General features: G+C 36.0%; 61 protein-coding genes (2 of these 61 cut by a window edge). 59 read left to right on the top strand and 2 right to left on the bottom strand.

Annotated elements, in window-relative coordinates:
• The 8 genes from ACTNEP_RS02970 to rnc form a co-directional block, all read left to right on the top strand.
• On the top strand, positions 1-1317 hold the 3' portion of the coding sequence (locus tag ACTNEP_RS02970; protein ID WP_441160133.1) for a DAK2 domain-containing protein. Its footprint begins 348 nt before the window's first position; the window shows 1317 of its 1665 coding nt (coding positions 349-1665); its start codon lies off the left edge, out of view; the stop codon is at positions 1315-1317.
• 328 nt (positions 1318-1645) lie between these two features.
• On the top strand, positions 1646-3679 hold the full coding sequence (gene recG, locus ACTNEP_RS02965) for an ATP-dependent DNA helicase RecG (protein WP_441160131.1): 2034 nt from the start codon (positions 1646-1648) through the stop codon (positions 3677-3679).
• Positions 3680-3781: 102 nt separating this feature from the next.
• On the top strand, positions 3782-4363 hold the full coding sequence (gene fapR, locus ACTNEP_RS02960) for a transcription factor FapR (protein ID WP_441160130.1): 582 nt from the start codon (positions 3782-3784) through the stop codon (positions 4361-4363).
• Positions 4360-5364: a phosphate acyltransferase PlsX gene (gene plsX / locus ACTNEP_RS02955; RefSeq protein ID WP_441160128.1), complete on the top strand. Its 1005-nt coding sequence runs from the start codon at positions 4360-4362 to the stop codon at positions 5362-5364. Before fapR ends, plsX begins: the two co-directional genes overlap by 4 nt.
• A gap of 3 nt (positions 5365-5367) precedes the next feature.
• Complete coding sequence (gene fabD, locus ACTNEP_RS02950) at positions 5368-6312, top strand: ACP S-malonyltransferase (RefSeq protein WP_441160127.1); 945 nt, start codon at positions 5368-5370, stop codon at positions 6310-6312.
• A gap of 2 nt (positions 6313-6314) precedes the next feature.
• The gene (gene fabG / locus ACTNEP_RS02945) at positions 6315-7055 is read left to right on the top strand and encodes a 3-oxoacyl-[acyl-carrier-protein] reductase (RefSeq protein WP_441160125.1); all 741 of its coding nucleotides are present in this window, start codon (positions 6315-6317) and stop codon (positions 7053-7055) included.
• 36 nt (positions 7056-7091) lie between these two features.
• Positions 7092-7325 (top strand): acyl carrier protein, encoded by a 234-nt coding sequence (gene acpP / locus ACTNEP_RS02940; RefSeq protein ID WP_441160124.1) that lies wholly within the window; start codon positions 7092-7094, stop codon positions 7323-7325.
• A 277-nt stretch (positions 7326-7602) separates the two neighbouring features.
• Positions 7603-8289: a ribonuclease III gene (rnc, locus tag ACTNEP_RS02935; RefSeq protein ID WP_441160122.1), complete on the top strand. Its 687-nt coding sequence runs from the start codon at positions 7603-7605 to the stop codon at positions 8287-8289.
• A 304-nt stretch (positions 8290-8593) separates the two neighbouring features.
• Here the strand turns inward: rnc and ACTNEP_RS02930 are convergent, their stop codons facing one another.
• Together ACTNEP_RS02930 and ACTNEP_RS02925 are read right to left on the bottom strand one after the other, a co-directional pair.
• Positions 8594-8953: an MmcQ/YjbR family DNA-binding protein gene (locus tag ACTNEP_RS02930; protein WP_441160121.1), complete on the bottom strand. Its 360-nt coding sequence runs from the start codon at positions 8951-8953 to the stop codon at positions 8594-8596.
• A gap of 375 nt (positions 8954-9328) precedes the next feature.
• Entirely contained in the window at positions 9329-9550 is a 222-nt protein-coding gene (locus ACTNEP_RS02925; RefSeq protein ID WP_441160120.1) for a DUF1128 domain-containing protein, read from the bottom strand.
• Between the two features lie 202 nt (positions 9551-9752).
• Between ACTNEP_RS02925 and smc the strand changes: the two genes are divergently transcribed.
• The 51 genes from smc to ACTNEP_RS02670 form a co-directional block, all read left to right on the top strand.
• Complete coding sequence (smc, locus tag ACTNEP_RS02920; RefSeq protein WP_441160118.1) at positions 9753-13319, top strand: chromosome segregation protein SMC; 3567 nt, start codon at positions 9753-9755, stop codon at positions 13317-13319.
• 18 nt (positions 13320-13337) lie between these two features.
• Entirely contained in the window at positions 13338-14333 is a 996-nt protein-coding gene (gene ftsY, locus ACTNEP_RS02915) for a signal recognition particle-docking protein FtsY (protein ID WP_441160117.1), read from the top strand.
• A gap of 77 nt (positions 14334-14410) precedes the next feature.
• Entirely contained in the window at positions 14411-14737 is a 327-nt protein-coding gene (locus tag ACTNEP_RS02910; RefSeq protein ID WP_441160115.1) for a putative DNA-binding protein, read from the top strand.
• A gap of 12 nt (positions 14738-14749) precedes the next feature.
• Positions 14750-16111, top strand: coding sequence for a signal recognition particle protein (ffh, locus tag ACTNEP_RS02905; RefSeq protein ID WP_441160113.1), 1362 nt, complete (start codon positions 14750-14752; stop codon positions 16109-16111).
• Between the two features lie 78 nt (positions 16112-16189).
• Positions 16190-16459, top strand: a complete 270-nt coding sequence (gene rpsP, locus ACTNEP_RS02900) for a 30S ribosomal protein S16 (protein WP_441160112.1) — start codon at positions 16190-16192, stop codon at positions 16457-16459.
• Positions 16460-16476: 17 nt separating this feature from the next.
• Positions 16477-16704, top strand: coding sequence for a KH domain-containing protein (locus tag ACTNEP_RS02895; RefSeq protein WP_441160111.1), 228 nt, complete (start codon positions 16477-16479; stop codon positions 16702-16704).
• Between the two features lie 666 nt (positions 16705-17370).
• On the top strand, positions 17371-17757 hold the full coding sequence (locus ACTNEP_RS02890) for a YlqD family protein (protein WP_441160110.1): 387 nt from the start codon (positions 17371-17373) through the stop codon (positions 17755-17757).
• Positions 17758-17775: 18 nt separating this feature from the next.
• Positions 17776-18285: a ribosome maturation factor RimM gene (gene rimM / locus ACTNEP_RS02885; protein ID WP_441160108.1), complete on the top strand. Its 510-nt coding sequence runs from the start codon at positions 17776-17778 to the stop codon at positions 18283-18285.
• Positions 18285-19028 (top strand): tRNA (guanosine(37)-N1)-methyltransferase TrmD, encoded by a 744-nt coding sequence (gene trmD, locus ACTNEP_RS02880; RefSeq protein WP_441160107.1) that lies wholly within the window; start codon positions 18285-18287, stop codon positions 19026-19028. The genes rimM and trmD overlap by 1 nt, the downstream gene beginning before the upstream one ends.
• Before the next feature lie 120 nt (positions 19029-19148).
• A complete protein-coding gene (gene rplS / locus ACTNEP_RS02875; RefSeq protein ID WP_441160106.1) occupies positions 19149-19493 on the top strand; it encodes a 50S ribosomal protein L19 in 345 nt (114 codons plus the stop codon).
• 94 nt (positions 19494-19587) lie between these two features.
• The gene (gene lepB / locus ACTNEP_RS02870) at positions 19588-20139 is read left to right on the top strand and encodes a signal peptidase I (protein ID WP_441160104.1); all 552 of its coding nucleotides are present in this window, start codon (positions 19588-19590) and stop codon (positions 20137-20139) included.
• Positions 20140-20167: 28 nt separating this feature from the next.
• Positions 20168-21022 (top strand): ribosome biogenesis GTPase YlqF, encoded by an 855-nt coding sequence (gene ylqF / locus ACTNEP_RS02865; protein ID WP_441160103.1) that lies wholly within the window; start codon positions 20168-20170, stop codon positions 21020-21022.
• A 237-nt stretch (positions 21023-21259) separates the two neighbouring features.
• Positions 21260-22015, top strand: a complete 756-nt coding sequence (locus tag ACTNEP_RS02860) for a ribonuclease HII (RefSeq protein WP_441160101.1) — start codon at positions 21260-21262, stop codon at positions 22013-22015.
• A gap of 19 nt (positions 22016-22034) precedes the next feature.
• Entirely contained in the window at positions 22035-24098 is a 2064-nt protein-coding gene (locus ACTNEP_RS02855) for a hypothetical protein (protein ID WP_441160099.1), read from the top strand.
• Positions 24095-24406, top strand: a complete 312-nt coding sequence (locus tag ACTNEP_RS02850; RefSeq protein ID WP_441160097.1) for an EscU/YscU/HrcU family type III secretion system export apparatus switch protein — start codon at positions 24095-24097, stop codon at positions 24404-24406. Before ACTNEP_RS02855 ends, ACTNEP_RS02850 begins: the two co-directional genes overlap by 4 nt.
• A 275-nt stretch (positions 24407-24681) precedes the next feature.
• The gene (gene sucC, locus ACTNEP_RS02845) at positions 24682-25848 is read left to right on the top strand and encodes an ADP-forming succinate--CoA ligase subunit beta (protein ID WP_441160095.1); all 1167 of its coding nucleotides are present in this window, start codon (positions 24682-24684) and stop codon (positions 25846-25848) included.
• 35 nt (positions 25849-25883) lie between these two features.
• Entirely contained in the window at positions 25884-26786 is a 903-nt protein-coding gene (gene sucD / locus ACTNEP_RS02840; RefSeq protein ID WP_441160094.1) for a succinate--CoA ligase subunit alpha, read from the top strand.
• 60 nt (positions 26787-26846) lie between these two features.
• Positions 26847-27746 (top strand): DNA-processing protein DprA, encoded by a 900-nt coding sequence (gene dprA, locus ACTNEP_RS02835; protein WP_441160093.1) that lies wholly within the window; start codon positions 26847-26849, stop codon positions 27744-27746.
• Positions 27747-27878: 132 nt separating this feature from the next.
• Entirely contained in the window at positions 27879-29957 is a 2079-nt protein-coding gene (topA, locus tag ACTNEP_RS02830; protein ID WP_441160091.1) for a type I DNA topoisomerase, read from the top strand.
• Positions 29958-30299: 342 nt separating this feature from the next.
• Entirely contained in the window at positions 30300-31205 is a 906-nt protein-coding gene (gene xerC / locus ACTNEP_RS02825) for a tyrosine recombinase XerC (RefSeq protein ID WP_441160090.1), read from the top strand.
• Between the two features lie 11 nt (positions 31206-31216).
• The gene (gene hslV / locus ACTNEP_RS02820; RefSeq protein WP_441160089.1) at positions 31217-31759 is read left to right on the top strand and encodes an ATP-dependent protease subunit HslV; all 543 of its coding nucleotides are present in this window, start codon (positions 31217-31219) and stop codon (positions 31757-31759) included.
• A gap of 19 nt (positions 31760-31778) precedes the next feature.
• Entirely contained in the window at positions 31779-33179 is a 1401-nt protein-coding gene (gene hslU, locus ACTNEP_RS02815) for an HslU--HslV peptidase ATPase subunit (RefSeq protein ID WP_441160087.1), read from the top strand.
• A gap of 17 nt (positions 33180-33196) precedes the next feature.
• Complete coding sequence (gene codY, locus ACTNEP_RS02810; RefSeq protein ID WP_441160086.1) at positions 33197-33973, top strand: GTP-sensing pleiotropic transcriptional regulator CodY; 777 nt, start codon at positions 33197-33199, stop codon at positions 33971-33973.
• Positions 33974-34308: 335 nt separating this feature from the next.
• Positions 34309-34701, top strand: a complete 393-nt coding sequence (gene flgB, locus ACTNEP_RS02805) for a flagellar basal body rod protein FlgB (RefSeq protein ID WP_441160085.1) — start codon at positions 34309-34311, stop codon at positions 34699-34701.
• Positions 34702-34703: 2 nt separating this feature from the next.
• Positions 34704-35162, top strand: a complete 459-nt coding sequence (flgC, locus tag ACTNEP_RS02800) for a flagellar basal body rod protein FlgC (RefSeq protein WP_441160083.1) — start codon at positions 34704-34706, stop codon at positions 35160-35162.
• Positions 35163-35187: 25 nt separating this feature from the next.
• A complete protein-coding gene (gene fliE / locus ACTNEP_RS02795) occupies positions 35188-35487 on the top strand; it encodes a flagellar hook-basal body complex protein FliE (protein ID WP_441160082.1) in 300 nt (99 codons plus the stop codon).
• A gap of 44 nt (positions 35488-35531) precedes the next feature.
• The gene (gene fliF / locus ACTNEP_RS02790; protein ID WP_441160080.1) at positions 35532-37133 is read left to right on the top strand and encodes a flagellar basal-body MS-ring/collar protein FliF; all 1602 of its coding nucleotides are present in this window, start codon (positions 35532-35534) and stop codon (positions 37131-37133) included.
• A gap of 15 nt (positions 37134-37148) precedes the next feature.
• Positions 37149-38159, top strand: coding sequence for a flagellar motor switch protein FliG (gene fliG, locus ACTNEP_RS02785; protein ID WP_441160079.1), 1011 nt, complete (start codon positions 37149-37151; stop codon positions 38157-38159).
• Complete coding sequence (gene fliH, locus ACTNEP_RS02780; RefSeq protein WP_441160077.1) at positions 38152-38919, top strand: flagellar assembly protein FliH; 768 nt, start codon at positions 38152-38154, stop codon at positions 38917-38919. The genes fliG and fliH overlap by 8 nt, the downstream gene beginning before the upstream one ends.
• Positions 38894-40210, top strand: coding sequence for a flagellar protein export ATPase FliI (gene fliI, locus ACTNEP_RS02775; protein WP_441160075.1), 1317 nt, complete (start codon positions 38894-38896; stop codon positions 40208-40210). The genes fliH and fliI overlap by 26 nt, the downstream gene beginning before the upstream one ends.
• Complete coding sequence (gene fliJ, locus ACTNEP_RS02770) at positions 40210-40647, top strand: flagellar export protein FliJ (protein WP_441160073.1); 438 nt, start codon at positions 40210-40212, stop codon at positions 40645-40647. The genes fliI and fliJ overlap by 1 nt, the downstream gene beginning before the upstream one ends.
• A 14-nt stretch (positions 40648-40661) precedes the next feature.
• Positions 40662-41246, top strand: a complete 585-nt coding sequence (locus ACTNEP_RS02765) for a MotE family protein (RefSeq protein WP_441160072.1) — start codon at positions 40662-40664, stop codon at positions 41244-41246.
• A gap of 35 nt (positions 41247-41281) precedes the next feature.
• A complete protein-coding gene (locus ACTNEP_RS02760) occupies positions 41282-42658 on the top strand; it encodes a flagellar hook-length control protein FliK (RefSeq protein WP_441160070.1) in 1377 nt (458 codons plus the stop codon).
• Positions 42659-42668: 10 nt separating this feature from the next.
• On the top strand, positions 42669-43121 hold the full coding sequence (gene flgD, locus ACTNEP_RS02755; RefSeq protein ID WP_441160069.1) for a flagellar hook assembly protein FlgD: 453 nt from the start codon (positions 42669-42671) through the stop codon (positions 43119-43121).
• Between the two features lie 12 nt (positions 43122-43133).
• A complete protein-coding gene (locus ACTNEP_RS02750; RefSeq protein ID WP_441160068.1) occupies positions 43134-43493 on the top strand; it encodes a TIGR02530 family flagellar biosynthesis protein in 360 nt (119 codons plus the stop codon).
• Positions 43494-43576: 83 nt separating this feature from the next.
• Entirely contained in the window at positions 43577-44443 is an 867-nt protein-coding gene (gene flgG / locus ACTNEP_RS02745) for a flagellar basal body rod protein FlgG (protein ID WP_441160067.1), read from the top strand.
• A gap of 45 nt (positions 44444-44488) precedes the next feature.
• A complete protein-coding gene (locus ACTNEP_RS02740) occupies positions 44489-44713 on the top strand; it encodes a flagellar FlbD family protein (RefSeq protein ID WP_441160065.1) in 225 nt (74 codons plus the stop codon).
• Positions 44703-45119 carry a flagellar basal body-associated protein FliL gene (gene fliL, locus ACTNEP_RS02735; protein WP_441160064.1) on the top strand — a complete coding sequence of 139 codons (417 nt, stop codon included), beginning with the start codon at positions 44703-44705 and terminating at the stop codon, positions 45117-45119. Before ACTNEP_RS02740 ends, fliL begins: the two co-directional genes overlap by 11 nt.
• Positions 45120-45143: 24 nt before the next feature.
• Entirely contained in the window at positions 45144-46145 is a 1002-nt protein-coding gene (fliM, locus tag ACTNEP_RS02730) for a flagellar motor switch protein FliM (RefSeq protein WP_441160063.1), read from the top strand.
• Positions 46135-47334: a flagellar motor switch phosphatase FliY gene (gene fliY / locus ACTNEP_RS02725; protein WP_441160061.1), complete on the top strand. Its 1200-nt coding sequence runs from the start codon at positions 46135-46137 to the stop codon at positions 47332-47334. The genes fliM and fliY overlap by 11 nt, the downstream gene beginning before the upstream one ends.
• A gap of 21 nt (positions 47335-47355) precedes the next feature.
• Positions 47356-47718, top strand: coding sequence for a response regulator (locus tag ACTNEP_RS02720; RefSeq protein ID WP_441160059.1), 363 nt, complete (start codon positions 47356-47358; stop codon positions 47716-47718).
• Positions 47719-47812: 94 nt separating this feature from the next.
• Positions 47813-48370: a flagellar biosynthetic protein FliO gene (locus tag ACTNEP_RS02715; RefSeq protein WP_441160057.1), complete on the top strand. Its 558-nt coding sequence runs from the start codon at positions 47813-47815 to the stop codon at positions 48368-48370.
• Positions 48351-49019 carry a flagellar type III secretion system pore protein FliP gene (fliP, locus tag ACTNEP_RS02710; protein ID WP_441160056.1) on the top strand — a complete coding sequence of 223 codons (669 nt, stop codon included), beginning with the start codon at positions 48351-48353 and terminating at the stop codon, positions 49017-49019. The genes ACTNEP_RS02715 and fliP overlap by 20 nt, the downstream gene beginning before the upstream one ends.
• 34 nt (positions 49020-49053) lie before the next feature.
• Positions 49054-49323 carry a flagellar biosynthesis protein FliQ gene (fliQ, locus tag ACTNEP_RS02705; RefSeq protein WP_441160055.1) on the top strand — a complete coding sequence of 90 codons (270 nt, stop codon included), beginning with the start codon at positions 49054-49056 and terminating at the stop codon, positions 49321-49323.
• 3 nt (positions 49324-49326) lie between these two features.
• Positions 49327-50097 carry a flagellar biosynthetic protein FliR gene (gene fliR / locus ACTNEP_RS02700; RefSeq protein ID WP_441160053.1) on the top strand — a complete coding sequence of 257 codons (771 nt, stop codon included), beginning with the start codon at positions 49327-49329 and terminating at the stop codon, positions 50095-50097.
• 3 nt (positions 50098-50100) lie between these two features.
• Entirely contained in the window at positions 50101-51180 is a 1080-nt protein-coding gene (flhB, locus tag ACTNEP_RS02695) for a flagellar biosynthesis protein FlhB (RefSeq protein WP_441160052.1), read from the top strand.
• A 33-nt stretch (positions 51181-51213) separates the two neighbouring features.
• Complete coding sequence (gene flhA / locus ACTNEP_RS02690) at positions 51214-53247, top strand: flagellar biosynthesis protein FlhA (protein ID WP_441160051.1); 2034 nt, start codon at positions 51214-51216, stop codon at positions 53245-53247.
• Positions 53244-54353: a flagellar biosynthesis protein FlhF gene (flhF, locus tag ACTNEP_RS02685; RefSeq protein WP_441160049.1), complete on the top strand. Its 1110-nt coding sequence runs from the start codon at positions 53244-53246 to the stop codon at positions 54351-54353. Before flhA ends, flhF begins: the two co-directional genes overlap by 4 nt.
• A 2-nt stretch (positions 54354-54355) precedes the next feature.
• A complete protein-coding gene (locus tag ACTNEP_RS02680; protein WP_441160048.1) occupies positions 54356-55210 on the top strand; it encodes a MinD/ParA family protein in 855 nt (284 codons plus the stop codon).
• 9 nt (positions 55211-55219) lie between these two features.
• Positions 55220-56257: a protein-glutamate methylesterase/protein-glutamine glutaminase gene (locus ACTNEP_RS02675; RefSeq protein WP_441160047.1), complete on the top strand. Its 1038-nt coding sequence runs from the start codon at positions 55220-55222 to the stop codon at positions 56255-56257.
• Positions 56258-56273: 16 nt separating this feature from the next.
• A protein-coding gene (locus ACTNEP_RS02670) for a chemotaxis protein CheA (protein WP_441160046.1) crosses the window boundary here: on the top strand, positions 56274-57671 show its 5' portion. 636 nt of this gene lie beyond the right edge of the window; 1398 of the gene's 2034 nt are visible here — the first part of the coding sequence; it begins with the start codon at positions 56274-56276; its stop codon lies off the right edge, out of view.

Genomic DNA, 57671 nt, shown 5'->3' with positions numbered 1-57671 from the left:
GGTGTGAATACAGCTTACAAAGCAGTAATGAAACCTGTGGAAGGTACCATTCTAACAGTTGCTAAAGACACAGCTGCTGAAGCTAAGGCGATAGCAGAAGAAGAACAAGACATTATTACTTTTATGGAGAAAGTTGTTCAAGCTGCGAAAAAATCATTAAAAAGAACCCCTGAACTTTTACCCGTGTTAAAAGAAGTTGGTGTAGTAGATAGTGGTGGTCAAGGACTAGTCGTTATCTATGAAGGTTTTTTAGCTGCCTTAAAAGGAGAAGAAGTGCCAGAAACGTCTCTTAATGAAACGATGGATTTAGATGATCTTGTTAATGCTGAACACCACAAATCGGCGCAGGACTATATGAGTACAGAGGAAATTGAGTATGGTTATTGCACAGAATTCATGGTTCGCTTTGAAGAGGATAAATTGAAAGAACATCCTTATGATGAAGCAGCTTTTAGAGAAGAGTTAAGTGAGCACGGTGATTCATTATTAGTTGTTTCGGACGATGAAATCGTTAAAGTTCATATTCATGCCGAATATCCAGGCAATGTTTTCAACCTAGGCCAACGTTTTGGAAGTTTTATTCACTTAAAAGCGGAAAATATGAGAGAACAACATTCCAATATTGTGGACAAGAAAGAAAAGAAGACTAAGACGAAACAACCATTTGGTGTTGTAACTGTTGCTATGGGTGACGGACTGACAGAATTATTTAAAAGCTTAGGAGCAACTGTGGTGATTCAAGGTGGACAAACAATGAATCCAAGCACACAGGATCTAACCAATGCGATAGAAGAAGCGAATGCAGATAACGTGATTATTTTGCCTAATAACAAGAATATTGTAATGGCTGCAGAACAGGCAGCAGATCTAGCAGAGGTTAATGTGGCGGTTGTTCCGACAAAAACAATTCCACAGGGAATGTCAGCCATGTTAACGTATAATCCTGAGGTAAGTCTAGAGGACAATAAAGAAACAATGACAGAGGCAAGTCAGGAAGTAAAGACTGGTCAAGTTACCTATGCTGTTCGTGATACACAAATAGACGGAATGACGATCGAAAATGGTCATTATATGGGCTTAGCAGACGGTAAAATCAAAGTGACCAATGCTGATCAAATGACAGTAATCAAGGAACTGTTGATGGAAATGATAGATGTCGAAGAAGATGAGATTGTAACAGTTATCCGTGGAGAAGAAACTTCTGATGAAGAAGAAAATGAAATTATTGCATTTATAGAAAATCATTTTGAAGATATAGAAGTTGAAGTTCATCATGGGAAACAACCAATTTACTCTTATATATTTTCTATTGAATAAAAACAAAAGCTCTATCCAAGGCGATAGAGCTTTTTATCCATAAAAATACAAAACATATCAATTCGAACCAACATTCATCCACTGCGATATAGCTATTTAAAAAGGCACTTTCTCATTCTATTATAACTAAGTACATAATGATTAGCTTAGCCCCGTCAGTGACGAACTTACACTCAACTCTAACAGAATGGAAGAGAGCTTAATTTGGACTTTTTACTAGTTTGCAGTTTGGCTATTTTTGTTATCAGACGAAGAGAATGGATGAATTGTACTTGGTTAATCTTGTTATGTTGGTATTCCATAATTGAATTAAGAGAGTGTGAGTGAAATGAATAATATTTCTGTTCAAGAAGTGAAAGGTGTCGGACCAAAACTTGCTGAAACGCTTGGACAAATCGGCATCTACACGGTAGAAGATCTACTATATTATTTCCCTAATCGCTATGATCATTATGAGCAAAAACCGCTACATGAATTGGTGCATAATGAGAAAGTAACGATAGTTGGAGAAGTAATTCATGAGCCAACCGTACAATTTTATCAACGAAAAAAATCTCGGATGGTTGTATCCTTACGCGTAAACGGAGCAGTTGTCAAAGGTGTCCTTTTTAACCGTGCTTTTGCAAAACAGCATTTTATTCCCGGTGAGAAAGTATCGGTGAATGGCAAATGGGATCAACACCGACTACAAATTACAATAGATAACTATAAAAAGGGTACAATAGATGGAACAAGTCCTATTACTCCGATTTACTCTTCTAAAGGAGACATTAAAAATGCACAATTCCAGAAAATAATCAAGAATACGTTGTCTTCTTTAACGGATCAAATTACCGAAATTATTCCGGAACCTTACTTAAAAAATTACAAATTACCTAATAGAATCAAGGGTCTAGAAAATATTCATTTTCCTTCATCTTTTGAACAATTAAAACATGCTAAAAGACGATTTATCTATGAAGAATTATTATTATTTCAGATAAAGATGCAATTGTTCCGAAAAAGGAACCGTGAAGCGACAGAGGGAAATGCGAAAACAATTAAAATGGATAAAGTTAAACAACTAATTGAGCAGTTTCCTTTTGACTTAACATCTGCCCAAAAAAAAACATTAGCAGAGATTTTTAAGGATTTACAGTCGCCATATAGGATGAATCGATTGCTCCAAGGTGATGTAGGTTCAGGGAAGACTGCAGTTGCGGTTATTAGTCTATATGGTGCTGTTACAGCGGGTGAGCAGGTCGCCTTTATGGTACCGACCGAAATTTTAGCAGAACAACATGAAGAATCATTACGACAATTGTTACCAGATGATGTGACCATTCATCGATTAACGGGGTCAGTAAAGGGTAAAAAAAGAAAAGAAATGTTAACAGCGATTGAAAGTGGAACATGTGATGTCGTAATCGGCACACATGCACTGATTCAAGATGATGTTAATTTTCATCAATTAGGTTATGTGATTATTGATGAACAACATCGATTTGGTGTCCAGCAACGGAATACTTTACGAGATAAAGGTATTTTGGCAGATATTTTATTTATGACAGCTACACCTATCCCAAGAACTTTATCTTTAACAGCGTTTGGGGATATGGATGTATCCAAGATTGATGAAATGCCTGAAGGCCGTAAGCCGATTGAAACGTATTGGGTTAAACATAATATGTTTGAAAGAACAGTTAACTTTATTTATCAAGAAATAAAGAAAGGTTGTCAGGCATATATTATTTGTCCTTTAATTGAGGAATCGGATAAATTAGATATTCAGAATGCGCTTGATTTATACCACCAATTGCAAGCAATTTTACAAGGAAAAGCAACTGTTGGTCTTATGCATGGAAGGTTGACGATAGAAGAAAAAGAGCAGGTCATGAATGACTTTGCCGAAAATAAAGTTCAAATATTAGTTTCGACTACGGTAGTAGAAGTAGGGGTTAACGTTCCGAATGCTACTGTGATGATGATTCAAGATGCCGATCGCTTTGGTCTATCTCAATTACATCAACTAAGGGGACGCGTCGGACGGGGGGACAAGCAAAGCTATTGTATTTTAGTAGCTGATCCTAAAGGCGAAACAGGTAAAGAACGCATGCGGATTATGACAGAAACAACCGATGGGTTTGTTTTGGCCGAACGAGATTTAGAACTGCGCGGACCAGGTGATGTATTTGGTGTGAAACAAAGTGGATTACCAGAATTTAAATTAGCGGATTTAGTACATGACTATCGAGCATTAGAAACTGCTAGAACGGATGCTATCGACATTGTGGAAAATGAACTATGGAAGGAGCCCGAGTTTCAACCGTTAATTAAGTACTTGCTTTCCAAAATTGAGATAGAGCAACAGTTATTAAATTAACTACACTTGCATAATTTATTATGGTATTATATATTACTATTAGTACCTAGTCATAATTTCTGAGTTAAACGGAAGAGGATATGCAGATGGACGGTGGATATCATGAAAAGAAACAAAAAGGAACGGCAATTTGAGTTAAAAGAGACTATCGAAGCAAAGCCATTTATAACCGATGAAGCGTTGGCAAAATTGTTTGATGTTAGTATACAAACGATACGTTTAGATCGGATGGAGTTAAATATTCCCGAGTTACGTGAACGAATAAAATCGGTCGCGACAAATAATTGGAATGAAACGGTTAAAGCTTTACCAATTGATGAGGTTATTGGCGAAATTATTGACCTTGAGCTAGATGAACGTGCTATTTCCATTTTGGATATTACTGCTGAACATGTTTTCTCACGAAATAAAATAGCTAGAGGACATCATTTATTTGCACAAGCTAACTCCCTTGCTGTTGCTGTTATTAATGATGAACTTGCTCTCACAACAAATGCGGATATTAAATTTACCCGTCAGGTTGTACAGGGAGAACGAGTTATTGCCAAAGCACGTGTAGCAAATACCGAAAAAAACAATCGTACGTTAGTAAAAGTACAAAGTTATGTAGATAACGAAACGGTTTTTTACGGAGTATTTGAAATGTTTCGATCGAATGAGGAGAAGGAAGGGAACGAATCATGAAAATTGCAATAGACGCGATGGGTGGAGACCACGCTCCAAAAGAAATTGTGTTAGGGGCGTTAAAGGCAGTTAATCACTTTGATGATTTGGTTATTACGCTAGTCGGTGACGAGAGCATGATAACACCATTTACGAATAATCACCCGTCTCTTGAAATAATTCATACAGATGAGAAAATTACTAGTGATGATGAACCAGTTAAAGCAGTACGTCGCAAAAAAAAAGCTTCGTTAGTACTAATGGCAAACGAAGTGAAAAATGGGCATGCGGATGCATGTATTTCTGCAGGTAATACAGGAGCTTTAATGAGTGCAGGTTTGTTTGTTGTTGGTAGAATTAAAGGAATAGATCGTCCTGCATTAAGTCCTACGCTTCCGACTGTAAATGGCGATGGTTTTTTATTGTTAGATGTGGGGGCAAATGTTGATGCTAAAGCACAACACTTGCAACAATACGGTCTAATGGGGTCTATTTACATGGAAAAAGTTCGCCAGTTAAAAAATCCTCGAGTGGGTCTTTTAAATGTGGGAACAGAGGAAGGTAAAGGGAATGATTTAACTAAAAAAGCTTTTGAGCTGTTACAGCAGTTGCCTATAAATTTCATCGGTAATGTCGAGGCCAGAGACCTTTTAAATGGTGTAGCAGATGTCGTTGTGACCGATGGATTTAGTGGAAATGTTGCACTAAAAACAGTTGAAGGTACTGCATTAACAATGTTTTCGATGATTAAAGAAACATTTATGAGTAATACCAAGACTAAACTTGCTGCTGCTCTTGTGAAAAATGACTTAAAAGGGTTAAAGGACAAGTTAGATTATTCAGAGTATGGAGGAGCTGCATTATTTGGCTTGGCTGCTCCGGTTATTAAAGCCCACGGTTCATCCAATCAACAAGCAATTTTTAGCGCCATCCAACAAACAAGAAACATTGTAGAGAATGATGTAATTGCAAAAATAGAAGCGGAAGTAAAAACATTACAATCTGCTCAAAAGGGGGAATAACTCTTGAAAAAAGTCGCTTTTGTTTATCCAGGGCAAGGATCACAAGTAGTTGAAATGGGAAAAGACTTATATGAAGAATATCCACAAGTAAGAGAACTCTTCGATACTGCTAATCAACGGTTAGGTTATGATTTGACGTCGATAATGTTTGAAGGTCCTCAAGAAACCTTAACAAAAACAGAAAACACACAACCAGCATTGTTATCAGTAAGTACAGCCATAACTAATATCCTTTCAGAAAATGGAATCAAGCCTGCTGTAACTAGTGGCCATAGTCTTGGTGAATATAGTGCACTTGTTGCCGCTAATGCTATTTCCTTTACGGATGCGGTTCATTTGGTTCATCAAAGAGGTAAGCTTATGGAAAATGCTTACCCAGAAGGGAAAGGTTCAATGGCCGCTGTCTTAGGAATGGAGCAAGAGACATTAAGTAAAGAGTTGCAAAAAATTAGTGAACAAGTGAACGAAGTGATTGAGATTGCAAATCTCAATTGCCCGGGACAAATCGTCATATCAGGTTCGAAATTAGCAATTGATACAGCAGTAGAACTTTTAAAGGAAGCAGGTGCAAAACGAGTATTACCGTTACCTGTAAGTGGGCCATTTCACTCTAGTTTAATGAAACCAGCAGCAGAAGAATTTCATCAATTAGTACATAATATCAGTTGGAATGATGCAGAAATTCCTGTATATGCAAATGTAACTGCAGAAAAAGTAACGGATAATGAAGAAATTAAACAATTATTAGTAGAACAATTATATTCTCCTGTACGTTTTGAAGAGATTATCGAGCAATTACTGGAAGAGCCTATTGATGCTATTGTCGAGGTCGGAAGTGGGAAAGTGTTAACAGGGCTTGTTAAAAAAGTAAATCGCAGAGCAAAAACGTTTGCTGTTCAAGATGTAGCAACATTAGTTGAATTTATCGAATGGATGAAGGAGGATTAAACATGTTGAAGGATCAGGTAGCACTCATAACAGGTGCTTCAAGAGGAATTGGACGTGAAATTGCCTTAACTTTTGCTAGTAAAGGTGCTAAAGTAGTGGTAAACTACTCTGGTAGTGAAGATAGAGCCCAAGAAGTAGTAGATCAAATCATAGCTAACGGCGGTGAAGCGATCAAAATAAAAGCAAATGTTAGTGACGAAAATGAAGTCAAAGCAATGGTTAAAGAGACTGTCAAAAATTATGGAACTCTTGATATATTAGTAAATAATGCTGGTATTACTAGAGATAATTTATTAATGCGGATGAGCGAAGCTGATTTCGATGATGTAATCAACATTAATTTAAAAGGCGTTTTCATATGTACAAAAGCAGTTACACGACAAATGATGAAACAAAAAAGTGGACGTATTATTAATGTATCATCTGTTGTTGGCATAAGTGGTAATGCTGGTCAAGCGAATTATGTCTCTGCTAAAGCAGGCGTAATCGGCTTAACTAAAACTACTGCGAAAGAATTGGCAGCGAGAAATATATTGGTTAACGCTATTGCTCCAGGATTTATTGCAACAGATATGACCGATAAACTAACCGATGAACAGAAACAGCAAATGCTTGCTTTAATTCCGTTAAATAAGCTAGGAAAAGCGGAAGATGTAGCAAATGTTGCTTTATTCTTAGCTTCGGACCAATCCAACTATGTTACAGGTCAAACCATTCAAGTGGATGGCGGAATGATAATGTAATATTATACATATTCTTTGAAAGGAGGTGACGTGAAAATGTCAGACACTTTTGAAAAAGTAAAGCAAATTGTTGTCGATCGTCTAGATGTAGACGAAGATAAAGTAACACTTGAAGCATCATTTAAAGATGACTTAGAAGCTGATTCTCTTGATGTTGTGGAACTTGTAATGGAACTAGAAGATGAGTTCGACATGGAAATTGCTGATGAAGATGCAGAGAAAATTGCTACAGTAGGTGATGCTGTAAATTACATAGACAGCAACCAATAAACTGTTAAACAAAGTAATAAGCAGTTTTGTTGAAGAGTACAGCAAAAAACAGAGATAGACCCGTTTCGCCATATAATGAAACGGGTTTGTCCTTTTAGAAACTCGTGTAAATGTAATCTATGTAAATGATCCTTAACTTCGTTATTATTTTGCCAATTGTTTAGATACCTTGACTAACTTTTTAGCTGTAATTACCTTTATATTTTAGGGTTGGCGATATGAGTGGTTTCCTATATAATAATGACAATGATTGATTTCATGTTGGTAGGTGAAGAATGTGTCAGATTTTAAAGAGCTTCAAGAAAATTTAGGTATTTATTTTCAAAATGAAAAATTATTAAGGCAAGCTTTTACTCATTCATCCTATGTGAATGAGCACCGGAAAAAGAAATTACTAGATAATGAAAGATTAGAATTCTTGGGTGATGCTGTTTTGGAATTGGGCGTTTCTCAATACCTTTACCGAGAATATGATGAATTAGAAGAAGGAGATTTAACGAAATTAAGAGCTTCTATTGTTTGTGAACCAGCTTTAGTTCGGTTCGCAGAGAATTTGGACTTCAGTAAGTATGTTCTATTAGGTAAGGGTGAAGAATTAACAGGTGGACGTAATCGCCCAGCATTACTAGCTGATGTTTTTGAAGCCTTCATTGGGGCATTATACTTAGATCAAGGGTATGAACAGGTTATTACCTTTTTGAGAAAGTATGTATACACTGAGATTACAACCGGTGCTTTTTCGCATACGATGGATTATAAAAGTCAGTTGCAGGAAACAGTCCAGCAACATAAAAATAAACTAGTAGAATATAGTATTGTAAATGAAAAAGGCCCTGCACATGATCGAGAATTTTTTGCTGTCGTTACTATTAATGGTAAAACAGCTGGAAAAGGTGTAGGCAGGACGAAAAAAGAAGCCGAACAACGGGCGGCAAAGCAAGCATTGGACAGCCTTTATCGTTAATTATGCGCTTCAAAAAAAGATTGATCAACTAAGACAGGCAAGGGACACATGGATGGAAGAGAAAGAAACACCCGAACAGGTTATCTCATCGGACCGTCACAATACCCACTCTCCAGGAGCGTATTATGACGGTCTGTTAATGTGGATTCTTAGCTTGAATTGCCTCGGAGGAAGCGCGTTTTGTAGATTTTCTATTCCCTATTATCCTTTTGACCTAGCCTCTCATTTTTTGTAATGGTTCTTTTGCTTGCGTTCATTTTCATTAAATTTGCTAATAGTAGAAGAACATATTGTGCAGATTTAACTATAACTGATTGATTTCTTGCCTTTTTTTCTTGGTTAATGACTGAAGTACTAAGTCGTAAGATTGATCAATTAGTTGCTTAATTAACTCGACTGGGACACGATTGTTTGCATAGTAAATGGAATTCCAATGTTGTTTATTTAAATAATAGCCAGGTATGATATCTTCATACTCTTGTCTAAGTTGCTCAGATTTTCCCACATCACCTTTGAGAGAAATAATAGGTTGTTCTGTTTTGTCCTGACCAATAATGGCAATCATTTTGCCACCAACTTTGTAATTATAAGCCTGCCAATCATTCACGTAATTTTCTTCCACACCTTTTTTAGCTTTCAAGTAGTTCATTAATACATTTTTCACACAACCTTCTCCTCTCGTTTAAAGACGGTATAGGCTTTCTAATCAATCTGCTGAATGATTTTGTGCCGGAACTATAACAGATATAGTTCATTTAGGTATGACAAACTTTATTCCAAGGCAGAAATAATCCAGAAGTGTAAGCTATATTTTCTATATTCTTCATATTTGGTTGTGCCTAAAATTGTTTTTGTGAATAGTAATGTTTAGTTGATAAGGCCACTAATAGAGGTAATCACCTGATGTGTAGAATAGAAAAGGTATTTGACCCAAATAGGTACGGTCCTTTATACATTGCTTACCTAATTTACTTTATTTCCTAAGGTATTGTAGTATAAAAAACCGCTTTTAAACGTTAAGGTAATGATGATTAGTAGCTTATTTCCGGTAGTTTTTCAATTCGGCGATAAATGCCTGTGTTTCTGCAACTGTCAGTTTGCCTTTTTGTTTTAATAGATCATAAAGTGATTTTAATTCATGATAATGTTCAATATTGTAATCTTCAGGATCCATAATGGAACTATTGACAACCTGCAACATTCTGCCCATCTCCTGAATAATATGGGCTAAATTATCTTCCGATCTTTCTTCTAAATTCACATGAAACAACTCCTGTTTTGAATTTTGATGAAAAAAGTTTATCCATCCAGCTGCTAAAGCAGAGCGCTCTGAACTTTTCTTATGAAACTTCCTTCTCTTACTCTATTCTTTATGATAAAATAAATTAGTTGAATTGCAAAGAATAAATAAACGTCAACATAAAATTTATGTTGTTAGAAGATAATAAATAGGAGTTTTAAACATGTATTTAAAACAATTAGATACAATTGGTTTTAAATCTTTCGCTGAAAGAGTAAAAATAGAATTTGTTCCAGGTGTTACAGCAGTCGTAGGCCCGAACGGTAGCGGAAAAAGTAACATTACAGATGCGATCCGTTGGGTGCTCGGTGAACAATCAGCAAAGTCATTACGAGGGTCCAAAATGGAAGATATTATTTTCCAGGGCAGTGATACACGTAATGCATTAAATGTTGCCGAAGTGACACTAGTGTTAGATAACTCAGACAATGCATTACCTGTTGACTATCAAGAGGTTAGTATTACACGTCGGGTGTATCGTTCTGGTGAAAGTGAATATTTAATGAATAAACAACCGTGCCGTCTGAAAGACATTACCGAGCTATTTATGGATTCAGGTATGGGTAAAGAAGCATTTTCCATCATAAGTCAAGGTAAAGTGGAAGAAATCTTAAGTTCTAAATCAGAAGAACGCCGAGTTATATTTGAAGAAGCCGCTGGCGTTTTAAAATATAAAAACAGAAAGAAGCAGGCCGAATATAAATTAGCAGAAACGCAAGAAAATTTAAATCGTGTGGAAGATATTATTTATGAAATAGATGGTCAGCTACAACCACTTGAACAGCAAGCATCAATTGCTAAAGAATATCTAGCACAAAAGGAACGATTGACTAATGTAGAAGTAGGTGTACTTGCTAAAGAAATCGAAGAACTAAATCAACGATGGGAAGCGTCACAAAAGCAGATTGAAACTAAGCGTCAGTCGTTAAAAGAAAAACAACAATGGGTAGAGAAAAGAGAAGAAGAAAGTGATCATTTAAAACAGAAAATCCAAAAAATGGATGAGCAAATAACGACCTTACAAGAAACACTGCTAGTAGAAACCCAAGAACTAGAAAGTCTTGAAGGAAATAAGAAGATCTTTCGTGAGCGACTCCAACACTTTCAAGAAAATAAAGAGAAGCTGGAACAAGAAATAAAAGAGACTGAAACGAAAAAGACTTCGCTTGTAGACAGTTTAGAAGCAGAACAGACAATCCTTAATCAATATCAAGCCCATTATCAACAGTTATTACAACAAATAAAAGAGACAAAAGAAAAATTAGAAAAAGGGAAGAATACACTAGAAGAGGATATCGAAACACTTAAAAGTGATTATATTGAACTGCTAAATGAACAGGCTGCAAAACGTAATGAGAAAAATTCTATCCAACAGCAGTTAGAGAGAATGAAAGGCAAGCAGCATGTTCAATCTTCTAAATGGGAACATCTTCATCAGGAACGTCAACAGTTCAAACAATCTGTTCAAGAAGCAGAAGAACGGTGGAAACAAGCAGAGGAGCAATTACATAAGTATCAAGCAGAGCACGAAAAACTTGAAAGAAAAGTAACGGTTGAATCTAAACTACTAGATGATATGCAGCAAAAATTATATAAAGGCTACCAGATGGTTGAAAATCTTAAGTCCAAAAAAGAAATGCTGGAAGACTTGAAAGAGGATTTTCAAGGTTTTTATTTTGGCGTAAAAGAAGTCTTAAAAGCAAGAGAACAGAAGAAATTAACGGGTATTCATGGTGCCATACCAGAGTTAATCGAATTTGACGATGAGTTAGTAGATGCGATGGAAACAGCTTTGGGAGCACAAGCCCAACATATTGTAGTTGATTCAGAGAAATCAGCTCGTGAAGCTATTCATTGGTTGAAAAAAACAAACAAAGGTAGGGCTACCTTTCTACCAATTAATGCCATGAAATCAAAGCAGATTCCCGCAAATTTGGTTCAGATGCTTGAACAGGAAGAAGAGTTTGTTGGTGTAGCAGTTAATTTAATCCGTTATGATTCAACCTATCAGCCAGTAATGCAAGCATTACTAGGAAATGTTATTATTGCTAAGTCGCTAAGTGCAGCCAACCAATTTGCCCAAAAAACTGGGCGAAGATATCGAATTGTCACTTTGGATGGAGATGTAGTAAACCCAGGGGGTTCCATGTCTGGAGGGGCAAAAAAGAAAAATAACCAATCATTATTTACTAGAGATCGAGAATTAAAGACATTAACGAATAAATACAAAGAGTATCAAACCCGTGTTGCAGACTATGAAAAGCAAATAAAAGAACAAAAAGATGCATTAGCTGATTTGCAATCAGAGAAAGAGAAGTATTACCGAGAATTAGAGGAAATCAGAACTACGTATCAAGAACATTTAAGTAATTATAAAGAATGGAAATTGTCTTTAGAGCATTTGAATGACCAGCTATCGATCTATGATCAAGACAAATTGCAACAAGAAGAAGACCGAAAATTTTTATTGCAACAATTAGAGCAGATAGAACATGACTTAGACCGGCTACAATCTAAGTTAAGTAAGCTCGATAGCGAAATCGAAAATTTGACAGACCAACATCAAAACTTCGAGGCGAAAGAAGAGGAATTAAAACAGGAATTACAGTCACGCCATGTTGAGCAGGCGGAACTAAGAAGTAAACTCTCTAATCAAAAAGAGAAGGTGGAGAAAGCAGAGACGGAGATAACGGAAGTAACTGATACGATTTCTGTCAAACAAAAACAACTCCAACAATTAATAGAAATAAAAAATAGTCAACAAACAGAAGAAGAAATTGACGAAGAAATTCAAAAGAAACGTCAGGAAAAAGTAACATTACAGCAGGATTTACAAGGATTACGTGAACAACGAGCTGAAACACAGCAACATGTTACAACATTAGATGAATCACTTAAGCAGGTGAAAAAAGAAGAATATCAATTACAACAAGAGATTCAAACGATCGAAATCGAACGAAATCGATTAGATTTGGAACTGGAAAATCGACTTGCACAGCTTGAAAGTGACTACAGTATAACGTTTGAAAAAGCTAAAACTGCCTATCCTCAGCCTGATAATCTGGAAGAGGCAAAGGAACAGGTTAAGTTAATTAAGAAATCGATCGAAGAATTAGGTACTGTTAATATTGGTGCTATCGATGAGTATGATAGAATTAAGGAACGGTATGAATTTCTCACTAGTCAGCAAAATGACTTAATAGAGGCAAAGCGTACCTTATATGAAATTATTGCCGAAATGGACGAAGAAATGACGAGACGATTTAATGAAACTTTTTCGCAAATAAAAGAAGAATTTACCGTCGTGTTTCAACGTTTATTTGGCGGGGGACATGCTGAATTAAAATTAACAGATCCAGATCAACTATTAGAGACTGGGGTAGATATTATTGCGCAGCCTCCAGGTAAAAAACTGCAACAACTAGGTTTGTTATCTGGTGGAGAAAGAGCTCTAACTGCTATAGCCTTATTATTTGCGATACTAAGAGTTCGTCCTGTCCCGTTTTGTGTACTAGATGAAGTAGAAGCAGCACTAGATGAAGCGAATGTTACCCGTTTTGCTCAATATTTAAAATATTATAGTAAACATACTCAATTTATTGTGATTACACACCGAAAAGGTACAATGGAAGAAGCGGATGTACTGTATGGTGTGACAATGCAGGAATCAGGAGTTTCCCGTTTAGTTTCTGTGAAATTAGAAGAAGCACCAGAGCTTTTGGAAGCATAAGTGTGAGGAGGTAAAACCATGAGTTTCCTAAGAAAATTGAAGGATAAATTTCAAGCAACAGATAAGCAAGAAGAAGTGTCAGATAAATATAAAGATGGGTTAAGTAAAACAAGAAAATCATTTTCAGAGAAAATCAATGATTTAGTTGCTCGTTATCGAAAGGTCGATGAAGATTTTTTTGAAGACCTTGAGGAAGTGTTGATTGCAGCGGATGTTGGTGTAGCAACCGTAATGGATCTAATCGAAGAATTGGAAATGGAAGTGAAAAGACAAAATATTAAAGACACTACTGAAGTAAAGCAAGTGATCTCGGAAAAATTGGTGGATATTTATCAAGGAGATGAGGATGTATCAGAAGAGACGTCCTTAAATATTCAGGAAAATGATTTAACTGTTATCCTTTTTGTAGGAGTGAATGGTGTCGGTAAGACAACAACGATTGGAAAATTAGCTCATCAACTAAAGTCAGAAGGAAAAGAAGTGCTTTTAACCGCAGGGGATACGTTCCGAGCCGGAGCTATTCAACAACTGGATGAATGGGGCAATCGTGTAGGGGTGGATGTCATTAAACATAACGAGGGAAGTGATCCTGCAGCCGTTATTTATGATGGAATTCAAGCAGCAAAATCACGGAATGCAGATGTCCTACTATGCGATACGGCTGGTCGTTTGCAGAATAAGGTTAACTTAATGAATGAATTAGCAAAAGTAAAGCGAGTGATTGAGCGTGAAGTTCCCAACGCACCTCATGAGGTACTACTAGTACTAGATGCAACAACTGGACAGAATGCATTGAGTCAGGCAAAAACATTTTCCAAAGCAACAGATGTTTCCGGTATCGTGCTTACAAAGTTAGACGGAACTGCTAAAGGTGGGATTGTACTAGCTATCCGTAATGAACTTGGCCTACCAGTAAAATTAGTAGGACTCGGTGAAAAAGTGACGGACTTACAAGTATTTGATCCAAATGCGTTTGTCTATGGTTTATTTGCAGATTTATTAGAGGAAGAATAGGATCATCCTTGACAATTTTGTCTTAAGATGATTAGACTGAAGTGTAAAGGTAATTTACTTAACGAGGTGTCCTTAATATGTTAGAGAAAACGACAAGGATTAACGCTCTTTATGATTTTTATCAGAAATTGCTAACTGAAAAGCAACGAAATTATATGGAGATGTATTATGTAGAAGATTTCTCTCTTGGGGAAATTTCGGAAACATCTAATGTATCCAGACAAGCGATTTATGATAATATTCGAAGAACAGAACAAATGCTAGAAGAATATGAGGAGAAACTTGGTCTCTATAAAAAATTTATCAAACGACAACAGTTACTCCAAGAATTAATGACATTGGCGAAAGCAAACAATGATCAAGTATTGAAAGAAAAGGTAGAGCAGATCATTGAAATCGAATAGGGGGCGTATAGTATGGCATTTGAAGGTTTAGCCGACCGCCTGCAGAGTACCATTCAAAAAATTAAGGGAAAAGGTAAAGTAACGGAACAAGATGTAAAAGAAATGACAAGAGAAGTCCGTTTAGCTTTATTAGAAGCAGATGTAAACTTTAAAGTCGTCAAAGATTTTATCAAGAAAGTGAAAGAACGGGCAGTTGGCCAGGAAGTAATGGAAAGTTTAACTCCGGGTCAACAAGTAATTAAAGTAGTAAAAGAAGAATTAACGGCCTTAATGGGTGGCGATGAAAGCAAAATTGCTGTGGCAGACAAACCACCGACAGTCATCATGATGGTTGGTTTACAAGGTGCTGGTAAAACAACAACAACTGGTAAGTTGGCCAATTTATTGCGGAAAAAGTATAATCGAAAGCCATTATTAGTTGCCGCTGATGTTTACCGTCCAGCTGCAATTGATCAATTAGAAACGTTAGGTAAACAACTAAATATGCCTGTTTATTCAGAAGGAACGGATGCAAACCCGGTCGACATTGCCAATAAAGCGATGGACTATGCTAAAGAGGAACATCTAGATTATGTAATTATTGATACGGCAGGACGTCTTCATGTTGACAATGAGTTAATGGATGAGTTAATTCAGATTAAACAAAATGTGAATCCTAATGAAGTCTTTTTAGTTGTGGACTCGATGACCGGTCAAGATGCAGTAAATGTTGCTGAAAGCTTTAATGAACAATTAGATATTTCTGGTGTTGTATTAACGAAACTTGACGGTGATACACGTGGTGGTGCGGCATTATCAATTAAAGCTGTTACCGAAAAACCGATCAAATTTGCTGGTATGGGTGAAAAGTTAGATCAGTTGGAAGTGTTTCACCCAGAGCGAATGGCATCCCGTATTTTAGGGATGGGAGATGTACTATCACTTATTGAAAAAGCACAAGAAAATGTCGATGAAAAAAGAGCGAAAGAATTAGAAGAAAAAATGCGCTCTGCTTCTTTTACATTTGATGATTTCCTTGAACAAATGGGCCAAGTAAAAAACATGGGTCCACTAGATGAATTAATTGAAATGATACCAGGCGCGAACAAAATGAAAGGTCTTAAAAATGTCGATTTTGATGAAAAGCAAATTTCCCATGTGGAAGCGATCATTCAATCGATGACAGCAAAAGAACGGCAAGATCCAAGTGTTATTAATGCAAGTCGTCGTAAACGAATTGCGCGTGGATCGGGCCGCTCTGTTTCAGAGGTAAACCGTTTGTTGAAGCAGTTTGAAGAAATGAAGAAAATGATGAAACAAATGACGAATATGCAGCAAGGGAAAAAAGGTAAAAAGGGCAAAAAACCTAAAGGATTGAATTTTCCGTTTATGTAAGGTAAAAACCCTTTACAGACTAATTTAAATCTGATACAATTCTATCTTGTGTGAGATATTTATATGGAGGTGTGAAATATGGCAGTGAAAATTCGCTTAAAGCGCATGGGTTCTAAAAGAAATCCATTCTATCGTATCGTAGTTGCGGATTCTCGTTCTCCACGTGATGGACGTATTATCGAGCAAATTGGAACATATAACCCGGTAGTTAACCCGGTTGAAGTGAAATTAGATGAAGATAAAGCACTTGATTGGATGACTAAAGGTGCAAAACCAAGTGATACGGTACGTAACTTATTCTCAAAAGAAGGCATCATGAAGAAATTCCACGAATCAAAAAATCAATAATAAAGTGATGTGATTCGATGAAATCATTGATTGAAACAATTGTTGAACCATTGGTTGATCATCCTGAAGCTATTGTAGTGTCAGAAAATGAAGAAGACAATAAAATTGTCTATCATCTTCAAGTGCATGAGAATGACGTTGGGAAAGTGATCGGAAAAAATGGCCGAATTGCTAAATCAATACGAACGGTTGTATATGCAGCCGGAATGAAATCTAATAAAAAAATCTACTTAGATATCATGTGAAAAGAGGGAGGCCAAACGGCCCCTCTTTTTTATTAGCAGTAACTATAAATAGTCGCTATATACATAAACTGCGAAATAACTTTCATAAGATTTGCTGTCTTCCATTCTTTTGAGTTGAGTGTAAGTTCCACGCTGCGGAAAAATACTCCCTTTCCGTGGGCACGGCTTCAGCTAACTTGGTAAAGAAGAGCGCTTCACCAAGTGGATCTTCAGCTCGCGCTTTTCCCACAGGAGTGTCGCACTTTTCCGCAGCTCAATGTAGTGTTCTGATTAAGTAACAGAAAGTCTCAAAGATATAATTCCTGTATTTTTATTCTTTCAATAATCAATATTATTACTAGCGTAGGCAGAATACGTAGACTCCGGTGGTAATAGCATGAGTCGAAGACCCCGCAGAAAAGCGATTTTTGCTTTTTGAGGAGGCTAAGGCCGTGCCCACGGAAAGCGAAGTGTTCTGCCGAAGCGTATCATACCACTTACTAAAAACAGAATGAATAAAAGTAACTATTAGTCGCAGTTGTTATCTACTATAAATCAGACAGGGGAGAAGATAAGCGAGGGTTTGCTGTTTTTCTGGTGTATACTTGCGCTTTGGTTTGGTGGCGTGCTATTCTTTTGTTAGGTGTTTTCAAGCTCATTAATAGGGATGAGAGAGAGGCTGAAACAATGAAAATTATAAAAAAAGTTCCCGTCAAAAAAATTGTAACAGACCAAAGCAAAGAACAACTAAGAGAAGAATACCAATTTAAAATATTTAAACTTGAGCAAGAATGCGAACAATTGAAATTTGAGCAAAAAAAGCTAGAACAAAGATCAACCAATAAAAAGGCAGACATTGCAGTCAAATTCAAAAAAGAAATGTCTAACCGTCAAGATCATATAAAATGGTATAAATATAAGCTAGAACAACTGGAAATATTACCAATTGGAAGTGAAATAAATGATGGGGAAGTAGAAGCAGTTATTGACATCGAAGAAGGGATGAACTGGGACGATTTAACGGAACAAAAATCAATTATTGTAAAAGATGGAGTTATTAAGAAAATTAGATAACAGGTGGTATTAAAATACATGGATTATTTAAAAGTAGGAAAAATTGTCAATACTCATGGTATAAAGGGGGAAGTAAAGGTAATACGGATTACTGATTTTGAAGAACGTTTCGAAATAGGTTCTACTTTGTGGATTAAAGAAAAAAATAATCCTGAACTAAGACAAGTTATTATTGACGGTCACCGCGTTCACAAGAATTTTGATTTATTACATTTCGAAGGGTATAACAATATTAATGATGTAGAGCATTTGAAAGAATCGTTGTTAGTTATTAGAATGAGTGAAATCTCAGAGTTAGCAGAAAACGAGTATTATTACCACGAAATCATTGGATGTGAGGTTAAAACTACAGCTGGAGAATCAATAGGTAAAGTAACGGAAATCCTTTCACCTGGTGCAAATGATGTATGGGTCGTTAAGCATAATGGAAAAGAACTGTTGATACCGTATATTGAAGAAGTGGTGAAAGAAGTAGATACGAAACAACAACTAATTAAAATCGAACCGATGGAAGGGTTATTAGATTGATGAGGATAGATATATTATCTTTGTTTCCAGAAATGTTTAAAGGTGTTTTTCAATCTTCCATATTAAAAAAAGCGCATGAATCTGGTGCATTCCAGTATAATTATGTGAACTTTCGTGATTATACTGATAATAAACACAATAAAGTGGATGATTATCCATATGGTGGAGGCGCAGGAATGGTATTAAAGCCTCAACCTATTTTTGATGCAGTAGAGGCAATCGAAAAAAATACCTCTCACAAACCTCGTGTGATTTTAATGTGCCCTCAAGGAGAAACATATTCCCAGAGCAAAGCAGAAGAGCTTGCAAAAGAAGAACATTTGATTTTTATTTGTGGTCATTATGAGGGCTATGATGAGCGAATTAGAACAGAACTTGTTACCGATGAGATATCCATTGGTGATTATGTACTAACTGGTGGGGAATTAGGTGCGATGGTTGTGATTGATAGTATTGTTCGTCTATTACCAGGTGTACTGGGAAACGATGATTCTGCAGTTCAGGACTCCTTTTCAACCGGTTTACTAGAACATCCACATTACACTCGACCAGCTGACTTCCGAGGTATAAAAGTTCCGGATGTTTTGTTGTCAGGCAACCATGCACATATTGAAGAATGGCGTAGAAAGGAAGCATTGAAAAGGACGTTTTTGAGAAGAAAAGATTTACTAGAAAATCTCGATTTAACGGAAAAAGAACAAAATTGGATAAAAGAATGGCAATCATCACAAGAAAATAGTTGAATTCCGTTTGTTGGTATGCTATATTGATAGTTGTGCTTAAGTGAACGCTTAAGGTGAATAAACGATGTTCCGCTGCGTCTAATTACGTTAAGAGCATTGGTTTGGAAGGAGTGTAACAGAATGCAAAAATTAATCGAAGAAATTACGAAGGATCAATTGCGTACTGATTTACCTGAATTTCGTGCTGGTGATACGGTAAAAGTTCACGTGAAAGTTGTGGAAGGTAACCGTGAGCGTATTCAGGTATTCGAAGGTGTTGTCATTAAGCGCCAAAATGGTGGTATTAGTGAAACATTTACAGTTCGTAAAATTTCTTACGGTGTAGGGGTTGAACGTACATTCCCTGTGCATTCACCACGACTCGAAAAAATCGAAGTGACTCGTCGTGGTAAAGTTCGTCGTGCGAAGCTATATTATCTACGTAACCTACGTGGTAAAGCGGCTCGTATCAAAGAAATTCGCTAATGAGTATTGTGTGAGAAGGAGCTTGAATTGTCAGGCTCCTTTTTCTTCTATATCATATTTTAAAGGCATTTGTGTGAAAGAAAGGGATCTTTTCATGGCAGAGAAAAAGATAGATTGGGTCGATTGGATTAAAACTATTGTTATTACGGCATTGATTGTAATTTTATTTCGAATGTTTATAGCTGTACCAATTATTGTGGAAGGTCCATCCATGTTACCATCACTAGAGGATAAGGATCGAATTATTGTAAATAAGGCAAGCTTACTGTTTGGTGAACCAGATCGTTTTGATGTTATCGTTTTTCATGCTACTGCGAAGAAGGATTACATAAAAAGGGTGATTGGTTTACCTGGTGATTCCGTTGTCTATCAGGATGACCAGCTATATATTAATGGACAACCAGTTGAGGAACCTTTTATTCATACGGAAATAGAAAATAACCAATCAAACTACACAACCAATTTCTCTTTACAAGATATCCCAGGCAATGATGAAGTAGTTCCTGAAGGACACGTATTTGTTTTAGGAGATAATAGACCAAATTCCACCGACAGTAGACATCTTGGATTTATACCGATGGATCAAATTGTGGGAATAGCTGCCGTAACGTACTGGCCAATCGATAAAATTGACTTCATAAAATAAGTTAACAGAAAGAAAAGAGGTGAGGCACATGACAATTCAATGGTTTCCTGGTCATATGGCTAAAGCAAAAAGAGAAGTACAGGAAAAACTGAAATTAGTTGATTTCGTGATTGAATTAGTTGATGCACGGGCACCAGCTTCTTCAGAAAACCCTCTTTTACAGCAAATTTTAAATCAGAAACCAAAAATGGTGGTCCTCATGAAGAATGATTTAGCTGACCCTGTAATGACCAAAGCCTGGCTTGATCACTTCTTAGAGCAAGGTATTGTTGCCATTTCTGTCAACGTTAATGACCGCAAAGATATCCAGTATGTGATTCAAAAGGCAAAGGAAATGGCCAAGGAGAAAATGGATCGTTTAAAGAAAAAAGGCGTACGTCCAAGGCCTGCCCGAGCAATGATTATTGGAATACCTAATGTAGGAAAATCAACATTAATTAATCGGTTAGTTCAAAAGAAGATAGCGAAGACTGGTGATAAACCAGGTGTGACCAAGAATCAACAATGGATAAAAGTTAAAAAGGATTTTGAATTATTAGATACACCTGGTATTCTTTGGCCGAAATTTGAAGAGCAAATAGTAGGATATAGACTAGCCGCGATTGGTACAATAAAGGATCAATTACTCCCGATAGAAGATATAGCAGCATTTGTGATCGAGTATTTACAAGAAACTTACCCTTCTGTATTACAGGAACGATATAAAGTTACAGAAGATAACGAAGATATGAACGAAATATTTGAACACATAGGTAAAGGAAGAGGTTGCCTTGAATCTGGTGGTAAAGTTAATTTCGAAAAAACAGCCGAAATCATCCTGCAAGACTTACGCTCTGGAAGATTAGGAAGAGTTACACTAGAGCAACCACAGCAAGACTTATAATGTCGTCAGAAAAGTATACACCCCGTTCCGGTTATATGGAAACGAGTGTATACTTTTTGTTTGAAATTACCAAGAAAGCACAAGATACATAAACTGCGAAATTCTTTCTTGAGGACTTGCTCTGATGTAAACTCCTACTGATGGAAGTCTCGCTTTGTTTTACGATGAAAGAAAGCTATTTAAATGCTTCATTTTTTTGAAATAGTGCCGATAAATTAGGAAACGAGGTAGAAAGAGATGAATGATAATTGGACAATTAACGAAATTAAACAATATTTAACAAAAGAACAGCCGACAGAAAATGTGCTAAAAGAATTGTATCAAGATCAACGGAAAGGCGTCCAAACATTATTAAAACAATATGAAAAAAGACAAACAGCGGCTCGGGTTCAAGAGGAACTATTCGTCAAGATGAGTCAGCATGAGAAGAGGTTATGGAATAAAGGTATTACCTATGTTGCGGGTGTAGACGAAGTTGGAAGAGGACCGTTAGCAGGCCCAGTTGTTGCAGCTGCTGTTATTTTGCCAAGTGATTTTCAATTATTAGGATTGAATGATTCCAAACAAGTATCAAAGAAAAAGAGAGAATTATTTTATCAATATATTACAAAGCATGCGGTTGACTATGCTGTTGGTGTAGTAGATGCGCTAGAAATTGACGAGATTAATATTTTACAAGCATCTAAAAAAGCGATGTATCTGGCATTAAAGGAATTAAACCAAGTAGACTATGTGCTCATAGATGCAGTAAATCTAGAGAAAGTGAAAGTACCATGGGATGCAATCATAAAAGGAGATCAAAAAAGTATTTCCATTGCAGCAGCAAGTATAGTGGCAAAGGTAACACGAGATAGAATGATGGAAAAGTTACATAAACAATACCCTTCATACGCTTTTGATCAAAACAGTGGATATGGGACAAAACAGCATTTAAATGCTATAAGTGACCATGGTTTAACACCTTATCACCGGAGAAGCTTTTTGAAAGCTTAAAGAGAAAGGAGGTAGCTCAATGCACAATAATCTTTCAAGTATCACTCGTTCTGAAAATGCAAGCATAAACACGAAACAAAATGCTTTCAAACCAGGACAAATTTTAAATGGAAAAGTACTTGAAATATATCCGAACCAAAGAGCAGCTATCCAGTTAGGAGGATCACAAGTGGTCGCTCAGTTGGAAACAGCACTATCGGCCAAGCAGAACTACCTCTTTCAAGTAACATCTGTTGGGGATGTTATCCAATTAAAAAAAATTAGTGAATTACATATTGAAAGTAACAAACCATTAAGTGATCAATTAATGCAGCAAATTGGTTTAGGGAACAACCGCCAGTTAAAGGCCTTCATTCAACAACTAGTTAATCAGCATATTCCTTTTACATATAAAGATGCACAAACAGCTGTTAATCTGATGGAACAATTCGGTGCTAATCCTAACAACCGTGAATTGCTAATTACAATGATAAAATCCCATTTACCATTAACAGAACAAGTATTCAGGAGTTTACAAGCATTTCAATCAACACAACTTGGTACACAAATGAACCAACTATATCAGCAATTAATGCAACTAGGGGAGCGTAATCCCTCCCTACTACATTTACAACAGCAACTTTCCATTTTTGGTTCTTTTGGATCGTCACAAGCGCAATCGATGTTACAACAATTTATTCATACCCATCAGCCTGACTTACAACAATTATTACCTAATTTGTTCCAGGATCAACCAACATTGATAAAGCAGTTAACATCAGGGCAAAGTCTAACGAAGAATCAATTAGAAGCAATGACAGAGCATCTAAATCAAATCCTGAAGCAGCAATTATCCCTTTCGCAGGGAGAAAGGCAAGCAATTTCATCTTTTTTACAACGCTTAGGTCAAATGATAGAGCAAGGAACGGTCACTAATACGTTAAAAAATGCTGTGCAGCATCAAGCCTTTTTTCAACAATCCATGCATGTATTATCACAACAAGACCAATTAATTGTTCGTCAATGGTTACAATCATCGGATTTAAATGTGGCCCAGGATCGACAAGTTTATTCGATTTTTCAACAGCTCGATTCACAGCAACTATCACAACCAGAACAAAAAGTTGCTCGTACTTTATTGTTACATCTAAACGCAGTAAATCCTTCATCTCTATCGGTTAGAGATCAATTTTCACACATGATGAAGCATTTTTTGCAAACTAGTGGTATTCAAGATGAAGCATTATTAGCGCAATCGATTCGTTCCACTGGTACAACAACTACTGTTGGTAACCTACTACATACAATGATGACGAGCATGTCCCAACAAGATAGACAAGTAATACAGCAATGGCTTGCACAAGTGCAACCTACTGCTTCTCAAAGTGCCCAAGTAACTGAGATAATCCAACGAATTAATTTACAACAAATACCGCAACCAGCTCAAACCTTAGTTCGGCAAGTCGTTCTATCATTAGAACATAGTGAGAAGGTATTGAATAAAGATCAATTATTGCAGGTGTTTCGTCAAGTGATCAATCAAGCAGAACGAGCTAACATTCAAGTAAGAGAAATGGATTATTCATTAAAACAAAATTTATTAGCAGTGAATTCACAAAACTATGAAGTGAGTAATCAGATACAGCGTCTGCTTCATAGCATAACTGGTATGCAATTAAATATGGTACAAGATGGACAAGCCATTACGCAGCAAAGTTTTCAAATTCCTGGTGAACGATTTGGTCTAGCCTCTGATATTCGGATGGAATTTGAAGGGAAAAAGCGTAGTAATAGTGAAGAGATTGACCCCGAATATTGTCGGGTATTGTTCCATCTTCATCTAAATACTATCGGTGAGACGATGATTACCATGTCGATTCAAAAAAGGATCGTGCATATTTCCGTGTACAATGATCAACAGGGGATCAAAGCCTTAATGGATAACTTTAAGCCTTTGCTTAAAGACCAATTGTCCAAATTAGATTATCATTTATCTACTGTTACTCATAAAGCATTATCCAATAATGAGCAGCATGGTGCCATTAACAACAATCATGCAACATATAAAACGATGAAAAGAGAAGGGATTGATTTCCGTATATGACAGAGCAGGAAAGACACCGAAAACGTGCCGCGGCATTACGTTTTGATACGGAAACCGATCTTGCCCCAAAAGTAACAGCAATTGGTAAAGGGTATATTGCAGAGGAAATTATAGAACGAGCCAATGAAAACAATATTCCGATTCAATCTGATCCATCTCTAGTGGAGCTGTTATCAGAACTTAATATAAATGAACAGATACCAGAGGAATTGTATCAGGTGGTCGCAGAAGTCTTCGCTTATATTTATCAAGTAGACCAAAAAGCAGCAAAGAAAAGCGAAGAGCCCTCGCTTAAAAAGCGGAATTAATGGGACCGGAGCTACCTAAGATGCAGGAATCACTACGGAAAATGAACCGATAGTGTTCAGCTGAAGCACTTTGAATAGATTGCTAGTGCATAAAGAAACAGTGATCTCGCTTAAGCCTTTTAGACATTTCTGCTATTATTTGTTGATGATCCAAAAATAATCTAGCAATTCTATTTTTAGAAAAAAGCTAGAAATATTAATAGTATTTTCTAGACAATTCCAGTAACTTTTTTATACAATGAGAATGCAGTGATTAATTGATGGGAGGATGAAAGATGAATATTCACGAGTACCAAGGCAAAGAGATTTTGCGAAGTTACGGTGTTGCTGTACCTAACGGTAAAGTAGCCTACACAGTTGATGAAGCTGTAGAAGCTGCAAAAGAATTAGGATCAGCAGTATCTGTTGTAAAAGCTCAAATTCACGCTGGGGGAAGAGGAAAAGCAGGCGGTGTGAAAGTAGCTAAAAATATCGACGAAGTCCGTACATATGCTGATGAAATTTTAGGAAAAACACTAGTAACACATCAAACAGGACCAGAGGGAAAAGAAGTAAAGCGTTTGCTGATTGAAGAAGGCTGTGACATTCAAAAAGAATACTATATTGGTCTTGTTCTAGATCGTGCTACTTCACGTGTGACGATGATGGCATCTGAAGAAGGTGGTACTGAAATTGAAGAAGTAGCAGAAAAAACACCAGAAAAAATCTTTAAAGAAGAGATCGATCCTGTAACTGGCTTATTACCATATCAAGCAAGACGTCTTGCTTTTAATATTAATATTCCAGCAGAATTTTTGTCGAAAGCGGTTAAATTTATGATGGGGTTATATCAAGTTTTTGTCGAAAAAGATTGCTCTATTGCTGAAATTAATCCACTTGTTACGACAGGTGATGGTGAGGTATTAGCATTAGACGCGAAGCTTAACTTTGACGATAATGCCCTATTCCGTCAAAAAGATATTGTGGAATACCGCGATTTAGATGAAGAAGATGAAAAAGAAATCGAAGCATCTAAATATGACCTAAGCTATATCGCACTCGATGGTAATATTGGCTGTATGGTAAATGGTGCAGGTCTTGCAATGGCAACAATGGACATTATTAAACATTATAACGGAGATCCTGCTAACTTCCTGGATGTTGGTGGCGGAGCAACTGCAGAGAAAGTTACGGAAGCATTCAAGATTATTCTATCGGATGATAATGTAAAAGGTATTTTTGTAAACATTTTCGGTGGAATCATGAAGTGTGACGTTATTGCAGAAGGTGTCGTACAGGCAACGAAGGAAGTTGGTTTAACTATTCCTTTAGTAGTACGTCTTGAGGGAACCAACGTAGATGCTGGTAAGAAAATTTTAGCTGATTCTGGACTAAATATTACAGCTGCAGAATCAATGGCAGATGGTGCCGAAAAAATAGTAGCACTTGTTAATGAAGCATAAAATTTATCTCTAAGGGAAAAAGGAGGATCCAATACATGAGTGTATTTATCAATAAGGATACCAAAGTGCTTGTTCAAGGTATTACTGGTTCGACAGCACTTTTCCATACAAAACAAATGTTAGAATATGGGACCAAAATTGTTGGCGGAGTTACACCAAAAAAAGGTGGTACTGAGGTAGAAGGGGTACCTGTATTTAATACAGTAGAAGATGCTGTTAAGGAAACAGGTGCAAACGCTTCGGTAATTTATGTACCCGCTCCATTTGCTGCAGATGCTATTATGGAAGCAGTGGATGCTGAATTAGATCTAGTAATCTGTATTACAGAGCATATTCCGGTTATGGATATGGTGAAGGTAAAACGTTACATGGAAGGTAAGAAAACGAGATTAGTAGGACCAAACTGCCCTGGTGTCATCACACCAGAAGAATGTAAAATTGGTATTATGCCGGGCTATATTCATAAAAAAGGTCATATCGGTGTTGTTTCACGTTCCGGTACCTTAACATATGAAGCAGTGCACCAATTATCAGAGAAAGGTTTCGGTCAATCTACAGCTGTTGGTATCGGTGGAGACCCTGTTAATGGTACAGACTTTATCGATACGCTTAAAGCTTTTAATGAAGATCCTCAAACGGAAGCCGTTATGATGATCGGTGAAATTGGTGGTACAGCAGAGGAAGAAGCAGCTGAATGGGTAAAAGCAAATATGAAAAAACCAGTAGTTGGCTTTATCGGTGGTGCAACTGCGCCTCCTGGGAAACGTATGGGACACGCAGGGGCGATTATTTCAGGTGGAAAAGGTACTGCTGAAGAAAAAATCAAAACGATGAATGCTTGTGGTATTGAAGTAGCTGAAACACCTTCCGTTATGGGTGAGACATTAATCAATGTCTTAAAAGAGAAAGGTCTTTATGACAAGTGTAAGACTCATTAATAAATAGGGAATAAGCTGAGAGGATTCTCAGCTTATTTCTATATAAAAAGAGGTGTATGAATGGAGAATAAAGAATGGAGATTAATTCACTTACATTACATTATAGGAACAAATCGAAGGTTGATCAAACAGGTAATGAAGGTAGCACCAGAGTTTGAACAGGTTTATGAATGGAATGTACAACAATGGAAGGAAAAATTCCAAATAAATGAGAGAAAAGCCTCTATTATAGTAAGAAAATTACATGATAAGTCACTTAAAAAAAGAATTGTTCGTTATGTAAAGACATATCATGTACTAACCATCTTTAGTGAAGATTACCCCGTCAATTTAAGAGACATTCCCGATCCTCCTTTAGTTTTATACCTCTACGGAAATCCAAAGCTACTTTCACATTCACCTAATCTCAGTGTTATAGGTACAAGATACCCCTCAAAATTTGCAAAGTCGATCATGGCTAATATCCTTATTCCGTTATTTCAATACAATTTTCTTATTACCAGTGGGATGGCTATAGGAATTGATGGATTTGCGCACCAGTTGGCTTTACAACACCAAATTCCTACAATTGCAGTACTAGGTAGTGGTTTCGATCATGTATATCCGAAGCAGCATTTATCTTTATTTACCCAAATATCAAAACAAAATTTAATCATATCCGAATATCCACCAGATCTACCTCCGCGAAAACATCATTTCCCTGAAAGAAACAGAATTATTAGTGGACTAAGTTTTGGAACACTTGTGATTGAAGCAAAAGAAAGAAGTGGGACGATGATTACTGTTGATCAGGCATTAGAGCAGGGGAGAGAAGTTTTTGCAGTACCAGGATCAATATTGGTTGAAACGAGTACTGGATGTAATCAGCTTATAAAAGAGGGAGCAAAATTAGTGCAAACGAGCAATGACATTTTGGAAGAATATCTTTTAAAAGGAGAAATTTTGCAGGAAAATAAATGAAATTCTTAATACTTTGTTTGACAAACACTAACAAAGTATTTAATAATAGGGAAGATTTATCATATCAAATAGCAAAATACAATAATATAAATAAAATGAAATGATTTTGCCTCTTGGGAGGGTGTAAGTAATATGGCACAATATCTAGTAATTGTTGAATCACCGGCAAAGGCCAAAACTATTGAAAGATATTTAGGAAAAAAATATAAAGTAAAAGCGTCAATGGGACACGTAAGGGATCTTCCAAAAAGTCAAACGGGTGTGGATGTTGAAAACGGCTTTGAGCCAAAATATATAACCATCCGAGGAAAAGGCCCTGTTTTAAAAGATTTAAAAACCGCTGCAAAAAAAGCGGATAAAATCTTTCTTGCAGCCGACCCTGATCGTGAAGGAGAAGCGATTGCGTGGCATTTGGCACACAGTTTAAATATTGATTTAGATTCTGAGTGTCGGGTAGTATTTAATGAGATTACCAAAGATGCTGTAAAGGATTCATTTAAACATCCACGAACGATCAATATGGATTTAGTAGACGCACAACAAGCACGGAGAATTCTAGATCGCTTAGTTGGTTATAATATCAGTCCTCTTCTTTGGCAAAAAGTGAAGAAAGGTCTCAGTGCCGGACGTGTCCAATCGGTTGCGGTTAAAATGATTATTGATCGCGAAAATGAAATTAAAAACTTTAAACCAGAGGAATATTGGAGTATTGAATCTCTATTTAAAAAAGGGAAACAATCATTTGATGGCACTTTCTACGGAATAGATGGTAAGAAAAAAGCACTTCATTCAAAAGATGATGTAGATAATATTTTAGCTACGTTAAAAGGTAATGACTTTTTAGTAGAAAAAGTAAATAAAAGGGAAAGGAAACGAAACCCATCTCCTGCATTTACAACATCATCTTTACAACAAGAAGCAGCAAGGAAGCTTAATTTCCGTGCACGAAAGACGATGATGGTAGCACAACAATTGTATGAAGGTATTGATCTTGGTAAGCGTGAAGGCGGTATAACAGGTCTTATAACATATATGCGTACAGATTCAACAAGAATTTCGGATACTGCAAAATCTCAAGCGCACCAATATATTGAAGATAAATTCGGGAAAGAATTTACTGGTTTCAAACAAAAAGCAAAAAAGGCGGAAGGAGCACAAGATGCTCACGAAGCAATCCGACCAACAAATGCATTAAGAGATCCTGAATCTTTAAAAACAGTCTTGTCACGTGATCAATTCAGATTATATAAGTTAATTTGGGAACGATTTATTGCTAGTCAAATGGCACCAGCCGTTATGGATACGATGACGGTACACCTAACAAATCAAGGTGTGGAGTTCAGGGCGACTGGTTCGAAGATCAAATTTAAAGGTTTTATGGAAGTGTATATAGAGGGAACAGATGATCAGCAAAAACAAAAAGATAAATGGTTACCTGATTTAACAGAGGGAGAGACGGTAAAAGCTGAAAAAATCACACCAAATCAACACTTTACTCAGCCACCTCCAAGATATACAGAAGCTAGGCTGGTAAAAACAATGGAAGAGAAAGGAATTGGTAGACCGTCAACGTATGCTCCTACATTGGACACGATTCAAAGACGTGGTTATGTTGCCCTTGATAATAGACGATTTGTTCCAACGGAATTAGGAGAAATTGTTATCAAGCTAACGGAAGAATTTTTCCCCGAAATTATCGACGTCGCCTTTACTGCAAAAATGGAGGGTGATTTAGATGCTATTGAAGAGGGGAAAACAGAATGGGTAAAAATTATTGATCAATTTTACTCTGGGTTTGAAAAACAATTGAAGAAGGCAGAAAAAGAAATGGAGAAGGTCGAAATTCGCGATGAACCTGCAGGTGTAAATTGTGAAAAGTGCGGTCATGAAATGGTTTATAAAATGGGCCGATACGGGAAGTTTTTAGCTTGCTCTAATTTTCCGGACTGCCGAAACACGAAGCCTATCTTAAAAGAGATCGGGGTTAAGTGTCCTAATTGTAAAGATGGTAATATTGTAGAAAGAAAAACAAAGAAGCGCAGAACCTTTTATGGCTGTGATAATTATCCTGACTGTGAATTTATTTCTTGGGATAAACCGGTAGGAAGAGATTGCCCTAAATGTAACCATATGTTAATTGAGAAGAAATCGAAAAAGAAAGTGCAAGTACAATGCTCAGCATGTGACTATAAAGAAGAACCACAAGGTTAAGTAACAACAAATGCTAATAGAGTGTACTCAAGGTAAAGAAAAAGGTGATTCTGACGCAACTCAGAATCACCTTTTTTATCAAAGTACCCGGAAATAGGAGTTTGGATTCCCGCTTTTCAGCATAACAAGGAGTAGACGGACAGTGAACTGTGTAACGATTGGAGAGCAATCATAAATATTTTGTAAAGTTTCTATCAATGTTATGATATAAATATAGATAGCAAAACCATTTTGTTTAAAGCGTTAATGAAAAGGGAATCAATGTAATAATGACAATTTTGTAAATTTAATTGCAGACTTGAATCTATTGTGTTAATATTTTAACGCATTTAGAGGTGACTTATGAATTTTTTTAAATATTGGCTCGCTTACTTAGATTATTTACAAATCGAAAAAAATGCATCAAAACTGACGATTGAAGCATATGAAAAAGATATTGCTGATTTTTTTCAGTTTCTAAGTTCAGAAAATATTCAGGCATTAGAAGATGTAGATTATCGTATGATTCGTACATACCTAACTGCATTACATGATAAAGATTTATCGAAACGATCGATTAATCGCCACATTTCCAGCTTAAGATCGTTTTATAAGTTTTTATTAAGAGAACAAATAGTGACAGAGAATCCGTTTGTTCATTTACACTTACCTAAACCAATTCATACTATTCCTGAGTTTGTTTATCAAGAAGAAATGAAAGTGCTTCTAGAGTCAATCGATCAAAGTACAGCGCTAGGGAAAAGAAATATTGCATTATTGGAAATATTATATGGCACAGGTATTCGTGTCAGTGAATGTGTTCAACTTACAATAGACAGTATAGACTTTGACCTCCAGACTATTCTAGTAACAGGTAAGGGGAACAAAGAAAGATATGTTCCTTTCGGAGATTATGCTAATATAGCACTACATCATTATGTGAAGGAAAGCCGATCAAAACTTATTAACGAAAAAAGCAACCACCAAAATGTACTATTTCTTAATGCCAGAGGAAATCCGTTAACAGCACGAGGAGTTAGGTTAATCATTAATAAATTAGTGAAAGAAGCAGCAATAACTTTACATATCCATCCCCATAAATTAAGACATAGTTTTGCTACACACTTGCTGGATAATGGAGCGGATTTAAGAGCAGTACAGGAACTACTAGGACACTCTCATTTATCGTCAACTCAAATCTATACACATGTTTCAAAAGATCGATTAAACAAAGTTTATAAAACAGCTCATCCGAGAGCAAGTCGATAGGAGGAATCAGAATGGATTCATTTCATGCGACCACCATATTTGCCATTCAACATAACGGCAAGTCAGCAATGTGTGGTGATGGGCAAGTGACGTTTGGTAATCAAGTGGTGATGAAACACACAGCAAAAAAAGTAAGAAAATTATTTCGAGATCAAGTCTTGGCAGGTTTTGCTGGTTCTGTAGCAGATGCGTTTACTCTTTTTGAAAGCTTTGAAACGAAGCTGGAGGCATATGATGGCAATTTATCAAGAGCTGCTGTTGAGTTAGCAAAAGATTGGCGAAATGATAAATATTTAAGGAAACTTGAAGCGATGTTAATCGTAATGAATAAGCAGGAATTGTTATTAGTGTCAGGTACAGGTGAAGTAATCGAACCTGATGATGGTATTCTAGCAATTGGATCCGGCGGCCATTATGCTTTAAGTGCAGGCAGAGCGTTAAAGAAATATGCTTCAGACATGGAAGCAAAAGAAATTGCAAAAGCATCTCTGGAGATTGCAGGTGAAATTTGTGTGTTTACAAATAATCAGCTAGTTTTAGAAGAACTAGAATAAGAAAGGGTGGGTGGTGCACATGATGCTCAATTTAACGCCAAAACAAATTGTGGAACGATTAGACGAGTACATAATTGGTCAGCAGGATGCCAAAAAAGCAGTGGCAGTGGCACTTAGAAATCGGTACAGACGGATGCAATTGCCAGATGAATTAAAAGCAGAAATTGTGCCTAAAAATATTTTAATGATTGGTCCAACAGGTGTCGGTAAAACAGAAATAGCTAGACGATTAGCGAAATTAGTTGGCGCTCCCTTCATCAAAATAGAAGCCACTAAGTATACAGAAGTTGGCTATGTAGGTCGTGATGTCGAATCAATGGTTCGTGATCTTGTCGAAACAGCTGTGAGAATGGTTAAAGAAGAAGCGATGGAGGATGTGAAAGAAAAAGCCGAACAACTTGCGAATAAGCGACTTGTAGAAATTCTTGTGCCATCTAAAAAGAAAACAACAACTTCCAAAAATCCATTCGACATTTTCATGAATCCAAATCAACATCAAACTAACACAGAAAATACGAATGATTCAGAAGAAAAGGAAAATATTAAACAACAAAGACAACAAACCAAAAAATTATTAGAGCTTGGCGAATTAGAAGATCGGAATGTTACTATAGAAGTAGAAGAACAAGCACCGAATATGTTCGATATGTTGCAAGGTTCAGGGATGGAACAAATGGGAATGAATATGCAGGATGCATTTGGACAGCTATTCCCAAAAAAGAAAAAGAAACGAACCTTAACAGTGAAAGAAGCGAGAAAAGTTTTAGCTTATCAGGAAGCCCAAAAATTAATTGACATAGATGAAGTGACACAACAGGCAATTGAAAAAGCCGAGCAAACAGGGATTATTTTTATCGATGAAATGGATAAGATAGCAGTCAAACAAGAACAGTCGGCAAATGTCTCAAGAGAGGGAGTGCAGCGCGATATTTTGCCTATTGTAGAAGGTTCTTCCATTGTGACAAAATATGGACCAGTAAAAACAGATCATATGTTATTTATAGCTGCCGGTGCCTTTCACATGGCGAAACCTTCTGATCTTATCCCAGAATTGCAAGGACGCTTTCCGATACGTGTAGAATTTGAAAAATTAACAATAGCAGATTTCAAACGTATACTTTCTGAGCCTTCTAATGCATTGTTAAAGCAATATAAGGCTTTGCTAGAGACAGAGGGAATAACTATTTCCTTTACGAAGGAAGCAATTAATCGTTTAGCGGAAATAGCTTTTGAAGTAAACCAGGAAACAGATAATATCGGCGCTAGAAGACTACACACGATTTTAGAAAAGCTATTGGAAGAACTATCGTATGAGGCTTCTGATATCGGAATTGGAAATATCGAAATAACCGAGAACTATGTAAATGAAAAATTAAAATCAATAGCGAAAAATAAAGATTTAAGTCAATTTATTTTATAATTTGGATGGTGAAAAATATGCAATTATTAGAAAAAACAAGGCAAATCAATGCCATGCTTCAAAAAACAAAGCGCAAATCTGTTGATTTTACAGAAATGTCGAAAACACTAAGGGATGTTATCGAAACAAATATATTTATTGTTAGCCGCAAGGGAAAATTATTAGGATTTGCCATTAATCAACAGATTGAAAATGAGCGAATGAAAAGAATGTTGGAAGAAAGACAATTCCCTCCAACCTATACAGATAATTTATTTAACATATCTACTACGACAACTAATATTGATATCGACAGTGAGTATACCGCTTTTCCAGTAGAAAATCGTGACCTGTTTAAGAATGGTTTAACAACAATCGTACCGATTATTGGTGGTGGTGAACGACTGGGGACACTTATTTTAAGTCGCTTATCAGCTAGTTTTGATGAAGATGACTTGGTATTAGCAGAGTACGGTGCAACCGTAGTTGGAATGGAAATCCTTCACGAAAAAACAGAGGAAATTGAAGAAGAAGCACGTAGTAAAGCAGTAGTACAAATGGCAATAAGCTCATTATCCTACAGTGAACTGGAGGCAATTGAACATATTTTTGAAGAGTTAGATGGTAACGAAGGATTACTTGTAGCAAGTAAAATTGCTGATCGAGTTGGGATAACACGTTCTGTAATTGTCAATGCACTTAGAAAATTAGAAAGTGCAGGCGTGATCGAGTCAAGATCCTTAGGGATGAAAGGGACGTATATTAAAGTTTTAAACGATAAATTCTTAACAGAATTAAAAAAGCAAAATGGTTAAAAAAAGTACATTGATTGTCTTATCCACGATAGATTTTAGCACCATTTTATTCTATGCTTACTAAAAAAAAGATCTCCTCTTTAAAGAGGAGATCTTTTTTATTCTTTGTTTTTAATTAATATCGCTTAATTCGTAATGCTCAATCCGACATAAAAGATCAAAAAATCACAAAATAAGCACGTAGAAACAAGACTAAAGTCCTGTTTTTTCAAAAAAAATACACTACTTTAGTAAGAATATGACGATAAGTCATAGACAGGATAGATTATTTACTTTACAATATTCGATAGAAAAAGTATTTTTATGACGGTTTAATAAAAAGTGAGGGGAATATTATGTCTTTATTTGGCGGGACCATTCAAACGCTGGAAAATTCACTCCAGTATGCATCTGTAAGAAATAAAACGATAGCTCATAATATATCGAATGCAGATACACCTAATTATAAAGCAAAACGAGTGCAATTTAATGATGTCTTAAAAAATGAATTATCTAATCATTTTCAAGCAACGAGAACAAATGAACGACATATCCCATTTTCAACAGAAAAATCGGATATAAGAATAACCACGGACAACAGTACAATGTACAACCATAATGGAAACAATGTTGATATCGATAAAGAAATGACAGAGCTAGCAAAAAATCAAATCTATTACCAAGGATTAGTAGATCGAATTAACGGAAAATTTAATAGTTTACAAAGCGTTATTAGAGGAGGCAATTGATTATGTCTATATTTGGTGCAATAAATACTAGCGGAAGTGGTCTGACTGCTCAACGTCTTAGAATGGATACTATCTCATCCAATATTGCAAATGTAGATACAACAAGAGCAACAGTAAATGCAGACGGAGAATATGAACCATATCGAAGAAAAATGACAGTGTTCAGTCCAAAAGACCAAAACTTTTCTTCCATTCTTAACCGTAGTACTCAAAGAGGAGAGAGTACCGGAAATGGAGTGAAAGTATCCCAGATTATAGAAGATGAAGTAGAGCCATTCAAGTTAATCTATAACCCTAACCATCCAGATGCGAATGAAGATGGTTATGTAGAAATGCCTAACGTAGATCCTTTAAAAGAAATGGTTGACATGATGAGTGCAACAAGATCTTATGAAGCAAATGTTACCTCTTTAAATGCTTCGAAAACAATGCTCATGAAAGCCTTAGAAATTGGTAAATAAAAAAAGTTAAGGGTGTGAGTACATAATGAACATATATTCTTTAGAAAACATACAGTCAAATTCGTTGCAAACCGGACAAAATAGACAGACAGTAGGTGAAGCACAACAAGCATTCGCTGATAACCTAAAGCAAGCCCTTGAAAGCATTAATAAAGCACAGCATGAGTCAGACCAAAAGACAGAAGCACTAGCCAAGGGTGAAATTGATGATTTACATGATGTAATGATAACCGCACAAAAAGCTAGTATTATGCTACAAACTGGTGTAGAAGTTCAGAAAAAAATGGTCGATGCATACAACGAAGTAATGAGAATGCAAGTCTAATCTATTCATTGTTGTAAGCAAGTAATTATTTTTGGGGGCACAAAATGAACGAGAAATTAAAACAATACAAGGACAAAGCAACTAATTATTACGCATCGATGTCAAAAAAACAAAAATGGTTACTTTTAGGTGGATTTGGAGTATTATTCGCTGTCATTATCCTCATCACAGTAATGACCTCTTCACGAAGTGATATGGTTCCACTTTATAATGACTTGTCAATCCAAGAAGTAGGCCAAATTACCGAGGAACTTGATGCGCGTGGTGTTGCATATGAAATAACGGATGCTGGCAGTGGAGTGAAGGTTCCTGAGTCAATGGCAGATTCACTTTTAGTGGATCTTGCGGCACAAGGTATACCAGATAGTGGAAGCATTGATTATTCCTTTTTTGCTGAGAACAGTTCCTGGGGTGTAACAGATAATGAATTTGAAGTTATGAAGCTAGATGCGATGCAAACAGAGTTAGCAAATCTCATTACACAAATTGACGGAATTAATGGAGCTGAAGTGAATCTTAATATTCCGCAGGAACCAGTTTTTATTAGTGATCAACAGCAGCCATCCACAGCTTCCATTGTTATTCAAACAGCACCAGGCTATCAATTTGAACCAAGTGAAGTGAATGCTCTTTATCACCTTGTATCAAAATCAATACCAAATCTATCTACCGATGATATCGTTATAATGAACCAACATTTTGAATATTTTGACTTGAATAATCAAAATGCCATAGCAGGAAGTGATTCCTACACATCTCAACAACAAATTAAAGGTGAGATTGAAAAAGATATCGAACGAAATGTTCAAAGAATGTTAGGTTCCATGATTGGAATGGATAAAGTAGCTATCTCAGCAACAGCAGATATCGACTTTACCCAAGAGCAACGAGTGGAAGAACTGGTTGAACCAGTTGATGAAGATAATGACACGTTACCAGTTAGTATAGAAACGATTACGGAATCATTTACAGGTGCTCAACCGGAAGATGGCGCAGTTGGTGTGGAAGAAGGTGAGATCGCCAATTATCCAGCTGGATTGGAAGGGAACATTGGTGATTATGAGCTTGTTAAAGAATCCGTAAATAATGAATTTAATCGAATTCAACGAGAAATTGTGGAGAGTCCATACAAAATCAGAGATTTAGGAATACAGGTAGCAATTGATAATACTCGTCTTTTAGAAGATGGAGAAGTGGAACAACTTACAGCACAAGAACAATTGGCAGTAGAGGAAAGTGTTGCTTCGATCTTAAATTCAATTATTTCTACTTCTATTGATAAATCATATGGAGAAGAAATCGCTCCTGATGAGAAAGTATCTATTGTTTTCCAACCATTTGAAGGAACAGATACATTAGCAAATCCTATAGCTAGTCCAGGTATTCCTACATGGGTATATATAGTAGGCGGTATTTTATTAGTAGCTATTATTGTTTTGATATGGATGCTAAGAAGACGTTCAAAAGAGGAAGATGAGTTTATTGAACAGGTAGAAACATCAGAAGTACCAGAACAAGCAGTATCACCAGATACATACTCAGATGATTCTGATTCTTCAATGAGACGAAAGCAATTAGAAAAATACGCTAAGGAAAAACCGGAAGAATTTGCGAAATTATTAAGAAGCTGGATTACAGAGGATTAAAGGAGGTTAATAACCATGGCAAAAAGACAACAGCTAACGGGTAAACAAAAAGCTGCTATTTTATTAATCTCATTAGGTCCGGATGTTTCTGCTCAAGTGTATAAGCATTTAACACCAGAGGAGATTGAAAAGTTAACCCTAGAAATTTCATCGGTAAAAAAAGTGGATGGCACCCAAAAGGATGAAATTTTAGAACAATTCCATGAAATAGCAATGGCACAGGATTATATTTCGCAGGGTGGAATTTCTTACGCAAAAACGGTACTTGAAAAGGCGTTAGGCGAGGATAAAGCTGCTGATATCCTTAACAGATTAACGTCCTCCTTACAAGTAAAACCATTTGACTTTGCTAGAAAGGCAGAACCTAATCAAATTATTAATTTTATTCAAAATGAACATCCACAAACTATTGCACTAGTTCTATCTTATCTGGATTCGGAACAATCAGCCCAAATATTGTCAGAATTACCACAAGAAATGCAGGCGGATATTGCAAAGAGAATTGCGGTGATGGATTCCACATCGCCGGAGATTATTTCCGAAGTTGAACAGATATTAGAACGAAAACTATCTACCACTGTTTCACAGGATTATACCCAAACTGGAGGTATTCAAGCAGTTGTGGAAGTTTTAAATGGAGTGGACAGAAGTACAGAACGGACTATTTTAGATACACTTGAAATAGATGACCCTGAATTAGCAGAAGAGATTAAGAAAAGAATGTTCGTATTTGAAGATATTGTTACACTTGATAACCGAGCTATTCAAAGAGTTATTCGTGATGTTGAAAATGACGACCTGCGATTAGCTTTAAAAGTGGCTAGTGATGAAGTGAAAGAGATTGTCTTTAATAATATGTCTACAAGAATGGCAGAAACATTTAAAGAAGAAATGGAATTTATGGGTCCTGTCCGGTTACGTGATGTGGAAGAAGCACAATCCCGTATCGTATCAGTTATAAGACGATTGGAAGAAGTTGGAGAAATTGTCATCGCCAGAGGTGGAGGAGATGATATTATTGTCTAATAATTCATTGCCACCTAAGCAAATTAAATTAAGAAAAATTGAAATCCCAACAACAGATCCAACTTTGTCTAAACAAGGCGCTCAAGAAACATTACAAAATATCTATCAGCAAATAGCCGAAGCAAAACGGCAATACAGTGAAACATTGTCCCAAACCGATCAATTGAAAGAAGCTACTCATGCAGAAATAAATGAATTACGCGAAGCATGGGAGGAAGAAAAGCAGCATTATATTGAACAGGCCCAGCAAGAAGGCTACCAACAAGGATTTAAGCAGGGGCAGGAAGATAGCGTTCAAGAATTTCAGCAATTAATAAATGAAGCTGTCGAAGTCCTTGGTACTGCCAAAAAGGAATATCATAAAATGATTGCGGAAAGTGATGAAACAGTCCTTCAAATTGCCTTGGCTGTAGCAGAAAAGATTTTAAAACAATCCATTGAGGAAGATAAGGACAAATTTGTTGGAATTGCTAGATCCTTAATAGAACAAGTGAAAGATCGCTCAAGCATCAAGTTATTTGTCTCAAGTAAGTATTATCCTTTACTAATAGAAAATAAGGATGAACTGCGTTCCATTATCCACGATGAAATGGAATTTATGATATTACCTTCTATAGAGTTACAAGGAGAACAGATCATAATAGAAACACCATATGGTAGAATTGACGCTTCTGTAGATAGTCAACTAGAAGAGATTAGCACCAGACTTTTTCATGTAGTGGAGGAGATCACACGTGAAAACACAAATGATACTCAATGAGATAGATCAAACAGATTCTTACAAACGTTACGGAAAAGTAGATCGTGTGATTGGATTATTAATTGAAGCCAGAGGCCCTGAAGCTCGTATCGGTGAAGTATGTTATATACACACCAAAAAAAAGAATGAAAAGATAATGGCAGAAGTAATTGGTTTTTATGAAAAAAAAGTGCTGTTAATGCCATATTCGACATTACATAACATTGCTTCTGGTTGTTTAGTCGAAGCTAGCAAAAACGCTCTGCAAATTAAAATAGGGAGAGCATTAATAGGGAAGGTTATCGATTCCACTGGGAAACTATTGGATGGTTCTCACCTACCAAAAGGTTTAAAAGAGTATCCAACTGAACAAGCACCGCCTAATCCACTCGAAAGACCGAGAATTAAGGAGCCAGTCCGAACAGGAGTAAAGGCAATAGATACAATGCTGACTGTTGGAAAAGGGCAACGAATTGGGATTTTTGCAGGGAGTGGAGTAGGAAAAAGTACACTCTTAGGGATGATAGCTCGTAATAGTAACGCAGATATTAATGTAATTGCCCTAATTGGAGAACGTGGTCGAGAAGTGAAGGAATTTATTGAACGCGAGTTAGGTCCTGAAGGTTTAAAAAAATCAATCGTTGTGGTTGCAACATCAGATCAATCCGCTCTAATGAGGATTAAGGGAGCATATACTGCCACAGCAATAGGGGAATATTTTAGAGATTTGGGATATGACGTGAACTTAATGATGGATTCTGTAACAAGAGTAGCGATGGCACAACGAGAAATAGGGCTGGCAATTGGTGAGCCACCGACAACAAAAGGATATACGCCATCAGTATTTGCGATGTTGCCATCTCTTTTAGAAAGAACGGGTACAAGTAAAACTGGCTCGATTACTGCTTTTTATACGGTGCTCGTTGATGGTGACGATCTTAATGAACCGATAGCTGATACAACAAGAGGTATACTAGATGGTCACTATATACTAGATCGAAAATTAGCAGAAAAAGGACAATTCCCAGCAATTAATGTATTGCAGTCAGTTAGTCGAGTGATGCCAGAGATTGTATCAAAAGAGAGACTCGATTTGACACAAAACATTCGTTCCGTTCTAGCTACTTATCAAGATAATGAAGAATTAATTCAAATAGGTGCGTATAAGAAAGGGACCAATCAAATTGTTGACCAGGCGATTCAACTTCAACCAAAAATTTTAAATGTCTTAAAGCAAGATATGACAGAAAATGTAGATGAACAAACAGCCCTACAGCAATTAGAAGAATTGGTAAGAGGGAGTAGATCCTAATGAATCCATTACATGGTTATGAAAAGATTAGAATGATTAGAGAAAATGAAAAAAAAGATGCACAGCTTAAATTTCAAGAAGCTGCGGCGGAATTTGAAAAGTATGCTAGTCAGTTATACGATTTGTTAAAAAAGAAAGAGTTAGTTGAAGAAAACTACAGGCAATCCTTGTCAGACAAATCAGCAATCAAAACATTACAATCGTACCACCAATATTTGGATTTTTTAATACCTTCTATAATAAGTGTACAAAAAAAGGTGGATAAAGCCAGAAAGTATATGAATCAATTACAAGAGCATGTTACGGAACATTATATAGAAGTGAAAAAAATGGACAAAATTATCAAAAAAAAAGAAGAGCAAATTAAGCAATTTGAAAATAAAAAAAATTTAATGTTGATGGATGAAGTCTCCATTCGCAAGTATCTAGAAAAGTAAGGATAGGTGAAGAAATGACAACCAATCCAAAGAAAAATAAAGAAAAGAAACCGAGTGTTTTTCAATGGCTAATCGTAATATTTGTACCATTAATTTTGGCATTGCTGCTAACAGTTATTATTCTTATGGTTATGGGTGTAGATGTAGGCAAATATACGAAAGAAACCTTAAATAAGGTACCGTTTCTAGCAGATTATGTAACTACTGATGCAGAAGAATTACATGCCAATCAGTTAGCGGAGAAGGATCATCAAATTAACCAACTTCAAGAAGAAATCGATGCTTTACAATATGAATTACAGTCCAAAGATGGAACTATTACTGAATTAGAAGAAGAGATTGCAGAAATGTCCTCTCAAATTGCAGATATAGAAGAGTTAGAAGAAAACGATCCAGTAAGCTCCGATTCTTTTAAAGAACTAGCAGCATCATTTGCTGCAATGAAACCTAAAACAGCTGCACCAATTATTGAAACCATGGCAAATAATGTTGCTATACCATTATTAAGAGAACTAGATTCAGAAGATAGAGGGAAAATCCTTGGTCAAATGGACCCGGAAATAGCAGCAACTTATGCAGATTTATTAGTAAGTGAATAAATGGGTTATTTGCGGAATTGAAAGGAGGTGAAAAAGTGATTATAGCGACTGAATGGTTAGCAAATAGTTCAGCAATTCAACCGGCAAACACAATAAGAAGTAAAACAGCAAACGCGAACTTCTCAGATTTACTGTTGTCTGGTTTAACCAATTCGAATCAAAGATCGAGTCTGACTGGTTACGATGAAGAAACCACATCAGATAGTTCCTTTCAGGAGCTAATTGCCAATTTATCAAAAGATGACTTACTTGCACTAACCAATATTTTGGAGACTATTAACGGTCAATTGGAGACAGAAGAATTCGATATTACAGCTGAAGAACTGATAACGGAGAATCTAACAGAAGATCAACTAGAAACGATAGCTGAACAGTTAGGATTAGAAAGTCCTGAAGCTTTATCTGACATTATCACGCAGCTTCTAGAACAAATCCAACGTTTACGTGATAATCAGCAATTGGAAGCATCCATGTCTTATCATAGTGTATATCCAAGTGATGGCTATCTAGTTCGAAATAACGTTGTACAACAACAGAATGGTAATGGAGTATTAACAGATAATATCTTACCGCTGATTGGACAAACAGAAAAGCTGTTACAGCAAATACAAAACCAAACAATGCACAAGCTTGATTATAAAGAAATCTTGCAATTGTTGAAACAATGGTCACAAATGAACAATCAGACGCTGAATGTTGCACAGACTTTACTATCTGAGGAGTCCAACGGTAATAAATCTGAACTATGGTCAAAGTTGTTATCAAACTTTAATAGTCGTCAATCAATGGAACAGCATTATGGAAATGTTCAAAAAGTAACTCAGCACGACGTGAAAAGATGGATTGAGAATGCCATGGAAAGATTAGAATTAGCGAGTAAGCAAGAACAAACACAATCACTAAGAAGTGATGCTCTTCAACAAATTCAATCTAAGGTTCAACAATATTCAATTCATTTGTCACTCACAAACAATGAAGAACAAGTAGTTCACAAACAGCTTATGAATCAACTTCAGCAAGTCATGAAAAATAGTAATTTTATGAAGTTATCCAACGGTTCAAATCAATTGATGATAAGGCTTCATCCAGAACATCTTGGGGAAGTTACGGTTAAACTAACACAAATCAATGGTGAGATGACAGTTAAAATGATTACTAGTACCCAAGCTGCCAAGGAATTGTTAGAGGGGAACATGAATCAGCTTCGCCATATGTTCTCACCACAACAAGTATTAGTAGAAAAACAGGAAAATTACTCGCAGACTAGTCAAGATAAGCTGACAGATGACAGTACTAACTCACAAGAAAATGATAATCAACAACAGCATAGCGACCATGAAGAACAAGAATCCCATCATGAGTCTCAAGAACATCAATCGTTCCATGATGTGCTGATGGATGCGAAAGTGTAGGTGAAATAAAGTGACTTCGATTGACCCATCATATTATTTAGCTAACCAAAAGCAATCAAGAGAGGTTAACAATAATTTAGGAAAAGATGAGTTTTTAAAAATCTTAATGGCTCAATTGCAAAACCAAGATCCATTAAATCCGATGGAAGATAAAGAGTTTATCTCACAAATGGCAACTTTTTCGTCATTAGAGCAAATGATGAATATGTCTAATTCTATTGAAATGCTAGTGCATAATCAAATCGTTTCACCAGTTATTCAATATAGTCATTTAATAGGGAAAGAAGTCAGTTATTACCGTATTGATGAAGATACTGGTATGATTGCTGAACCAAAAGAGATAGTAAGTGCTGAAGTGATAGCAATATCAGAAAAGCAAGGCTATGCTGTAATAGAATTAGATAACGACATAAAGATTTTTACTGATGAGGTGCTCAAAATTAATAATCCTTCCCCGGAATAAAGGAGGGATAGAATGGATAACCGGATACATGCTTTTCATCATCCGCTTGTTCCCAATAAGAATATTAATAAAACGAATAAATCAAGTGATTTTTCTACAGTATTCAAACAACAGCAGGATATTGAACTGAGCAAACATGCCAGTAACAGAATGATACAACGAAATATTGTGTTAAGTGAATCAGACTGGAACAGGATGAATGAGAAATTAGACGAAGCAAAGGATAAAGGTGTGAAAGAGTCGCTAGTGATTATGAGTGATGCAGCATTTATTGTAAATGCCCAAAACAAAAAAGTGATTACCGCATTAGATAAGGGCGAGCTAAGCAGTAAAATTTTCACTAATATCAATGGAACCATTTTAATAGATTAGGCTGGACCCTATCAGGGAAGCCGAAAGCTGCCAACCGACAGCGGTAGCTATATAAAATATCAAAGAGAAGGGAAGTTAAGTAAATGTTACGTTCGATGTATGCAGGGGTTTCAGGAATGAAGGGGTTTCAAACCAAACTGGATGTTATAGGTAATAACATTGCTAATGTTAATACTACCGGTTACAAAAAGGGGCGAGTAATGTTTCAAGATATGATGAGTCAAGCCGTTACTGGAGCAAGTGCCCCAACCAATATTCGTGGTGGGATTAATCCATCACAGGTAGGTACTGGTGTTCAATTAGGCGCAATTGATAATATCCATACACAAGGGAACCGACAAACAACGGAACGACCGTTAGACCTTCAGTTGGAAGGAGATGGCATGTTTGTATTTGTAACTGGTGAAAATATTGACAATGGCGATACAGATCAAATGGATATCACGTATTCAAGAGCAGGGAATTTATATTTGGATAATGAGGGATATATTGTTAATGCAAATGGTGATTACTTGTTAGGACAAGATGGTACAGACCCTGAAGGGAATCCAATAGAGGGACTTTCTAGGATTCGTATTCCAGATACAGCACAAAGCTTTAGCATACAAGGCAATGGAGTTGTTAATTATATTGAAAATGGTGAGACACAAGTAGCTGGTCAAATCATGCTAGCTAAATTTTCCAATCCTGGTGGTTTGAACAAGGTTGGGGCTAACATGTTTCAAGATTCTGTTAACGCCGGAAGAATGGAGGAAAATGGTACATTTCTATTTGAACCAGAATCAGTCGGTACCGCTTCTATTGTTTCAGGAGCGTTAGAAATGTCTAATGTTGATTTGGCGGAAGAATTTACAGAAATGATTACAGCACAACGTGGATTCCAGGCAAATACACGAATTGTTACAACCTCAGATGAAATTTTACAAGAATTAGTTAACTTAAAACGATAAAAGGAGGAAGAGAGTTAAGGCTCTAGTCCTTAACTCTCTAAATCTATGATTACATTAACGAAACTAAATGGTGATAGCATTACCATTAATGCTATTTACATAGAACGAATTGAATCTTTACCAGATACAACCATCACGTTAACTGCTCAAAAGAAGATATTTGTAAGAGAAGCAGAAGAGGAAGTGAAGGAAATGGTAAAAGAGTTTTATAAGCAAATTGGTCTATATCAACTTCAAAAAGAAGTAGGTGAACAAAGGAATGAACCCTAGATTAATAAAAATTTTAGTAGCGACACTATTAGTGATAACAATAGCAGGGGCAGGAACATTATATTTTCTACTAAGCAGTTCTGGCAACGAGGGCAAAGCAATGACGATTGATGAAATGGTGAAATACTCGTATACAACTGAAGAAATTAGAACAGATCTTAATGATGGTAATTACGTATTAATTCAATTTCAATTTATTACTAATAATAAAGATTCATTAGAGGAAATTGAAAAAAGAGAATTCCAGGTAAAAAATGAATTCATTAAATTATCAGTTGATTTGACGGCACAAGACTTTCAAGAGAATTTAACGGAGTTAGAAAGTAATATGAAGACAGCTATGAATGGACATATGACAGAAGGTCAAATTGTCGATGTGTTAATTATAAGTAAAGTTATCCAGTAGGTTACTCCGAATGGAGGTGAGAAAATGGCAGATGAAGTATTATCGCAAAATGAGATTGACGCCTTATTATCAGCTTTATCATCTGGTGAAATGGATGCCAATCAACTAATAGAAGAAGAAAAAGATAAAAAAATAAAAGTGTATGATTTTAAACGAGCACTAAGGTTTTCAAAGGATCAAATTAGAAGCATTTCGAGAATTCATGATAATTTTGCCAGGTTGTTATCAACCTATTTTTCAGCACAATTAAGGACTTATGTTCATATAGCAGTTGCATCCGTTGATCAAATTCCTTATGAAGAGTTCATTCGATCGATTCCAACTAAAACCATATTAAATGTGTACAGTGTAGAACCATTGGATGGAAGAATCATATTTGAATTTAATCCTAATATAGCTTATGCAATGCTAGACCGGATGCTTGGTGGTAAAGGAAGTAGTGTTAACAAGATTGAAAATCTAACTGAAATCGAAACATCACTTATGTCTCAGCTATTTGAGAAAGCTTTGGATAATTTACAAGAGGCATGGGGATCTGTAACAGAAATTAATCCAATCCTAGAGGACTTTGAAGTAAATCCGCAATTTTTACAACTGGTATCCCCAAATGAAACGGTGGTGGTTGTATCACTGGATACCACCATTGGTGATAGCAGTGGGATGATTAATATCTGCATACCTCATGTTGTTTTAGAGCCAATTATTCCAAAGTTATCTGTACATTATTGGATGCAACATGAAAATTCGAAGGAAAGAAAACCAGAAGAATATGAATCTATTTCACATAACATTAAACAAACAACGTTGGATATGTCTGTAATATTAGGAGAAACCTCAATTACTTTAGAAGAATTTATGTTTTTAGGTGACGGCGATACGATTGTATTAGATAAAAGTATTGATCAGCCGCTAACACTACAGGTTGGCCAAGAGCCTAAATTTCTGGTGCAGCCTGGTAAGAAAAAACAAAAGATGGCAGTGCAAGTATTAGACGAAATAAAGGGAGGGGATCAGGATGATGAATGATGGAATGTTATCCCAAGATGAAATAGATGCACTATTGAATAGCTCTGATGATACTGGTGAAGAATTGGATTCCAATGGGGCTCCTTCCGCAGGTGAATATCTATCATCCATAGAAGAAGATGCTTTAGGGGAAATTGGTAATATATCTTTTGGTAGTTCGGCTACGACTCTGTCTACTTTATTAAATCAGAAAGTAGAAATAACAACGCCAACCATCAGTGTTCTACATAAAGGTGAATTAGAGGAAGAATTTCCGGTACCATACGTTGGGGTTGAAGTAAAATATACGGAAGGCTTTAGTGGAGTAAATTTATTTATTCTTGAATCAAAAGATGCAGCAATCATTGCAGATTTAATGCTAGGTGGCAATGGTGATCCAGAAACGGATGAGTTAAATGATATTCATTTAAGTGCTGTTCAAGAAGCAATGAATCAAATGATGGGTACAGCTGCAACAAGTATGTCAACTGTATTTAATAAAAGGGTGGATATATCACCTCCGACTACTTCCATCATAAATGTTACAGAAGAAGAAACGGAATCATTAACTCCAAATGAAGATGTATTAATAAAGGTTTCTTTTCATTTGAAGATAGGTACCTTAATTGATTCAAAAATTATGCAATTATTACCAGTTGCGTTTGCTAAAGAATTAGTGGAAGAATTATTAAATTCACCAGAAAAAATAGTGGAATCGAACCAAGAAGCTACTGAAGCAAATAATATAAATGTAGCGAATGATAGCTACGGACAGGTAGCTACTCCTAATTCTCAAACGATACAAGAGCAAGCAACAATTAACCAATCACAAACGACAGCACAGCCGCATGAGCCTAAACAATTAGGAGGTTATCCAACAGGAATGAATCAAGATGTACAGGCTGCTTCCTTTTCTAGCTTTGAGGATGTATCTTTACAACCAAATGAGAAGAGAAATCTAGATTTACTAATGGATATACCGTTGCAAGTAACAGTCGAATTAGGAAGAACAAAACGGACTGTAAAAGAAATTCTAGAATTATCATCAGGTTCTATTGTGGAGTTAGATAAATTAGCAGGTGAACCAGTGGATATATTAGTTAATCAAAAATTGATCGCCAAAGGTGAAGTAGTAGTAATTGATGAAAACTTTGGTGTTAGAGTAACAGATATCGTAAGTAGAGAAGACAGATTAAAACAATTAAAGTAATAATTGAAAGGAATGATAGATATGGCGAAAACCGTACTAATAGTTGACGATGCAGCTTTCATGAGAATGATGATCAAAGATATTTTAACCAAAAATGGTTATGACGTAGTTGGAGAAGCACAAGATGGACAAGAAGCTGTGGAAAAGTATAAAGAATTACAACCAGATTTAGTTACAATGGATATTACGATGCCAGAAAAGGATGGTATTGCTGCATTAAAAGAAATCCAAAGTATTAATGGGGATGCTAAAGTAATTATGTGTTCTGCGATGGGACAGCAGGCAATGGTAATTGATGCAATCCAAGCAGGTGCTAAGGACTTTATTGTAAAACCATTCCAAGCAGATCGAGTAATTGAAGCAATTTCCAAAGTTATTGGTTAATGAGGTGATCGGTATTAACCTTAAATTTCTACTAACCATATTATCTATCACCTTCATAATAGGAAGTTTTACTCCTACTATGGAAGCTAGTACGATGGTAAATGATATGTTTGATAATGAAGAAGAAATACAACTAGAAGAAGAAAATGAAGAAACTACCGATGAGCAACTAACCACTGCAGACTCTCCAAGTTTTATAGGGAGTTTTATCCAACTTATTTTCGCTTTAGCAATTGTCATTGGGTTGATTGTGTTCATAGCAAAATATTTGCGAAAAAAGAATGGGTTTCTTAAAAAGCATCAAGTCATTGAAAATTACGGCGGAATAGCTGTTGGATCGAATAAATCCATCCAAACTATTAAAATAGGGGATCGCTTTTTTGTCATTGGTGTAGCAGATAATATCGAATTATTAATGGAAATAACGGATCCTGGAACGATTGAACAATTAATGAACCAAGAAGAAACTACTGATTCGTTAGAGAAATGGAAATCGAAGCTGGTAAAACAACCAATAGAATCATCCCAAACCAAGAACCAAAATTTTACATCTTTATTTAACAAGGAGCTAACCACAATGAAAGAAGGAAGAAAGAAAGTATATCAAAAATTAAAAGAAAGTAGTAAAGAAAATGATCATTCATCTGATTGACGTTTTCTCTGGGGCAGATTCAGAAAGTATCTCCACATCTGTCCGTTTACTGTTGCTCTTAACTGTTCTTTCATTGGCTCCTAGTATCTTAATTTTGATGACCAGTTTTACCAGAATATTGATTGTTCTCTCATTTGTTCGAACATCACTAGCAACGCAGCAAATGCCACCAAATCAAGTTTTAGTCGGGCTTGCTTTATTTATGACATTTTTTATAATGGCACCGACTTTCCAAGAAGTGAACGAGCAAGCATTACAACCGTTATTTGCTGAAGAAATAACGTTAGAAGAGGCATATGATAATGCAAGTATTCCTATTAAAGAGTTTATGGCGAAGCATACAAGACAAAAAGATTTAGCATTATTTATGAATTATGCTGAAATAGAAAGGCCAGAATCAGTTCAGGATATCCCTTTAACCACATTAGTTCCGGCTTTTGCTATTAGTGAATTGAAAACAGCTTTTCAAATGGGGTTTATGATATTTGTTCCATTCCTTGTGATTGATATGGCTGTGGCTAGTGTTTTAATGTCGATGGGGATGATGATGTTGCCTCCGGTAATGATCTCATTACCATTTAAAATATTATTATTTATTCTAGTAGATGGGTGGTACTTAATTACACATTCATTATTAGATGGTTTCTAACCACTGTGACATAGTTTGAGAGGGGATACTGATAGTGAGTGGAGAATTTGTCATTTCGTTAGCAGAGCAAGGTATATTCACCATTTTAATGGTAACAGGGCCACTTTTATTGCTGGCATTGGTAGTGGGTTTATTAGTAAGTGTTTTTCAGGCGACTACTCAAATACAAGAACAAACGCTTGCGTTTATACCAAAAATTGTCGCAGTTTTGTTAGGGATAGTTATATTTGGGCCTTGGATGCTAGCAACAATGGTAGAATTTGCGGCAAATTTATTTCAAAATATTAATCAGTTTGTGGGATAATGTATGTTTGAGTTATTAGATATCAGTCGATTTCCAGCTTTTATATTAATAGTGGTAAGAGTGATGGCTTTTTTTGCAACAGTACCAATCTTCTCTTATCGTAATATACCTGCTCAATTAAAAATTGGAATTGGTGTTTTCCTAGCATGGATAATGTTTTATACACTAGAAGTCCCAAATCTAACGTTTGATGGCATGTACATATTATTGATTATGAAAGAGGCAGTGATAGGTTTACTATTAGGGTTAATTGCTTATATCATTTTAGCTGCAATACAGATTGCGGGAGGTTTCATCGATTTCCAAATGGGTTTTGCAATAGCGAATGTGGTTGATCCGCAAACTGGTGCGCAAAGTCCATTAATCGGTCAGTATTTTTATACACTTGCTATATTATTTTTATTATCAGTAGATGGACATCATTTACTACTTAATGGACTCATGTATAGCTTTGAGGAACTTCCTCTAGACCAGTTGTTTCAATTTAATAATATAGACTTTATCCTGCAGACTTTTAGTAAAATGTTTTTAATGGCTTTTCAATTAGCTCTTCCAATAGTTGGCTGCTTGTTTTTAGTAGATGTAGCGTTAGGTATTATAGCAAGAACGGTTCCACAGCTTAATGTATTTGTTGTTGGACTGCCACTGAAGATTTTGGTTTCATTTGCTGTACTTTTTATGTTTGTACCATTTTACATGATGATCGTGCAACAACTTTTTCAATTCACATTAGAAACAATACAAAGTCTTATTCGTATGTTCGGAGGTGCTTAGATCATGAAATTACGTCTGGACCTCCAGTATTTCGCTGGAGAAAAAACTGAAAAAGCAACTCCAAAGAAAAGACAAGATGTTCGTAAGAAAGGCCAAGTGGCAAAAAGTCAAGATGTAAATACAGCAATATTATTATTTTTTGTGTTTATTATTCTGCTTGTAACAGGTGATTTGCTGAAGAATACAATGACCAACATGTACAGCAAGTCATTTACTGAATATATTCATCATGAAGTAACGGAGGATGAATTATTCAGCATGTTTTTAGATATCTTATTTAATATCAGTATTGCGATCGCACCGATTATGTTAATTGCTATTGTCGCAGGACTGGCTTCAAATTTTATGCAAATCGGCTTTTTATTTTCCACAGAACCATTAAAAATGAAGTTAAATAAAATAGATCCTATTCAAGGTGCTAAAAGAATTTTTTCTGCAAGAGCATTGGTAGAGTTAGTTAAATCGCTTTTGAAAATTATCGTGGTAGGAGTTATTACGTTCTCTATCATATGGATGAATCGGGATGAAATGATGATGTTAGTCGATAAAGAGGTAAATGGAGCTTTAGCTTTTTTCGGCCAGATGACAATCCAGATGGGGATTGCAGCAGCAATTGGCTTACTGATTATATCGGTAATTGATTATGCTTATCAGAAATACGATTTCGAAAAGCAAAACAGAATGTCTAAAAATGATATCAAAGATGAACATAAAAACATCGAAGGTGATCCTTTAATCAAATCAAAAATTAAAGAAAAACAAAGGCAAATGGCGATGCAAAGAATGATGAGTGAAGTGCCGAATGCGGATGTTGTTATTACCAATCCAACTCATTATGCGATTGCAATTAAATACGATGAATCAAAGGCTGATGCGCCATATGTTGTTGCGAAAGGTGTCGATTTTGTTGCGATGCGTATAAAGGATATTGCGCGACATCATGAAGTAGTTATGGTGGAAAATCGACCTTTAGCAAGAGCATTATATGATCAAGTGGAAATTGATGAAGTCATAGGGGAAGAATTTTTCCAGGCTGTGGCGGAAATTTTGGCTTATGTTTATCGAATTCAAAAGAAGATTTAAGATCGTTGTGTTACGTAAAGGAGTTGTAAGAGGATGAAAGCTAGAGATTTTTCCGTTTTATTTGGTGTTATATCTATTATTATTATGTTAGTTATCCCTCTCCCAGGGTGGTTATTAAGTATTCTGATTTTAACCAATATATCTCTAGCATTAATCGTTATATTAGTTGCTATCAATACAACAGAGGCCTTACAATTCTCTGTTTTTCCTTCGTTACTTTTGTTATTGACTTTGTTTCGATTAGGTTTGAATGTGTCTACTACCCGCTCGATTCTATCAGAAGCAGACGCAGGTGGAGTAGTGGAAACGTTCGGTACATTCGTTATCGGAGATAACCCTTTGGTAGGTTTTGTAGTATTTGTAATTTTAGTTATCATACAATTTTTAGTTATTACCAAAGGTAGTGAACGTGTATCCGAAGTGGCAGCGCGTTTTACTTTGGATGCTATGCCAGGAAAGCAAATGAGTATAGATGCTGATTTAAATGCCGGCATGATCAATGAACAACAAGCGAAAGAACGCCGTGAGAAAATCGAACATGAAGCCGATTTTTATGGGGCGATGGATGGAGCTAGTAAATTTGTCAAAGGGGATGCTATTGCAGGTATTATTATTGTACTTATCAATATTATATTTGGTCTTATTATTGGTATGGCACAGCTAGGGTTAACCTTTAATGAAGCTATTGATACATATATGCGCTTAACAGTTGGAGATGGCTTAGTGAGCCAAATTCCGGCATTACTTATATCAACAGCTACCGGAATCGTAGTTACGAGAGTAGCTTCAGAGGGGAATCTAAGTGCTGATGTTAGCCAACAATTACTTAGATATCCAACTCTGCTTTATGTAGCAGGTGGTACTATCTTCTTCTTAGGATTTACACCTATTAATTTTGGTCTTACAACGATGATTGCAGCTGTATTAATTATTAGTGCTTATTTCTTATCGAGAAGGACACAGGCAGAAGAAGTACCAACAGATGATCAAATAGATGAATCAGAGTCAGAAGAGATGCAATCACCAGATAATGTTGTCGGTCTAATTAATATGGATCCAATAGAATTTGAGTTTGGTTATGGATTAATTCCTTTAGCAGATTCTAATCAAGGCGGTGATTTGTTAGATCGTGTTGTTATGATTAGACGCCAATTGGCAATTGAATTAGGATTAGTTATTCCAGTTGTAAGAATTCGAGATAATATTCAATTAAATCCAAATGAATATCGCCTTAAAATAAAAGGAAATGAAGTAGCTAGAGGGGAATTATTACTTGATCATTATTTAGCAATGAGCCCAGGTATTGAAAATGATGAACTAGAAGGTATTGATACAGTTGAACCTGCTTTTGGATTACCTGCTAAGTGGATAACAGATGAGGTTAGAGATGATGCGGAAATGTCCGGTTATACTGTCGTAGATCCGCCGTCTGTTGTTTCCACCCATATAACAGAAATAATTAAACGATTTGCACATCAATTAATTGGCCGACAAGAGACACAACAATTAATCGATCATCTAAAAGAATCTAATCCAATTCTAGTAGAAGAGGTAACTCCAGAGCCATTAGCTGTTGGGGACGTTCAAAAAGTATTGGCAAAACTATTACGAGAGAACGTATCTATTAAAAACTTACCAGTTATTTTCGAAACTTTGGCTGATTTTGCCAAAATGACAACTGATACCGATTTATTAACTGAATATGTTAGACAATCATTATCCGTACAGATTACAAATGATATTCTGCAAGGTAAACAACAATTGAAGGTCATAACTGTTTCTGGTGAAGTAGAGAAATTAATTGCAGAGCATATACAGCAAACAGAACACGGCAGTTATTTAGCAATGGAGCCTGATACACAACAACAAGTGATTCAATCTGTCTCAGAAAATGTAGAGAACATGAGCTTGCAGGAAGAGACACCTGTAATCTTATGCTCTCCAACTATTCGAATGTATTTTAAACAACTATTAGATCGTTTTTATCCACATGTGATCGTACTTTCCTATAATGAACTGGAACCAACTGCAGAAATTCAAAGCATCGGGGTGGTGAATGTAGCATGAAAGTAAAAAAGTTTAAGGGTTCTACAATGCCGGAAGTAATGCAGGTTGTTAGAAAAGAATTAGGTTCAGATGCCGTTATATTAAATTCTAGAGTTATACATGAAGGTGGATTTTTAGGACTTTTCAAAAAAAGAAAAATCGAAGTATTGGCGGCAATTGATAACGCAACGTTACCAAAGAAAAAAAATCTAACCGGTAAAATTGAATCAGACGCACTTGCTAAGGTTAAATCGAAACCAGTGAGTCCTAATCAAGAAGATGTTCTGAAGGAAATACGCGAAATGAAGCACTGGATGCAAAAGAATGCTACGAAGAATGCCACTTTTAAACAGGAATATCAGTTGGTGTACGATCAATTAATCAATCAAGAAGTAGATCAGGAAATTGCTTATGAGTTGATCGAATCAATACAAGAAAGATTGAAGGACGATGAGATAGAAGAGTCGCAAATGAAAAATCAATTGTCTTTTGAGATAAAGCATCGAATTGCCAATAAAGGGACTTTTGGTGGTGAAATTTTTGATAAAAAATTTATTCATCTAGTTGGACCAACTGGAGTTGGAAAAACTACGACAATAGCAAAGTTAGCAGCAGATTGTGTATTGAATCGGCAAAAAAAGGTAGCTTTCATCACCACAGATACGTATCGAATTGCAGCGATTGAGCAATTAAAGACATATTCAAAAATTCTAGATGTTCCAATCGAAATAGCCTACAATCTAGATGATTATCAAAAAGCTAAAAGAAAGTTTCAAGATTATGATTATGTTTTCGTTGATACAGCTGGTCGAAACTTTAGAGATGAACAATACATTAAAGAATTAGGTAAAATTGTTGATTTAAAGCATGAAGTAAATACGTATCTAGTTCTTTCATTAACAACGAGAGCGAAGGATTTAGAAGAGATCTATCAACAATTTGATACCATACCAATTAAACAACTTATTTTAACGAAGAAAGATGAAACAGCTACTTATGGATCGATATTAAATTTATGTCTAAAGTATAAAATTGGAATTGCTTATATGACTAATGGTCAGGATGTACCAGATGATATTGAGGAAGTTTCCATAGATCATATTGCAAAATTAATAGTTGGTGATTAAAATTGGCGGATCAAGCAGCGAAGCTAAGAAAAAAATTAAAAGGTGTTCACAGCCAGTACCATGCTAAAACGATAGCGGTGGTTAGTGGTAAAGGCGGAGTAGGAAAGTCTAATATTGCATTGAATTTTTCTTTATCTTTAGCTAAAAAAGGTAAAAAAGTTTTACTATTCGACCTAGATATAGGAATGGGAAACATTGATATATTACTAGGGAAAAGTTCAAGCTATTCAATTATAAATATGTTCGAGAAAAATTTGTCAATATATGATATTATAGAAATAGGACCAAATGCCTTATACTATATCCCTGGTGGTAGTGGTCAAGATGATATTTTCTTGTTGGATGACGAGAGATTACAGTATTTTCTTGAGCAGTTAGAACAGATTATGGGAGAATATGACTATATCATTTTTGATATGGGGGCGGGGGTTACACACGAAACAATACATTACATTCTAGCTGTGGACGAATGTATTCTTGTTACAACTCCAGAGCCAACTTCGATGACAGATGGATATTCCATGATAAAACATGTTCTATTACAACAAGCGACTAAATTTCATTTAATTATTAACCGTTCTAAAAATAATAAACAAGGTATTGAGGTTATGAACCGTATGCATAGCGCTGTCAAACGCTTTTTGGATCATGAGATTACTACACTTGGAACAATTCCTGATGATTCAGCTGTTACCGAAGCTGTCTTAGCGCAGAAACCTTTTATCATTCATAATCCTAAATCAAAAGCATCGGTTGCTCTTGAACATGTTACTAATAATTATCTGGGGGAAATGTCGGAAAATTCAGAAGGTCTAGGATTTCTCAACAGACTTAGAAGATTTATGACAGAAAGGTAGAAATCTCTGATGACAAAACGTGTATTAGTTGTTGATGATTCAGCATTTATGAGAAAGATGATATCAAATATCCTCCATTCATCTGTTTATTTAGAAGTAGTAGCTACAGCAAGAAATGGAAAGGATGCATTACAAAAGGTAATCGAATTGAAGCCGGATGTAATTACGTTAGATGTAGAAATGCCAGTAATGGATGGGATTTCGACTTTGAAAGAAATTATGGTAAAGGCGCCTACCCCTGTTGTCATGCTGTCCAGTTTAACAAAATCGGGGGCAGATAAAACAATAGAAGCTATGTCATACGGTGCTGTTGACTTTATTGCAAAACCGTCTGGTTCAATATCGCTGAATATTGCCGATATTCAACGAGAAATAATTCAAAAGGTGGAGAATGCTTCACGAGCTAATTACAAATTTTTAGTCAATGCATCCACAACCATTACACCGAAAAGCTATAAACCTATTTCAAGTAATCGACCAATTGTCGCCATAGGATCTTCCACTGGAGGACCTAGAGCATTACAAGAAATTATTACGAAATTACCTGCTAATTATCCATCACCAGTTGTTATTGTTCAGCATATGCCAAAAGGATTTACAAAATCATTAGCTGAACGACTCGATAAATTGTCAAAGGTAAAAGTAAAGGAAGTAGAAGATGGGGATGTAATTGAAAATGGAAACGTGTATTTAGCTCCTGGAGGAAATCAGTTTAGAGTAAAAGAGATTCGAAACAAATTGTATGCAGAAGTAAAAAAAGAAAAACCGGTAAATGGTCACCAGCCGTCTGTAGATGTTTTGTTTGAATCGATTGCCCAAATACAAAATTGTCACCCTTTAGCCGTAATATTGACTGGAATGGGAAGTGATGGATCAAATGGTATGGTACAACTGAAAAAGAAACATCCAAGAACTATTGCAATATCTCAGTCAAAAGAAACATGTGTAGTATATGGTATGCCTCAAGCCGCAGTAAAAACCAGTTTAGTAGACTACGTAGAAGATCTAGATAGAATTAGTCAAGTATTAATGCAAAAAATTCCTTAGAAGAGGTGAAATACCGATGGAAAATAATGAGTACCTGGAAGTATTTATTGAGGAAAGTAAAGAACATATCCAATCATTAAATGATCAATTGTTAGTGTTAGAAAATGAGCCGGAAAATATGGATACAGTAGGTGAAATTTTCCGATCAGCTCATACTTTAAAAGGAATGGCGGCAACAATGGGCTTTCAAGATCTGGCTGATTTAACCCATAAGATGGAGAATGTACTTGATGCGGTACGAAATGGCCAGTTAAAGATCACTTCTGACATCATCGATGTAATTTTTCAGGCGGTTGACCAACTTGAAGGAATGGTTCTCGATATTTCTGAAGGAGGAGACGGTTCCTCAGATGTACAGGAGTTAGTAAGTAAATTACTAGCTATCGAAAATAATGAAGAAGTAGAGAAAGTAAATGAAAGAGATAATAGTGCTAATAAAACAAAACCAGTAAGCAATGATCAGCCACATTTTGATCAATTAGATCAATTCGAATTAGCTATTATAGATCAATCGAAAGAAAAAGGATTTGAAAATTTAGAAGTAACCATAAAATTAAATGAAAATTGTCTATTAAAAGCTGCTCGTGTTTATATGGTTTTTGAAGTATTGGAGCAGATTGGAGAAGTAATTAAGTCCGACCCAACAGTACAAGAACTTGAAGAAGAAAACTTTGATCTTCAGTTTCATGTTTTACTAGTAACGAAAGATAGCCCAGATGAAGTAAAACAAAAAGTTCTCAAGGTGTCTGAAATTGAAAAAGTTTCGGTATCAACGTTTATGAACGAAAAATATAGAGATAACAATAAAACGGAAAAAGAAACGTCCGCTAACAACGACGTAGTATCTGAAAATAAAAGCAAAGAATCAGAAGATAGTAAGAAAAAGACGGCTAAAGGCGTTACTGGTAAAACGATACGAGTTAACATAGATCGACTGGATGGATTAATGAATCTATTTGAAGAATTAGTTATCGATAGAGGCCGCTTAGAACAGATCTCGGCAAATCTTAAACATGCAGAATTACAAGAAACAGTTGAGAGAATGTCTCGGATTTCAGGCGATTTACAAAATATTATTTTGAATATGAGAATGGTTCCGATAGAACAAGTGTTCAATCGATTTCCACGGATGGTTCGTCAATTATCAAAAGATCTTGGCAAGAAAATCAACCTGGAAATTGTCGGAGCAGAAACAGAGTTGGATCGTACCGTTATCGACGAAATTGGTGATCCGCTCGTACACTTGATTCGAAATGCATTAGATCATGGTGTGGAAACGCCTGAACAACGAGTAGCTAATGGTAAAAATGAAGAAGGACATTTATTGTTACAAGCTTACCATAGTGGTAACCATGTCTTTATCGAAATCTCTGATGATGGAGCAGGAATAAATAGAGATAAAGTAGTAAACAAA

Origin of the sequence: Gracilibacillus sp. HCP3S3_G5_2, from assembly GCF_052063305.1 — a bacterium.
GTDB lineage: Bacteria > Bacillota > Bacilli > Bacillales > Amphibacillaceae > Gracilibacillus.
The sequence above is the reverse complement of the archived record's forward strand: the minus strand, read 5'-3'. Positions and strand labels throughout refer to the sequence as shown.

Coding starts and splice junctions, on each gene's coding strand:
- flgG (WP_441160067.1), top strand. CDS start 43,577: ATGTTACGTTCGATGTATGCAGGGGTTTCAGGAATGAAGGGGTTTCAA.
- flhA (WP_441160051.1), top strand. CDS start 51,214: ATGAAAGCTAGAGATTTTTCCGTTTTATTTGGTGTTATATCTATTATT.
- ACTNEP_RS02750 (WP_441160068.1), top strand. CDS start 43,134: ATGGATAACCGGATACATGCTTTTCATCATCCGCTTGTTCCCAATAAG.
- rpsP (WP_441160112.1), top strand. CDS start 16,190: ATGGCAGTGAAAATTCGCTTAAAGCGCATGGGTTCTAAAAGAAATCCA.
- dprA (WP_441160093.1), top strand. CDS start 26,847: ATGGAGAATAAAGAATGGAGATTAATTCACTTACATTACATTATAGGA.
- topA (WP_441160091.1), top strand. CDS start 27,879: ATGGCACAATATCTAGTAATTGTTGAATCACCGGCAAAGGCCAAAACT.
- ACTNEP_RS02910 (WP_441160115.1), top strand. CDS start 14,411: ATGTTAGAGAAAACGACAAGGATTAACGCTCTTTATGATTTTTATCAG.
- fliF (WP_441160080.1), top strand. CDS start 35,532: ATGAACGAGAAATTAAAACAATACAAGGACAAAGCAACTAATTATTAC.
- ACTNEP_RS02855 (WP_441160099.1), top strand. CDS start 22,035: ATGCACAATAATCTTTCAAGTATCACTCGTTCTGAAAATGCAAGCATA.
- sucD (WP_441160094.1), top strand. CDS start 25,884: ATGAGTGTATTTATCAATAAGGATACCAAAGTGCTTGTTCAAGGTATT.
- ACTNEP_RS02895 (WP_441160111.1), top strand. CDS start 16,477: ATGAAATCATTGATTGAAACAATTGTTGAACCATTGGTTGATCATCCT.
- xerC (WP_441160090.1), top strand. CDS start 30,300: ATGAATTTTTTTAAATATTGGCTCGCTTACTTAGATTATTTACAAATC.
- flhB (WP_441160052.1), top strand. CDS start 50,101: ATGAAATTACGTCTGGACCTCCAGTATTTCGCTGGAGAAAAAACTGAA.
- fliP (WP_441160056.1), top strand. CDS start 48,351: ATGATCATTCATCTGATTGACGTTTTCTCTGGGGCAGATTCAGAAAGT.
- fliM (WP_441160063.1), top strand. CDS start 45,144: ATGGCAGATGAAGTATTATCGCAAAATGAGATTGACGCCTTATTATCA.
- ACTNEP_RS02765 (WP_441160072.1), top strand. CDS start 40,662: ATGACAACCAATCCAAAGAAAAATAAAGAAAAGAAACCGAGTGTTTTT.
- sucC (WP_441160095.1), top strand. CDS start 24,682: ATGAATATTCACGAGTACCAAGGCAAAGAGATTTTGCGAAGTTACGGT.
- trmD (WP_441160107.1), top strand. CDS start 18,285: ATGAGGATAGATATATTATCTTTGTTTCCAGAAATGTTTAAAGGTGTT.
- fabG (WP_441160125.1), top strand. CDS start 6,315: ATGTTGAAGGATCAGGTAGCACTCATAACAGGTGCTTCAAGAGGAATT.
- plsX (WP_441160128.1), top strand. CDS start 4,360: ATGAAAATTGCAATAGACGCGATGGGTGGAGACCACGCTCCAAAAGAA.
- flgB (WP_441160085.1), top strand. CDS start 34,309: ATGTCTTTATTTGGCGGGACCATTCAAACGCTGGAAAATTCACTCCAG.
- lepB (WP_441160104.1), top strand. CDS start 19,588: ATGGCAGAGAAAAAGATAGATTGGGTCGATTGGATTAAAACTATTGTT.
- fliG (WP_441160079.1), top strand. CDS start 37,149: ATGGCAAAAAGACAACAGCTAACGGGTAAACAAAAAGCTGCTATTTTA.
- fliR (WP_441160053.1), top strand. CDS start 49,327: ATGTTTGAGTTATTAGATATCAGTCGATTTCCAGCTTTTATATTAATA.
- smc (WP_441160118.1), top strand. CDS start 9,753: ATGTATTTAAAACAATTAGATACAATTGGTTTTAAATCTTTCGCTGAA.
- flgC (WP_441160083.1), top strand. CDS start 34,704: ATGTCTATATTTGGTGCAATAAATACTAGCGGAAGTGGTCTGACTGCT.
- hslU (WP_441160087.1), top strand. CDS start 31,779: ATGATGCTCAATTTAACGCCAAAACAAATTGTGGAACGATTAGACGAG.
- rplS (WP_441160106.1), top strand. CDS start 19,149: ATGCAAAAATTAATCGAAGAAATTACGAAGGATCAATTGCGTACTGAT.
- fliL (WP_441160064.1), top strand. CDS start 44,703: ATGAACCCTAGATTAATAAAAATTTTAGTAGCGACACTATTAGTGATA.
- ACTNEP_RS02675 (WP_441160047.1), top strand. CDS start 55,220: ATGACAAAACGTGTATTAGTTGTTGATGATTCAGCATTTATGAGAAAG.
- ACTNEP_RS02890 (WP_441160110.1), top strand. CDS start 17,371: ATGAAAATTATAAAAAAAGTTCCCGTCAAAAAAATTGTAACAGACCAA.
- ACTNEP_RS02720 (WP_441160059.1), top strand. CDS start 47,356: ATGGCGAAAACCGTACTAATAGTTGACGATGCAGCTTTCATGAGAATG.
- fliE (WP_441160082.1), top strand. CDS start 35,188: ATGAACATATATTCTTTAGAAAACATACAGTCAAATTCGTTGCAAACC.
- ftsY (WP_441160117.1), top strand. CDS start 13,338: ATGAGTTTCCTAAGAAAATTGAAGGATAAATTTCAAGCAACAGATAAG.
- fliY (WP_441160061.1), top strand. CDS start 46,135: ATGATGAATGATGGAATGTTATCCCAAGATGAAATAGATGCACTATTG.
- acpP (WP_441160124.1), top strand. CDS start 7,092: ATGTCAGACACTTTTGAAAAAGTAAAGCAAATTGTTGTCGATCGTCTA.
- ACTNEP_RS02715 (WP_441160057.1), top strand. CDS start 47,813: ATGGTAAATGATATGTTTGATAATGAAGAAGAAATACAACTAGAAGAA.
- rimM (WP_441160108.1), top strand. CDS start 17,776: ATGGATTATTTAAAAGTAGGAAAAATTGTCAATACTCATGGTATAAAG.
- ACTNEP_RS02860 (WP_441160101.1), top strand. CDS start 21,260: ATGAATGATAATTGGACAATTAACGAAATTAAACAATATTTAACAAAA.
- ACTNEP_RS02850 (WP_441160097.1), top strand. CDS start 24,095: ATGACAGAGCAGGAAAGACACCGAAAACGTGCCGCGGCATTACGTTTT.
- codY (WP_441160086.1), top strand. CDS start 33,197: ATGCAATTATTAGAAAAAACAAGGCAAATCAATGCCATGCTTCAAAAA.
- hslV (WP_441160089.1), top strand. CDS start 31,217: ATGGATTCATTTCATGCGACCACCATATTTGCCATTCAACATAACGGC.
- ACTNEP_RS02740 (WP_441160065.1), top strand. CDS start 44,489: ATGATTACATTAACGAAACTAAATGGTGATAGCATTACCATTAATGCT.
- fapR (WP_441160130.1), top strand. CDS start 3,782: ATGAAAAGAAACAAAAAGGAACGGCAATTTGAGTTAAAAGAGACTATC.
- flhF (WP_441160049.1), top strand. CDS start 53,244: ATGAAAGTAAAAAAGTTTAAGGGTTCTACAATGCCGGAAGTAATGCAG.
- ffh (WP_441160113.1), top strand. CDS start 14,750: ATGGCATTTGAAGGTTTAGCCGACCGCCTGCAGAGTACCATTCAAAAA.
- ylqF (WP_441160103.1), top strand. CDS start 20,168: ATGACAATTCAATGGTTTCCTGGTCATATGGCTAAAGCAAAAAGAGAA.
- fliJ (WP_441160073.1), top strand. CDS start 40,210: ATGAATCCATTACATGGTTATGAAAAGATTAGAATGATTAGAGAAAAT.
- recG (WP_441160131.1), top strand. CDS start 1,646: ATGAATAATATTTCTGTTCAAGAAGTGAAAGGTGTCGGACCAAAACTT.